Origin of the sequence: Streptomyces caelestis (genome assembly GCF_001279005.1) — a bacterium.
Classification (GTDB): Bacteria; Actinomycetota; Actinomycetes; order Streptomycetales; family Streptomycetaceae; genus Streptomyces; species Streptomyces heliomycini.
In genome coordinates, this window is the sequence record NZ_LGCN01000217.1 from 1 (window position 1) to 57,671 (window position 57,671).

45 protein-coding genes and 1 pseudogene (1 of these 46 running past the window's edge) are annotated in these 57,671 nt (G+C 71.3%); 19 read left to right on the plus strand and 27 right to left on the minus strand.

Annotated elements, in window-relative coordinates:
- Nucleotides 1-263 precede the first annotated feature (263 nt).
- From ADK41_RS26010 to thyX, 3 genes are all read right to left on the minus strand, one after another.
- Nucleotides 264-1,949 (minus strand): ribonuclease J, encoded by a 1,686-nt coding sequence (locus tag ADK41_RS26010; protein WP_030834567.1) that lies wholly within the window; start codon nucleotides 1,947-1,949, stop codon nucleotides 264-266.
- A 154-nt stretch (nucleotides 1,950-2,103) separates the two neighbouring features.
- On the minus strand, nucleotides 2,104-3,006 hold the full coding sequence (dapA, locus tag ADK41_RS26015; protein ID WP_030834565.1) for a 4-hydroxy-tetrahydrodipicolinate synthase: 903 nt from the start codon (nucleotides 3,004-3,006) through the stop codon (nucleotides 2,104-2,106).
- A gap of 209 nt (nucleotides 3,007-3,215) precedes the next feature.
- Complete coding sequence (thyX, locus tag ADK41_RS26020) at nucleotides 3,216-3,968, minus strand: FAD-dependent thymidylate synthase (RefSeq protein WP_234319051.1); 753 nt, start codon at nucleotides 3,966-3,968, stop codon at nucleotides 3,216-3,218.
- Nucleotides 3,969-4,141: 173 nt separating this feature from the next.
- On the opposite strand from thyX, the gene ADK41_RS26025 reads away from it, so the two are divergent.
- Both ADK41_RS26025 and ADK41_RS26030 read left to right on the plus strand, forming a co-directional pair.
- Entirely contained in the window at nucleotides 4,142-4,381 is a 240-nt protein-coding gene (locus ADK41_RS26025; protein ID WP_030834561.1) for a membrane protein, read from the plus strand.
- A gap of 114 nt (nucleotides 4,382-4,495) precedes the next feature.
- On the plus strand, nucleotides 4,496-5,053 hold the full coding sequence (locus tag ADK41_RS26030; protein WP_030834558.1) for a hypothetical protein: 558 nt from the start codon (nucleotides 4,496-4,498) through the stop codon (nucleotides 5,051-5,053).
- 24 nt (nucleotides 5,054-5,077) lie between these two features.
- Here ADK41_RS26030 and ADK41_RS26035 read toward each other — a convergent pair whose 3' ends face one another.
- The 5 genes from ADK41_RS26035 to rpsO form a co-directional block, all read right to left on the minus strand.
- On the minus strand, nucleotides 5,078-5,521 hold the full coding sequence (locus ADK41_RS26035) for a tetratricopeptide repeat protein (RefSeq protein ID WP_030834556.1): 444 nt from the start codon (nucleotides 5,519-5,521) through the stop codon (nucleotides 5,078-5,080).
- A 14-nt stretch (nucleotides 5,522-5,535) separates the two neighbouring features.
- A complete protein-coding gene (gene dapB, locus ADK41_RS26040) occupies nucleotides 5,536-6,288 on the minus strand; it encodes a 4-hydroxy-tetrahydrodipicolinate reductase (protein WP_030834554.1) in 753 nt (250 codons plus the stop codon).
- A 26-nt stretch (nucleotides 6,289-6,314) separates the two neighbouring features.
- Nucleotides 6,315-7,694 (minus strand): M16 family metallopeptidase, encoded by a 1,380-nt coding sequence (locus ADK41_RS26045; RefSeq protein ID WP_030834552.1) that lies wholly within the window; start codon nucleotides 7,692-7,694, stop codon nucleotides 6,315-6,317.
- Nucleotides 7,691-9,925 (minus strand): polyribonucleotide nucleotidyltransferase, encoded by a 2,235-nt coding sequence (locus ADK41_RS26050; protein WP_030834550.1) that lies wholly within the window; start codon nucleotides 9,923-9,925, stop codon nucleotides 7,691-7,693. The genes ADK41_RS26045 and ADK41_RS26050 overlap by 4 nt, the downstream gene beginning before the upstream one ends.
- Nucleotides 9,926-10,287: 362 nt before the next feature.
- Nucleotides 10,288-10,575, minus strand: a complete 288-nt coding sequence (rpsO, locus tag ADK41_RS26055; protein WP_004924725.1) for a 30S ribosomal protein S15 — start codon at nucleotides 10,573-10,575, stop codon at nucleotides 10,288-10,290.
- A gap of 267 nt (nucleotides 10,576-10,842) precedes the next feature.
- On the opposite strand from rpsO, the gene ADK41_RS26060 reads away from it, so the two are divergent.
- Nucleotides 10,843-11,136, plus strand: coding sequence for a DUF397 domain-containing protein (locus ADK41_RS26060; protein WP_030834548.1), 294 nt, complete (start codon nucleotides 10,843-10,845; stop codon nucleotides 11,134-11,136).
- Nucleotides 11,137-11,220: 84 nt separating this feature from the next.
- Here the strand turns inward: ADK41_RS26060 and eccD are convergent, their stop codons facing one another.
- Nucleotides 11,221-12,738, minus strand: a complete 1,518-nt coding sequence (gene eccD, locus ADK41_RS26065; RefSeq protein ID WP_030834546.1) for a type VII secretion integral membrane protein EccD — start codon at nucleotides 12,736-12,738, stop codon at nucleotides 11,221-11,223.
- A 305-nt stretch (nucleotides 12,739-13,043) separates the two neighbouring features.
- On the opposite strand from eccD, the gene ADK41_RS26070 reads away from it, so the two are divergent.
- Nucleotides 13,044-17,027 carry a type VII secretion protein EccC gene (locus tag ADK41_RS26070; RefSeq protein WP_030834544.1) on the plus strand — a complete coding sequence of 1,328 codons (3,984 nt, stop codon included), beginning with the start codon at nucleotides 13,044-13,046 and terminating at the stop codon, nucleotides 17,025-17,027.
- A 491-nt stretch (nucleotides 17,028-17,518) separates the two neighbouring features.
- Here ADK41_RS26070 and ADK41_RS26075 read toward each other — a convergent pair whose 3' ends face one another.
- From ADK41_RS26075 to ADK41_RS26090, 5 genes are all read right to left on the minus strand, one after another.
- Nucleotides 17,519-17,818 (minus strand): WXG100 family type VII secretion target, encoded by a 300-nt coding sequence (locus tag ADK41_RS26075; RefSeq protein WP_030834542.1) that lies wholly within the window; start codon nucleotides 17,816-17,818, stop codon nucleotides 17,519-17,521.
- A 60-nt stretch (nucleotides 17,819-17,878) separates the two neighbouring features.
- Nucleotides 17,879-18,226 carry a WXG100 family type VII secretion target gene (locus tag ADK41_RS26080; RefSeq protein ID WP_030834540.1) on the minus strand — a complete coding sequence of 116 codons (348 nt, stop codon included), beginning with the start codon at nucleotides 18,224-18,226 and terminating at the stop codon, nucleotides 17,879-17,881.
- Between the two features lie 143 nt (nucleotides 18,227-18,369).
- Nucleotides 18,370-19,596 carry a S8 family serine peptidase gene (locus ADK41_RS26085; protein ID WP_030834538.1) on the minus strand — a complete coding sequence of 409 codons (1,227 nt, stop codon included), beginning with the start codon at nucleotides 19,594-19,596 and terminating at the stop codon, nucleotides 18,370-18,372.
- Between the two features lie 63 nt (nucleotides 19,597-19,659).
- Entirely contained in the window at nucleotides 19,660-21,432 is a 1,773-nt protein-coding gene (locus tag ADK41_RS39770; RefSeq protein WP_078662155.1) for a hypothetical protein, read from the minus strand.
- A 2-nt stretch (nucleotides 21,433-21,434) separates the two neighbouring features.
- Nucleotides 21,435-21,884 carry a hypothetical protein gene (locus ADK41_RS26090; RefSeq protein ID WP_030834535.1) on the minus strand — a complete coding sequence of 150 codons (450 nt, stop codon included), beginning with the start codon at nucleotides 21,882-21,884 and terminating at the stop codon, nucleotides 21,435-21,437.
- 430 nt (nucleotides 21,885-22,314) lie between these two features.
- Here ADK41_RS26090 and ADK41_RS26095 point away from each other — a divergent pair, with 430 nt between their 5' ends.
- The 3 genes from ADK41_RS26095 (at nucleotide 22,315) to ADK41_RS41805 (ending at nucleotide 25,899) form a co-directional block, all read left to right on the plus strand.
- Nucleotides 22,315-22,806, plus strand: a complete 492-nt coding sequence (locus ADK41_RS26095) for a hypothetical protein (RefSeq protein ID WP_030834533.1) — start codon at nucleotides 22,315-22,317, stop codon at nucleotides 22,804-22,806.
- A 98-nt stretch (nucleotides 22,807-22,904) separates the two neighbouring features.
- A complete protein-coding gene (locus ADK41_RS26100) occupies nucleotides 22,905-25,178 on the plus strand; it encodes a DUF6571 family protein (protein WP_030834531.1) in 2,274 nt (757 codons plus the stop codon).
- Nucleotides 25,179-25,182: 4 nt separating this feature from the next.
- A complete protein-coding gene (locus ADK41_RS41805; protein ID WP_158717716.1) occupies nucleotides 25,183-25,899 on the plus strand; it encodes a hypothetical protein in 717 nt (238 codons plus the stop codon).
- A gap of 425 nt (nucleotides 25,900-26,324) precedes the next feature.
- On the opposite strand, the gene ADK41_RS39775 is transcribed toward ADK41_RS41805, so the two are convergent.
- From ADK41_RS39775 to eccB, 3 genes are read right to left on the minus strand one after another with little or no spacing between them, the layout of a single operon-like run.
- Entirely contained in the window at nucleotides 26,325-26,555 is a 231-nt protein-coding gene (locus tag ADK41_RS39775; RefSeq protein ID WP_107088030.1) for a hypothetical protein, read from the minus strand.
- Nucleotides 26,552-27,868, minus strand: a complete 1,317-nt coding sequence (gene mycP, locus ADK41_RS26110) for a type VII secretion-associated serine protease mycosin (protein WP_078662154.1) — start codon at nucleotides 27,866-27,868, stop codon at nucleotides 26,552-26,554. Before mycP ends, ADK41_RS39775 begins: the two co-directional genes overlap by 4 nt.
- Nucleotides 27,869-27,898: 30 nt before the next feature.
- On the minus strand, nucleotides 27,899-29,425 hold the full coding sequence (eccB, locus tag ADK41_RS26115; RefSeq protein WP_030834527.1) for a type VII secretion protein EccB: 1,527 nt from the start codon (nucleotides 29,423-29,425) through the stop codon (nucleotides 27,899-27,901).
- A gap of 228 nt (nucleotides 29,426-29,653) precedes the next feature.
- On the opposite strand from eccB, the gene eccE reads away from it, so the two are divergent.
- From eccE to ADK41_RS26160, 8 genes and pseudogenes are all read left to right on the plus strand, one after another.
- Complete coding sequence (eccE, locus tag ADK41_RS26120) at nucleotides 29,654-30,934, plus strand: type VII secretion protein EccE (RefSeq protein ID WP_078662153.1); 1,281 nt, start codon at nucleotides 29,654-29,656, stop codon at nucleotides 30,932-30,934.
- 5 nt (nucleotides 30,935-30,939) lie between these two features.
- The gene (locus ADK41_RS26125; protein WP_030834524.1) at nucleotides 30,940-31,704 is read left to right on the plus strand and encodes a hypothetical protein; all 765 of its coding nucleotides are present in this window, start codon (nucleotides 30,940-30,942) and stop codon (nucleotides 31,702-31,704) included.
- 303 nt (nucleotides 31,705-32,007) lie between these two features.
- Nucleotides 32,008-34,824, plus strand: a complete 2,817-nt coding sequence (locus tag ADK41_RS26135; RefSeq protein WP_078662152.1) for an SCO5717 family growth-regulating ATPase — start codon at nucleotides 32,008-32,010, stop codon at nucleotides 34,822-34,824.
- Nucleotides 34,825-35,076: 252 nt separating this feature from the next.
- Nucleotides 35,077-36,939 carry an ABC transporter substrate-binding protein gene (locus ADK41_RS26140; protein ID WP_030834520.1) on the plus strand — a complete coding sequence of 621 codons (1,863 nt, stop codon included), beginning with the start codon at nucleotides 35,077-35,079 and terminating at the stop codon, nucleotides 36,937-36,939.
- Nucleotides 36,940-36,956: 17 nt separating this feature from the next.
- Nucleotides 36,957-38,030: an ABC transporter permease gene (locus ADK41_RS26145; protein WP_030834519.1), complete on the plus strand. Its 1,074-nt coding sequence runs from the start codon at nucleotides 36,957-36,959 to the stop codon at nucleotides 38,028-38,030.
- Complete coding sequence (locus tag ADK41_RS26150; RefSeq protein WP_030834518.1) at nucleotides 38,027-38,941, plus strand: ABC transporter permease; 915 nt, start codon at nucleotides 38,027-38,029, stop codon at nucleotides 38,939-38,941. The genes ADK41_RS26145 and ADK41_RS26150 overlap by 4 nt, the downstream gene beginning before the upstream one ends.
- Nucleotides 38,938-39,924: pseudogene (locus ADK41_RS26155) on the plus strand (ABC transporter ATP-binding protein); the annotation flags it as partial. The gene ADK41_RS26150 and the pseudogene ADK41_RS26155, both read left to right, overlap by 4 nt.
- Nucleotides 39,925-40,238: 314 nt before the next feature.
- Entirely contained in the window at nucleotides 40,239-41,228 is a 990-nt protein-coding gene (locus ADK41_RS26160) for an ABC transporter ATP-binding protein (protein WP_030834516.1), read from the plus strand.
- Nucleotides 41,229-41,232: 4 nt separating this feature from the next.
- Here ADK41_RS26160 and ADK41_RS26165 read toward each other — a convergent pair whose 3' ends face one another.
- The 9 genes from ADK41_RS26165 to rimP all read right to left on the minus strand — a co-directional run bounded on the left by ADK41_RS26165 (nucleotide 41,233) and on the right by rimP (nucleotide 53,539).
- A complete protein-coding gene (locus ADK41_RS26165; RefSeq protein ID WP_030834514.1) occupies nucleotides 41,233-42,186 on the minus strand; it encodes a bifunctional riboflavin kinase/FAD synthetase in 954 nt (317 codons plus the stop codon).
- Nucleotides 42,187-42,327: 141 nt separating this feature from the next.
- Complete coding sequence (locus tag ADK41_RS43460) at nucleotides 42,328-46,275, minus strand: trypsin-like peptidase domain-containing protein (RefSeq protein ID WP_063756615.1); 3,948 nt, start codon at nucleotides 46,273-46,275, stop codon at nucleotides 42,328-42,330.
- A gap of 245 nt (nucleotides 46,276-46,520) precedes the next feature.
- Nucleotides 46,521-47,426: a tRNA pseudouridine(55) synthase TruB gene (gene truB / locus ADK41_RS26175; RefSeq protein WP_030834512.1), complete on the minus strand. Its 906-nt coding sequence runs from the start codon at nucleotides 47,424-47,426 to the stop codon at nucleotides 46,521-46,523.
- Complete coding sequence (rbfA, locus tag ADK41_RS26180) at nucleotides 47,423-47,872, minus strand: 30S ribosome-binding factor RbfA (RefSeq protein WP_030834510.1); 450 nt, start codon at nucleotides 47,870-47,872, stop codon at nucleotides 47,423-47,425. Before rbfA ends, truB begins: the two co-directional genes overlap by 4 nt.
- Nucleotides 47,873-47,921: 49 nt before the next feature.
- Nucleotides 47,922-48,215, minus strand: a complete 294-nt coding sequence (locus tag ADK41_RS26185) for a DUF503 domain-containing protein (RefSeq protein WP_030834508.1) — start codon at nucleotides 48,213-48,215, stop codon at nucleotides 47,922-47,924.
- 203 nt (nucleotides 48,216-48,418) lie between these two features.
- Nucleotides 48,419-51,481 carry a translation initiation factor IF-2 gene (gene infB, locus ADK41_RS26190; RefSeq protein ID WP_030834505.1) on the minus strand — a complete coding sequence of 1,021 codons (3,063 nt, stop codon included), beginning with the start codon at nucleotides 51,479-51,481 and terminating at the stop codon, nucleotides 48,419-48,421.
- Nucleotides 51,482-51,665: 184 nt separating this feature from the next.
- A complete protein-coding gene (locus ADK41_RS39790) occupies nucleotides 51,666-51,947 on the minus strand; it encodes a YlxR family protein (protein ID WP_078662151.1) in 282 nt (93 codons plus the stop codon).
- 102 nt (nucleotides 51,948-52,049) lie between these two features.
- Complete coding sequence (gene nusA / locus ADK41_RS26195; protein WP_030834503.1) at nucleotides 52,050-53,036, minus strand: transcription termination factor NusA; 987 nt, start codon at nucleotides 53,034-53,036, stop codon at nucleotides 52,050-52,052.
- Nucleotides 53,037-53,038: 2 nt separating this feature from the next.
- Nucleotides 53,039-53,539 carry a ribosome maturation factor RimP gene (rimP, locus tag ADK41_RS26200; RefSeq protein ID WP_030834500.1) on the minus strand — a complete coding sequence of 167 codons (501 nt, stop codon included), beginning with the start codon at nucleotides 53,537-53,539 and terminating at the stop codon, nucleotides 53,039-53,041.
- A 207-nt stretch (nucleotides 53,540-53,746) separates the two neighbouring features.
- Between rimP and ADK41_RS26205 the strand changes: the two genes are divergently transcribed.
- The 4 genes from ADK41_RS26205 to ADK41_RS26220 all read left to right on the plus strand — a co-directional run bounded on the left by ADK41_RS26205 (nucleotide 53,747) and on the right by ADK41_RS26220 (nucleotide 56,453).
- Nucleotides 53,747-54,280: a hypothetical protein gene (locus ADK41_RS26205; protein WP_030834499.1), complete on the plus strand. Its 534-nt coding sequence runs from the start codon at nucleotides 53,747-53,749 to the stop codon at nucleotides 54,278-54,280.
- Nucleotides 54,277-54,756 (plus strand): ferritin-like domain-containing protein, encoded by a 480-nt coding sequence (locus ADK41_RS26210; protein ID WP_030834497.1) that lies wholly within the window; start codon nucleotides 54,277-54,279, stop codon nucleotides 54,754-54,756. Before ADK41_RS26205 ends, ADK41_RS26210 begins: the two co-directional genes overlap by 4 nt.
- A gap of 42 nt (nucleotides 54,757-54,798) precedes the next feature.
- The gene (locus tag ADK41_RS26215) at nucleotides 54,799-55,704 is read left to right on the plus strand and encodes an aminoglycoside phosphotransferase family protein (RefSeq protein ID WP_030834494.1); all 906 of its coding nucleotides are present in this window, start codon (nucleotides 54,799-54,801) and stop codon (nucleotides 55,702-55,704) included.
- A 206-nt stretch (nucleotides 55,705-55,910) separates the two neighbouring features.
- On the plus strand, nucleotides 55,911-56,453 hold the full coding sequence (locus tag ADK41_RS26220) for a carboxymuconolactone decarboxylase family protein (RefSeq protein WP_063756613.1): 543 nt from the start codon (nucleotides 55,911-55,913) through the stop codon (nucleotides 56,451-56,453).
- On the opposite strand, the gene ADK41_RS26225 is transcribed toward ADK41_RS26220, so the two are convergent.
- Nucleotides 56,443-57,671: the 3' portion of a proline--tRNA ligase gene (locus ADK41_RS26225; protein WP_030834491.1), read on the minus strand. The gene runs 472 nt beyond the window's last position; the window shows 1,229 of its 1,701 coding nt (coding positions 473-1,701); its start codon lies beyond the right edge, outside the window; the stop codon is at nucleotides 56,443-56,445. The two genes, ADK41_RS26220 and ADK41_RS26225, sit on opposite strands and share 11 nt — an antisense overlap.

Sequence of the window (57,671 nt, forward strand, 5' to 3'; positions counted from 1 at the left end):
CGTTTCCGACTCTATCAGATCTTTCCGACCCGATTTCCTCGGTGCTTTCCGGGGTCCCGCTTCCGCGTTTCCCTTTCCGGCGGTTCCGACTTTATCAGAGATTCTGAGTCGGATTTCCCCTCCCCTGTCGGGCGACGGTTCCGACGCACGAGGTGGTCGGGTGCCCGATCGGGAGGAGTCGTAAACGTACTGGAGCGGGGAGCCTCGATGCAAATCGAGGCTCCCCGCTCCTGGTTCGCTCGTGCGCGTGGCCCGACGGACCGTCAGACCTCCACCACCACGGGCAGGATCATCGGCCGACGTCGATAGGTGTCGGAGACCCACTTGCCCAGTGTGCGGCGGATGAGCTGCTGCATCTGGTGGGGTTCGACGACTCCGTCCTGAGCCGAGCGTTCCAGGGTTTCCGTGATCTTCGGGATCACCTCGCCGAAGGCGGAGTCCTCGATGCCGGACCCGCGGGCCTGGACGTGCGGACCACCTGTGATCTTGCCGGTGGACGAGTCCATGACGACGAAGACCGAGATGATGCCCTCGTCACCGAGGATCTTGCGGTCCTTGAGGGCCGGCTCGCCGACGTCGCCGACGGAGAGGCCGTCGACGTAGACGTAACCCGCCTGGACCTTGCCGGAGATCTTGGCCTTGCCCTCGACGAGGTCGACTGCGACGCCGTCCTCGGCGATGACGATGCGGTCGTGCGGGACGCCCGTCAGGGCGCCCAGTTCGGCGTTGGCGCGCAGGTGGCGCCATTCGCCGTGGACCGGCATCAGGTTCTTCGGGCGGCAGATGTTGTAGAAGTACAGCAGCTCGCCGGCCGAGGCGTGGCCCGAGACGTGGACCTTGGCGTTGCCCTTGTGGACGACGTTGGCGCCCCAGCGGGTCAGGCCGTTGATCACGCGGTAGACCGCGTTCTCGTTGCCGGGGATGAGCGACGACGCCAAGATCACCGTGTCGCCGTCGACGATGCGGATCTGGTGGTCGCGGTTGGCCATGCGGGACAGGGCGGCCATCGGTTCGCCCTGGGAGCCCGTGCAGACCAGGACGACCTCGCTGTCCGGCAGGTCGTCCAGTGTCTTGACGTCCACGACCAGGCCCGGCGGAACCTTGAGGTAACCGAGGTCGCGTGCGATGCCCATGTTGCGGACCATGGAGCGGCCGACGAAGGCGACGCGGCGGCCGTACTCGTGCGCCGCGTCCAGGATCTGCTGGATGCGGTGGACGTGGCTGGCGAAGCTCGCCACGATGATCCGCTTGCGGGCTCCGGCGAAGACCTGGCGCAGGACGTTGGAGATGTCGCGCTCGGGCGGGACGAAGCCCGGGACCTCGGCGTTCGTGGAGTCGGCGAGCAGAAGGTCGATGCCTTCCTCGCTGAGTCTGGCGAACGCGTGCAGGTCCGTGAGCCGGTTGTCCAGCGGGAGCTGGTCCATCTTGAAGTCGCCGGTGTGGACCGCCATGCCGGCGGGCGTACGGATGGCCACGGCGAGCGCGTCGGGGATGGAGTGGTTGACGGCGATGAACTCGCAGTCGAAGGGGCCGATGCGCTCGCGCTGTCCTTCCGCCACCTGGAGGGTGTACGGACGGATGCGGTGCTCCTGGAGCTTCGCCTCGATGAGGGCGAGGGTGAGCTTGGAGCCGATCAGCGGGATGTCCGGCTTCTCGCGCAGGAGGAAGGGGACACCGCCGATGTGGTCCTCGTGGCCGTGGGTGAGGACGATGCCCTCGATGTCGTCGAGGCGGTCCCGGATGGACGAGAAGTCCGGCAGGATCAGGTCGATTCCCGGCTGCTCCTCCTCCGGGAAGAGCACTCCGCAGTCGACGATCAGCAGGCGGCCTCCGTACTCGAAGACCGTCATGTTCCGGCCGATCTCGCCGAGACCGCCGAGCGGGGTGACGCGCAGGCCGCCCGCGGGGAGCTGCGGAGGCGGGCCGAGTTCAGGATGCGGATGACTCAAAAGACTCTCCTCAAACACGCGCGCCACGTACCGGTGGGGCACGTGGCGCGCATGACGTTCGTGCAGAAGCAGTTGTCGTATAGGGGTGCGGGCACCGGTGGCCCGCTTATTCAGTTGTGAAGTGCGTCTGCGCGCTCGGGCGCGCGAAGTCTGATTACTGGAGTTGTACCCCGCCGGCGGCAAGATCGATCTTGAGCTGCTCGATCTCTTCCGGCGTGCACTCGGCCATGGGGGCGCGCAGGGGGCCGGCGGGGAGGCCCTTGAGGGCGAGCGCCGCCTTGGTGGTCATCACGCCCTGGGTGCGGAACATGCCCGTGTAGACGGGGAGCAGCTTCTGGTGGATCTCGGTGGCCTTCTGGACGTCCCCGGAGGTGTACGCCTCGACCAGGGCGCGCAGCTCGGGGGTGACGAGGTGACCGACGACCGAGACGAAGCCGACCGCTCCGATGGAGAGCAGGGGCAGGTTCAGCATGTCGTCGCCGGAGTACCAGGCGAGGCCGGAGCGGGCGATGGCCCAGCCGGCGCGGCCGAGGTCGCCCTTGGCGTCCTTGTTGGCGACGATGCGCGGGTGCTCGGCGAGGCGGACGATCGTCTCCGTGCTGATCGGGACGCCGCTGCGGCCGGGGATGTCGTAGAGCATGACCGGCAGCTCGGCGGCGTCGGCGACGGCCGTGAAGTGCCGGTAGAGGCCCTCCTGCGGGGGCTTGTTGTAGTACGGGGTGACCACCAGGAGACCGTGCGCGCCGGCGCGCTCCGCGGCGCGGGCCAGTTCGGTGCTGTGGTGGGTGTCGTTGGTGCCGACTCCGGCCACGACGTGGGCGCGGTCGCCGACCGCCGCCACGACGGCCCGTACGAGATCCGATTTCTCCGCGTCGCTGGTGGTGGGGGACTCGCCGGTGGTGCCGTTGACGATCAGGCCGTCGTTGCCTGCGTCCACCAGGTGGGTGGCGAGCCGCTGTGCGCCGTCGAGGTCGAGTGCGCCGTCCGCCGTGAAGGGCGTGACCATGGCGGTGAGGACCCGCCCGAAGGGGGTCTGCGGAGTGGAGGTCGGAGCCATGGGTTACACGCTACTCGTTGCTCAGGTCGGGGTCTTCCCTCGGGGGAGGCGACGGGGTGGGGCGGAGGGGGACCCGGCACTGCCTGCTCGGGGGTTCAGGCAGTGCCGAGCCCGTCTGATCAGGCTAGATGAACTTCATGAAATGCCGCAATACGGACACTTCGCGAGGCTGAACCGTACATCTGTGCCCGCGGGCTTGAGCTGCGGTTCTACGGGGCCACGCGTCCGTTGGCGTTGAAGGCGGCGTACGTGAGCGGCATGAGACGGGCCCATTCGGCCTCCATCTTCTCGCCGACCATCTCGATCTCCCGCTGCGGGAAGGACGGGACCTTCGCCAGCTCGTGCTGGGTGCGCAGGCCGAGGAAGTGCATCAGCGAGCGGGCGTTGCAGGTGGCGTACATCGACGAGTACAGGCCGACGGGGAGTGTCGCGCGGGCGACCTCGCGGGCGACGCCCTCGGCCAGCAGCTTCTGGTAGGCCTCATAGGCCTGGTGGTAGGAGTCGCCGAGCACGCTCTGGACGGTCTCGTGCTGTGCGGGGGTGCCCTCGACGAACACGTACTTGCCCGGGCGCCCTTCCTGGACCAGCTTGCGCGACGCGTCGGGGACGTAGAAGACGGGCTGCAGCTCCCGGTAGCGCCCCGACTCCTCGTTGTAGGACCAGCCGACGCGGTGGCGCATGAACTCGCGGAACACGAAGATCGGCGCACTGATCATGAACGTCATGGAGTTGTGCTCGAAAGGGCTGCCGTGCCGATCCCGCATGAGGTAGTTGATCAGCCCCTTGGAACGCTCCGGGTCCTTCTGCAGTTCCCCGAGGGACTGCTCTCCCAGGGTCGAGACGCGGGCGGCGAACAGGACGTCGGAGTCCGAGGCGCTGGACTTCACCAGTTCAACGGTGACGTCGCTCCGCAAGGTGACGTCGGTACGCGGTGACGGCTTGGGATCGTCGGCGGAGGTCAAGAGGGTCCTTCCCATCGCAGCAGCAGGGCGGCGCCCACTTTACGGGGCGCCCGGGAGGGGGAAGGAGGTGCCCTGCCGTGACGAAATTTACGGATGTGGGCACCCTTTGGGGCGATCGTTCGTCTGTGTTGGTGAGAGTGAATTCGTTCGATTCCGAAGGAGGCGTACCCCTGATGTCCGGTCGGCGCGAACCCGTACCGTTCGCTTTTGTCGCCGAGGCCGACAGGTTCCGCAGCAATGTCACCCCGCCGCCGCCCGAGCGGGCCTCCGTCGGTCAGATGGCCGGGCGCTGGCTGCTGGGGCTCACCCTGGTGGCCGGGCTGGTGGGTTCCCTGGTCATCGGAACACCGGCGCTGTCCGCCGATTCCTCGGGGTCGGGGACACGGCAGTCGCAGGCGACCGAAGGTCGCTGAGCCGCCTCCGGCCGTGGCGCCGGCTCCGTCCGGGCCCCCGAGGGTGGTGACCGGCGGCACGGATCGATAGCCTCACCGAGCACTGCTGACGCATGGATCGAGTGAGGACCCGTCGTGCCCCTGTCCTTCCTGACGGCCGACCGCGCTTTCGACACGGCGGACGATGTCGCCCTGCCGTACGACAACCGGGACCGCTGGCGGCGCCCGTACCGTCCCGGGCCGTGGCGGGTGGGGGCGGCGGCGCTCCTGCTGCTGCTCGCGTCGTTCGTGCTGTTCGCCGCGGTGATCATCGCGACGACGGCGACGCCGACGTCCGCCGCGACGGTCTTCGCCGTCGCACTGGTCGCCGTGGCCGGCGCGCTGCGACTGCTGCGCATGGGCGTGTGGGTGAGCTCCCGAGGGCTGCGCCATGTGGCCTTCGTGACCACCCGTACGACGTCCTGGGAGCAGGTCGTCTCCGTGCGCACGGTGCAGCAGCCGGTGCGCTGGCTGGGTCTGCCCCGGACGGTGCAGGGGCAGGCGCTGGTCATCGCCCGGCGGGGGCGTTCGGCGGAGTCGCCGGCGCCGCTGCTGACCTCGCACAACGCGGACTTCCTGGGCCGGGACAAGCTGGCCTTCGACCGGGCGGCCGACACCGTGGAGGCATGGGCCGCCGAGTACCGGCGCGACTGAGCGGCCCCGGGCTCCCGCGCCCGCTCAGTGAGAGGTCTTGTGCAGGGCGATCGCCCGCTGCATCGCCTTGCGGGCGCGGGGGGTGTCGCGGGCGTCGTGGTAGGCGACGGCGAGCCGGAACCAGCTGCGCCAGTCGTCGGGGGCATCCTCCGTCTCGGCCTTGCGGCGGGCGAAGACCTCGTCGGCCGAGTCGCGGTCGACCCGGCCGCTGGGCAGGCGCTTCAGCTCGTCGACGGGCAGGCCGCCCTCCGCGTCGAGCAGGGCGGCGAGCCGGTTGGCGTCGCGGACGAACTCGGTGTTCTTCCACAGGAACCAGACGCCGATGACCGGCAGGATCAGCACCGCCACGCCGAAGGTGACGGTGAGGGGCGTGCCGGTCTCGATGAGCAGCACGCCGCGGCTGCCGACCAGGACGAAGTAGACGACCAGGACGGCGGCCGTGACGGCGTAGGAGATCTTCGCGCGCATGGGATCGGCCGGGCTCAGTTCAGGTCGAGGAAGTGTTCCAGGCCGAAGGTCAGGCCGGGAGTGGTCACCACGCGGCGGGCGCCGAGCAGGATGCCCGGCATGAAGCTGCTGTGGTGCAGGGAGTCGTGGCGGACGGTGAGGGTCTCGCCCTCGCCGCCGAGCAGGACCTCCTGGTGGGCGAGGAGTCCGCGCAGCCGGATCGCGTGCACCGGGACCCCGTCGACGTTCGCGCCGCGGGCGCCGTCGAGGGCGGTGGCCGTGGCGTCCGGGGCGGGGGCGCTGCCGGCCTGGCGGCGGGCCTCGGCGATGAGCTGGGCGGTGCGCGTGGCGGTGCCGCTGGGGGCGTCCACCTTGTTCGGGTGGTGCAGTTCGACGACCTCGACGGACTCGAAGTACGGGGCGGCGATCTGCGCGAACTTCATGGTGAGGACGGCGCCGATGGAGAAGTTCGGCGCGATGAGGACGCCCGTCTCCGGGGACTGGTCGAGCCAGCCCTTCAGCTGCGCGAGGCGGTCGTCGGTCCAGCCGGTGGTGCCGACCACGGCGTGGATGCCGTGGCGCACGCAGAAGTCGAGGTTGCCCATGACCGAGGCGGGGGTGGTCAGCTCCACGGCGACCTGGGCGCCGTTCTCGGCGAGGGTCTCCAGCTTGTCGTCCCGGCCGAGGGCGGCCACCAGCTCCATGTCCTCGGCGGCCTCGACGGCCCGTACCGCCTCGGAACCGATCCGGCCCTTGGCACCGAGGATCGCCACGCGCAGCTTGCTCATGTTCTTTGCTTCCTTACCGGGAGGGGTCAGGCGACGGCGTCGTGCAGGCGGGACGCCTGCTTGTCCTTGAGCGGGCCGATGACCGACAGGGAGGGCCGCCGTCCCAGGACGTCGCGGGCGACCGAGCGGACGTCGTCCGGGGTCACCGAGGCTATCCGGGCCAACATGTCGTCGACCGACATCTGCTCGCCCCAGCACAGTTCGCTCTTGCCGATACGGTTCATCAGCGCGCCGGTGTCCTCCAGGCCGAGGACGGTGGAGCCCTTCAGCTGGCCGACGGCGCGCTCGATCTCGTCGTCGGGGAGTCCGTGCTCGGCGACGTGGTCGAGCTCGTCGCGGCAGATCTTCAGCACGTCGTGCACCTGGGAGGGCCTGCAGCCCGCGTACACGCCGAACAGGCCGCAGTCGGCGAAGCCGGACGTGTACGAGTACACGCTGTAGGCCAGTCCGCGCTTCTCCCGGACCTCCTGGAAGAGGCGGGACGACATGCCGCCGCCGAGGGCGGTGTTCAGCACGCCCAGGGCCCAGCGCCGCTCGTCGGTGCGGGACAGGCCCGGCATGCCGAGGACGATGTGCGCCTGTTCCGTCTTGCGGCCGATGAGCTCGACCCGGCCGGCGGTGCGCAGCGCGCGGCTGCCGCCGCGCGGGGCGATCGGTTCGGCGTCGAGGTTCTTGAGGGCGCCGGCCTTCTCGAAGGCGGCGCGGACCTGGCGTACGACCTTGTTGTGGTCGATGTTGCCGGCACAGGCGACCACGAGATGGGTCGGGTCGTAGTGCTTCTTGTAGAAGCGGCGGATGCGGTCGGCGGTGAGGGCGTTGACCGTGTCGACCGTGCCGAGGACGGGGCGGCCGAGGGGGTTGTCGCCGAACATGGTGTGCGCGAACAGGTCGTGCACGCAGTCGCCCGGGTCGTCCTCGGTCATCGCGATCTCTTCGAGGATGGCGCCGCGTTCGACGTCGACGTCCTCCTCCTGGATCAGCGAGCCGGTCAGCATGTCGCACACCACGTCGATGGCGAGCGGCAGGTCGGTGTCGAGCACGCGTGCGTAGTAGCACGTGTACTCCTTGGCCGTGAACGCGTTCATCTCGCCGCCGACGGCGTCGAGGGCGGAGGAGATGTCCAGGGCGGACCGGCGGGAGGTGCCCTTGAAGAGCAGGTGCTCCAGGTAGTGGGTGGCGCCGTTCAGGGCCGGGGTCTCGTCGCGGGAGCCGACGTGGGCCCAGATGCCGAAGGTCGCCGAGCGGACCGAGGGCAGCGTCTCGGTGACGATGCGCAGGCCGCCGGGGAGGGTGGTCCTGCGGACCGTGCCGATGCCGTTCTCGCCCTTGATCAGGGTTTGGGTACGGGCGACGGCCCGCGCCTCCGAGGAGGTGCGGGCCGTCGCCTTGGCGCTACGGGACGTCACTTGTCGGCGTCGTCCTTCTTGTCGTTGTCGGAGCCGCTGTTGGACTCGGCCTCGCCCTCGATCACGGGGATCAGGGAGAGCTTGCCGCGGGAGTCGATCTCGGCGATCTCGACCTGGACCTTGGCGCCCACGCCGAGCACGTCCTCGACGTTCTCCACGCGCTTGCCGCCGGCCAGCTTGCGGATCTGAGAGATGTGCAGCAGACCGTCCTTGCCCGGCAGCAGGGAGACGAAGGCGCCGAACGTCGTCGTCTTCACGACCGTGCCCAGGTAGCGCTCGCCGACCTCGGGCATCGTCGGGTTGGCGATGCTGTTGATCGTGGTGCGGGCGGCCTCGGCGGCGGGGCCGTCGGCGGCGCCGATGTAGATGGTGCCGTCGTCCTCGATGGTGATCTCGGCGCCGGTGTCCTCCTGGATCTGGTTGATCATCTTGCCCTTGGGGCCGATGACCTCGCCGATCTTGTCGACCGGGATCTTCACGGTGATGATCCGCGGCGCGTTGGGGGACATCTCGTCCGGCGTGTCGATCGCTTCCATCATCACGTCGAGGATGTGGAGGCGGGCGTCACGGGCCTGCTTGAGGGCGGCGGCCAGGACGGAGGCGGGGATGCCGTCCAGCTTGGTGTCGAGCTGGAGGGCGGTCACGAACTCCTTGGTGCCGGCGACCTTGAAGTCCATGTCGCCGAAGGCGTCCTCCGCACCGAGGATGTCGGTGAGGGCGACGTAGTGCGTCTCGCCGTTGATCTCCTGGGAGATCAGACCCATGGCGATGCCGGCGACCGGGGCCTTGAGCGGCACACCGGCGTTCAGCAGCGACATGGTGGAGGCGCAGACCGAGCCCATGGACGTCGAGCCGTTGGAGCCGAGGGCCTCGGACACCTGACGGATCGCGTAGGGGAACTCCTCGCGCGTCGGCAGCACCGGCACGATGGCGCGCTCGGCGAGCGCGCCGTGGCCGATCTCGCGGCGCTTGGGGGAGCCGACGCGGCCGGTCTCGCCGACGGAGTACGGCGGGAAGTTGTAGTTGTGCATGTAGCGCTTGCGGGTCACCGGGGAGAGGGTGTCCAGCTGCTGCTCCATGCGGAGCATGTTGAGGGTGGTGACGCCCAGGATCTGGGTCTCGCCACGCTCGAAGAGCGCCGAGCCGTGCACGCGCGGGATGGCCTCGACCTCGGCGGCCAGGGTGCGGATGTCGGTGACACCGCGGCCGTCGATGCGCTTCTTCTCCTTGATGACGCGCTCACGGACCAGGGACTTGGTCAGCGAGCGGTACGCGGCGGAGATCTCCTTCTCGCGGCCCTCGAACTCCGGCAGGAGCTTCTCGGCGGCGAGCGCCTTGACGCGGTCCAGCTCGGCCTCGCGCTCCTGCTTGCCGGCGATGGTGAGCGCCTGGGCCAGCTCGGGCTTGACGGCGCCGGTGAGCGCCTCGAGGACGTCGTCCTGGTAGTCCAGGAAGATCGGGAACTCGCCGGTGGGCTTGGCGGCCTTGGCGGCGAGGTCGGCCTGGGCCCTGCAGAGCACCTTGATGAAGGGCTTCGCGGCCTCCAGACCGGCGGCGACGACCTCCTCGGTCGGCGCCTCGGCGCCGCCCTCGACCAGCTTGATGGTCTTCTCGGTGGCCTCGGCCTCGACCATCATGATCGCGACGTCGCCGTCCTCCAGGACGCGGCCCGCGACGACCATGTCGAAGACGGCGTCCTCGAGCTCGGTGTGCGTCGGGAACGCGACCCACTGGCCGTTGATCAGCGCGACGCGGACGCCGCCGATCGGGCCGGAGAAGGGCAGGCCGGCCAGCTGCGTGGACGCGGAGGCGGCGTTGATCGCCACGACGTCGTACAGGTGGTCGGGGTTGAGCGCCATGATCGTGGCGACGACCTGGATCTCGTTGCGCAGGCCCTTCTTGAAGGAGGGGCGCAGCGGGCGGTCGATGAGGCGGCAGGTGAGGACGGCGTCCTCGGAGGGCCGGCCCTCACGGCGGAAGAAGGAACCGGGGATCCGGCCCGCCGCGTACATCCGCTCCTCGACGTCCACCGTGAGCGGGAAGAAGTCGAGCTGGTCCTTGGGGTTCTTGGAGGCGGTGGTGGCCGACAGCACCATGGTGTCGTCGTCCAGGTAGGCCACGGCGGAACCGGCCGCCTGGCGGGCCAGGCGGCCCGTCTCGAAGCGGATGGTGCGGGTGCCGAAGGAGCCGTTGTCGATGACGGCCTCGGCGTAGTGGGTCTCGTTCTCCACTAGCGTTTTCTCCGTTACTTTGTCGTCTTTCGTCCCGCCTCGCCCGTGTGGCGGGGGGACGGGGACGGAGAAGCGCTCCACTGGTGCGGGCCGGTCTTCGATCGAAGCTCCCGGGGTTCACTCTCCCGGGGGCCACTACCGAGGACCGGCGGCGGCGAGGTGCGCTTCTCCTCGTGCGTCGTGACGTCCGATGACGTCGGTCGGCGGTGCCCTGGGGACCGCATACCCATGCGGCGCGGGACATCACACCGAGTCGTGTCTCTTGCGTTGTGCTACCACACTACAAAGGCGCGGTGACACTCCGCACGTACAGCAAAGGGAGCGGCCCCCTTTCTCCAGGGAACCGCTCCCTTCACGGCGTCCTACTTGGCGCCCGCCGCACCGCGGCGGATGCCGAGGCGGTCGACCAGCGCACGGAAGCGCTGGATGTCCTTCTTGGCGAGGTACTGCAGCAGCCGGCGGCGCTGACCGACCAGGATCAGCAGACCACGACGGGAGTGGTGGTCGTGCTTGTGGGTCTTGAGGTGCTCCGTCAGGTCGGAGATCCGACGGGACAGCAGAGCGACCTGGACCTCGGGGGAGCCGGTGTCACCCTCCTTGGTACCGAACTCGGAGATGATCTGCTTCTTCACTGCGGCGTCGAGCGACACGCGTACTCCTCATAGTCTGTGAGTGGCCACCGAGCGCCCCCGGTCTTCGTCTCGGGGGTCTTCCATGGCTCGGAAGGCGAGGATCCGCTGGGCGCGATCTCCAGAGCGAGCCCGCTCCGAAGGTGCGTACACAAACGGCCGTCACTCAGCGTACCAGGCCGTAGCGGGCGCCTTCCCCCCGGTCCGCCGAACCGGCCTGGCCGGACGTCGCAGGCCACTAGGGTGAGCGCTCGGACCGTTCGTACGTCGGGAAGGGGTCGCTGCGGCATGACGGAGACGGCTGAGGAGATCAAGGCACGCAAGGAGCGGGAGAAGGACGAGCTCTACGCCCTCGACATCTCCGGCGTCGAGTGGCACGGCGCGCCGGGCACCGAGGAGCACGAGGAGCGGGTCGAGATCGCGTACCTGCCCGGCGGCGCCGTGGCCATGCGGTCCTCCCTCGACCCGGACACGGTGCTGCGGTACACGGAGGCGGAGTGGCGGGCCTTCGTGCTGGGCGCGCGGGACGGGGAGTTCGACCTGGAGCCGGCGCCGCGGAACGGCGGACGCGACGCCGGGTGAGACGGCGGCGGGCGGCACTCCGTGTGCCGCCCGTGCGGGCCCGGGGGACATCACTGCCCGTTCTCCCGGAGGAGGGCGGGCAGGTCAGTTGCCGGTCATCGACCGGGCCGCCGCGTAGACGTCGAAGACGGCGAGTGCCAGCGGGACCAGCGTCAGCAGGACGAACACCTCCGCGATCTCCATGAACCGGCCCCAGAAGGGCGTGACGCCGCGCCGGGGGACGATCAGACCGATGGCGGTGACCAGGGCGATGGCCACGGCCACGGCCGCGGTCAGCCACACGCTGCGGACGTCGAGGGCGGTGGTGTCGCCCTGGAGCGCGTCGCGCCAGGCCTGCGCCGGCGGGTTCATCGCGAGCCCCAGGCCGAGGAAGACCAGGCAGGCGAGGCCGGCCGCCAGAGCGGAGGCGACCTGGGCGGTGTACCGGAACAGCTGGGCCCGCATCAGCATCGCGACGCCGGTGGCCAGGGCGAGGAGTTGCGCCCAGACGTTGCCGGAGAAGCCGAGGACGATCGACGCCCCCACGGAGACGAAGGCGCATCCGCCGACGAGGCCGACGAGGAGTTCGTGGCCGCGACGGGCCTGGGCCGCGACGCGCCGGGTGTCGACGGGTTCCGGAGCGTCCTGCTCCTCCGTCAGGTAGGAGCCGCGTGACGCGCTGGGCGGTTCGAAGCCGATGGGCAACCGCGCGAAGCGCACGGACAGGCCCGGCAGGAAGGCGAGGGCGCACACGGCCAGGGGCGCGCACACGGCGGCCGTCTCCATGGGCTCCAGCCGTGTCAGCATCGCGAGGAACGTCGTGAGCAGGCCGATCGCGGAAGCGAGGACGAAGGCCACGAAGGGGCTGTCGCCGCCCGGCGACACCAGGGCGAGCACGACGGAGGCGACCAGCACCGCCGCGCACGCCAGGAGGAACTGGAGCCGCCCGATGCCCTGGCCGTCGGCGAGCGGCAGCAGTCCCGAGCCGGCCACGGCGACGTTGGGCAGGGCGCCCAGCCCGAGGGCGACCGCGGAGCCGCGGTCGTCGTACACCCGTGCACGGACGCACGCGAAGGTGGTCAACAGGACTCCGGCGACCGCGGCGAGGATGCCCTGGAGACCGTGCATGTCGTGGTGGACCTGGGAGCTCCACGCCACGAACGCCAGCAGCGCAGGAAGGACACCTCCCGCCACGAGACCGGCGACGCGGGTGAGATCGCCGTCCCACAGGGCGCGGTCGCGGGTGACGGCGGACGCCACCGCCTCCGACACGTCGTCGAAGACGGCGGGGGGCAGCGACTCCGAGAACGGGCGCAACGTGAGCAGTTCGCCGTCCAGGATGCGCTGGACCGCGAAGGACCGGGCGCTGTCGAGGACGGTCCCGTCACGGCGTACGAGGTGGTAGCCGACCGGTGCGCCCTCGGCGGGACTCTGCCGGGAGAACCGCAGGATCTCCGGGTACAGGTCGGCGACCGGCACGTCGTCCGGCAGCGCCACGTCGACACGGCTGTCGGGGGCCACGATGGTGACCCGGCAGAAGCCGAGTCCCGTGCCTGCCCCGGACGGGGCTCCGGTGCCCGGTCCGCCGGCCGTGCCGGCCGGCGCGGAGGCCGTCGTACTCACCTGTTGTTCCCCCTCGTCGGTGCTGCGGACCCGCGCGTACCGTCGCGCACGGTCCCTGGGCGGTGCTCTCGTCCGATCCGCCCGCCGGTCGCCTCCTCGGGGACCGGGCCGACGGACCACACGTGTGCCGCACGTCGCGCGGTGCACGCACTTCGGCGGCCGATTCGCAACTGCTCACACGTCTCACGGCACCCTACCGCCCACCGGAGTCAGCGGCTGTCAGTAGGATCGCGCAGCGCGATCGACGTTCGCCGGACACGGGGCGGCGGGCGGAACGGATCCGTTCGGCAAGGGAATTGGTGCGAGTGAGTCACATCGTCGTCAAACGTCCGCCACGTGCGCTGCCGAAGGACGTGCCCACGAACGAAATCGTGCTGCAACCGCCTCCGGAGCTGCCCCGCGGTCAGCAGGAGGGCGCCCTGATGCAACTCCTGCCCATGCTCGGCATGGGCGGGTCCGTGGTGTTCTTCTTCAATCCGCAGGCCCAGCCGTTCATGAAGATCATGGGCATGGTGATGGTGGCCTCCACCATCGCCATGGGCGTCGCGATGCTGGTCCGCTACCGACGCGGCAACCAGGGGCAGCTGGCGGACCTGCGCCGGGACTACCTCCGTTATCTGTCGCAGGTCCGGCTCACCACCCAGGAGACCGCGCAGGCCCAGCGCGACGCCCAGTACTACCTGCACCCTTCACCGGAGCAATTGTGGGCCCTGGTCGCCGAGGGCAGCCGGGTGTGGGAACGGCGCGCCGGCGACGCGGACTTCGGGCAGGTGCGGGTGGGTCTGGGCCCGCAGGCCCTGGCCACTCCGCTGGTTCCGCCGGAGACCGCTCCGGTGGACCAGCTGGAGCCGCTGACCGCCGGGGCCATGCAGCGCTTCGTGGCCACCCACAGCACCCTCGACGCCCTCCCGATGGCGATCTCCCTGCGTGCCTTCTACCACGTGACGCTCAGCGGCGACCCGAAGAGCGTGCGCGGCACGGCCCGTGCCGTCACCGCCTCCCTGGCCGCGCTGCACTCCCCCGACGACCTGGTCGTCGCCGTCGCCACCGGACGCGAGTCGGCTCCCGAGTGGGAGTGGGCCAAGTGGCTGCCCCACGCGCAGTGTCCGACGGCCACGGACGGCGCCGGCAGCATGCGCCTCGTCACCACCGACCCCGTGGAGCTGGAGGAACTGCTCTCCACCCGTCTCCAGGGCCGTCCGCGCTTCCACCCGGGCGGGCCGCCGGTGCCCGAGCAGCCGCACCTGGTCGTCGTGCTCGACGGCGTCTCCCTGCCGCCGACGTCGCTGCTGGCGAGTCCGGAGGGCCTGCAGGGCGTGACCGTGCTGGAGGTCGTGCCCGGCAACCTCGCCACCGGTCGTGGTGACCTCTCCCTCGTCGTCCACGCCAGGGACCTGCGTCTGGAGTCGGCGCACGGCATGGTCTACGAGGGCACGGCCGAGGGACTCTCGTACGAGGCGGCGGAGGCCCTGGCCCGGCAGCTCGCCCCCCTGCGCATGGCGTCGGGCGGGGACGACGACGAACCGCTCCTGTCCAACCTGGAGTTCACCGATCTGCTGAATCTGGGTGACGCCGCGGCGGTGGACCCACGACGGACCTGGCGACCCCGTTCGCAGTCCGAACGGCTGCGGGTGCCGATCGGCGTCGGCGAGGACGGCCGGGCCGTGATGCTCGACCTCAAGGAAGCGGCGCAGGAGGGCATGGGCCCGCACGGCCTGTGCGTCGGCGCGACCGGTTCCGGGAAGTCGGAGCTGCTGCGCACCCTGGTCCTCGGCCTCGCCGTGACCCACTCCTCCGAAACCCTCAACTTCGTGCTGGCGGACTTCAAGGGCGGCGCCACCTTCGCGGGCATGGCCCAAATGCCGCACGTGGCGGCCGTGATCACCAACCTGGCCGACGACCTCACCCTCGTCGACCGGATGGGCGACTCCATTCGCGGTGAACTCAACCGGCGCCAGGAGATGCTCCGCGACGCGGGCAACTACGCCAACATCCACGCCTACGAGAAGGCCCGCGCCGCGGGTGCTCCGCTGCAGCCGATCCCGTCCCTCGTGCTGGTGATCGACGAGTTCAGCGAACTGCTGACCGCCAAGCCGGACTTCATCGAGATGTTCGTGCAGATCGGCCGGATCGGCCGGTCGCTGGGCGTGCACCTGCTGCTCGCCTCGCAGCGGCTGGAGGAGGGGCGGCTGCGCGGGCTCGAGACCTACCTGTCGTACCGGATCGGTCTGCGGACGTTCTCGGCGGCCGAGTCGCGGGCGGCGCTCGGCGTTCCGGACGCCTATGAGCTGCCGAACGTCCCCGGCTCCGGTTTCCTGAAGTTCGGTACGGACGAGATGGTGCGCTTCAAGGCGGCGTACGTCTCCGGCGTGTACCGCTCCGGCACCGACCGGACGGCGTCGTACGACGGCCCCTTGCCCGTGGACCGCCGGCCCGTGCTGTTCACGGCCACGCAGGTCCCGGTGCGGTACCTGGCGGTTCCGCGGCAGCGCGACGCGTCCGACGGCGTGGGGGGCGACGAGACGGACGACGCGCTGGCCGACACCGTCCTCGACGTCATCGTGCGGCGCCTGGAGGCGCAGGGCCCGGCCGCGCACCAGGTGTGGCTGCCCCCGCTGGACAGCCCGCCGTCGCTCGACGCACTGCTGCCCGGCCTCGCCGAGGTGCCCGGCCGCGGCCTGACCCAGCCCGGCTACGAGGGCGCGGGCCGGCTCGTCGTCCCGGTCGGCCTCGTCGACAAGCCGTACGAACAGCGTCGCGACCCCCTGTGGGTGGACTTCGGTGGCGCGGCCGGCCACATGCAGATCCTGGGCGGCCCGCAGTCCGGGAAGTCGACGCTGCTGCGCTCGATCATCGCCTCCTTCGCGCTCACCCACACCCCTCACGAAGTGCAGTTCTACGGACTGGACTTCGGCGGCGGCGGCCTGTCCGCCGTGGCGGGGCTCCCGCATGTGGGCGGTGTGGCGTCGCGTCTGGACCCCGAGAAGGTGCGGCGTACGGCGGCCGAGGTGTACGGCGTCATGACACGCCGGGAGGAGTACTTCCGTACGGCGGGCATCTCCTCGATCGCCGAGTTCCGCGCCCGCCGTGCGCGGGGCGACGTCTCCGTGACCGACCAGCCCTGGGGCGACGTCTTCCTGGTCATCGACGGCTGGGGGAACTTCCGCACGGACTACGACGCGCTGGAGCCGGTCGTGCTGGACATCGCGACGCGCGGCCTCGGCTACGGCATCCACCTGATCCTCACCGCTTCCCGCTCCATGGAGGTCCGCGGCAACCTCAAGGACCAGTTGATGAACCGCCTGGAACTGCGGCTCGGTGACCCCATGGACTCCGAGTTCGACCGCAAGGTCGCGGCCAACGTGCCGACGGGGGTGCCCGGTCGCGGCCAGACCCCGCAGAAGCAGCACTTCATGGCCGCGGTCCCGCGGATGGACGGCCTGTCCTCCGACACGGACCTCGCGGAGGCGACCCAGGCGCTCGGGACCGAGGTGGCCCGGCACTGGCAGCAGCCAGGTGCTCCCGCGGTGCGCCTGCTGCCGAGGGAGTTCCCGGCCCACCAGCTCCCCCCGGGCGACCGGTTCCCCCGCCAGGGGGTCTCCTTCGCGCTCGACGAGGACAACCTGGAGCCGGTGTTCGTCGACTTCGACCAGGACCCCTTCTTCCTGATCTTCGGGGAGAGCGAGTCCGGCAAGTCGAACCTGTTGAAGCTGCTCATCCGGCGCCTGACCGAGCGCTACGACGGCGACAGCTGCAAGCTCTTCGTCATCGACAACCGGCGCTCCCTGCTGGGCGTGACCCCGCCCTCGCACCTGGCCGAGTACGTCCCCATGTCGAACCAGATGCAGCACCACATGGACGCGCTCGCCGAACTGATGCAGCGGCGCACACCGACCGCGGACGTCACGCCGCAGCAGTTGCGCGACCGCAGCTGGTGGCAGGGGCCGATGGTCTACATCGTCATCGACGACTTCGACCTGGTGGCCACGTCGAGCGGCAACCCCCTGGCCGGCCTGACCGAGCTGCTCCCCCTCGCCCGGGACGTCGGCGTGCGCTTCATCATCGCCCGCTCCACCGCGGGCGCGAGCCGCTCCGGGTACGAGCCCTTCATGCAGCGGCTGAAGGAGCTCGGCGCGCAGGGCGTCGTCCTCAGCGGCGATCCGGCCGAGGGCGACCTGCTGGGCGGCGTGCGTCCGCGTCCGATGCCTCCGGGGCGGGGCGTGTTCGTCTCCCGGCGGCGGGGGCGGCCGTTGGTGCAGACGGGGCTCGTGGCGGAGGAGGAGCTCTGACGGTCCACCGACGCCGGCGGCTCTCATCGCCGCTGCGTGCACTCGCACTCGGCTGAGGCTGCCCGATGACCGCGGTTGCCGAAGCGGCGGTGAGACGGCCCGGGGAGGCAGGGACGGCCTCCCCGGGCCGGAGCGCGCCGCGACGCCAGGCAAGCGGAAGCGGTCGGGCAGCGCGCGCCGGTGATCCACCGGAGAAAGCCGGGCTGGAGACCGCTGCCGCCGACAGCCATCGTCAGTGCGTCGGCCATCAGGGATGCGCGCTGGTGGTCCACCATCGAGTGGCCGACGGTCTCGCGGGCCGCCGGATACAGCCAGTCCTCGTCGGTGGGGATATATAGGTGATGTCCTCCAACACGTGAGGCCCCGCGGCCGGATCTTTCTTTTGCAAGATCGTTCCTGCCAGGGGCCTTACGGTTGTACGGGCTTGGGGACGGCGGAGCCCAGTCCGATCCGGCGATCACGACGAGTGACGGCCGGGTACGGGAAAAGGATTACTGCAGGTACCGGGACGCCGCCAGGTCGCCTTCCATGTACGTACCGCCGGACGAGCCCACGACATGACCGATGCCCATCAGGGCCTGGTGGATGTCGCTGGCCTCTTTGTCCCAACGCCGCAGCTTCTCGTCGAAGGTGTCCTGCGCCTTACCCGCCCAGTACTGCTTGCTGTTGACCACCATCTGCCGGAGCTGCTGGAGGTCCTCGTCGAGCTGCTTCGCCTCGTTGGCGATGGTGGTCGCCGCGATGTCGAGACCGTCATAACCGACTTGCAGTCCCTCGTTGTTACGGCTCATCTCTGTCTACCTCGTCTCGCTCGTGTGTGCTGTTGGCCGATGACCGGGAATTCCGCCGGCTCAGAACGAGCTGAACGGGGAGGACTGCACCGTGGGGGCGCCGTCCAGGACGTTGATCTTGTTCACGGAGGCGCGGACCTCGTCTTCCTTGCTGTCCTTGATGTTGCGCGCCGTGGTCATCGCGTCGATGACGTCGGCGAGGACGCGACCCATGTTCTGCAGAGACGTGTTGATCTCGTACTGCTTGGTGTCGAACGCGGCACGACCGATGCCGTGCCACTGCCCCTCGAGGCTGTCGATCACACCCTGGAGGCTGCGCACCCGCTTCCGGATGTTCTCGAACTTCTCGTACATGTCCTTCTGCAGCTTGACTACCGCTGCATCTTCGAGTTTCTGGTCGACGGCCATGGTCAGCCGGCCCTCCCTGTCTCTGTTCTGGATTCCAACTGGTGTGGCTCAGTGGCTTACGGCGGTGATACGAGGGCTCCCGCCCGATTCGGTCTTTCGGTCTTTTCGAGTCGGGCGGGTACGAGCGGGCGGCAGAGCCGGTGTCACCGTGCGCGTCGTGCGCGCAGCACCCCGAAGGTGACCCCACCGATCACGATCACCGCCGCGGCGGCGCCCAGGGCGATCCACAGCGTGTTGCTGTCGTTCGACGACTCCGCGGACACGGTCTCCGTCTTCGATCCTGCTCCGGCCGCCTTGTCCGCGGAAGTGGATCCCGCGCCCTGTGACGTGCCTGTTGCAGAGGGGGAGGGAGAGGCCGGATTGATCTCCGTCACCAGTTCCTCCCCTTCCTTCTTGTTCCACTTGCCGAGCGGATCGGAGTAGGGGTCACCGGCGTCATAGTTCGGGTCCGCGAGCACCACGCGCGGCCGGATGGTCCCGTATCCGGACTTCTGTGTCGGCTTGTCCTTCGGCCACTTGCGACCCGCCGTGTCGATCAGCGCGCGGGTGACCTGGTTCGCGGTCCAGTCGGGGTGCGCGGACCAGACGAGGGCGGCGGAGGCTGCGGTGATGGCGGTGGCCGAGCTCGTGCCCTGCCGACCGTGACAGTAGGTACTGAAATCAGGTCGACAGTATGACGGGATGTTTTCTCCCGGAGCCACGAGGTCAACGTACTGACCATGGGCGGCGAAGTCCGACACTTTGCTGGACTCGTCGATGGACGAGACGCCCAGGACGTACGGGTAAGCGGCCGGATATTCGATGTATTCATCACCGTGGTTTCCCACGGCAGCAATCATCAGCTTCCCCTTCGAAGCGATGCGCTTGATCGCAGCTTCGATTTCAGGGTCGGAGGCCGGCGAACCGAATGACATGCTGACGATCTTCGCATCGGTGTCTGCAACCGCCTGGAGAGCTTCCAACGTTGTAGCTGTTTTTCGCTCCTCCTCACCCTTCAACCGTTCTCCGAGTTGGATCCGATACGGAACGATTTTCGCTCCAGGTGCAAGCCCTTGGATGCGACCGTTCGTTCCGGTGCCAGCGATCATTTCAGCCATGGTCGTTCCATGACCGGAGTAGTCGTCGGTGGCGCCATAAGCAACGCTCTCGGGGACCTCATCGGCGAGGACTTGTCCCTTGAGTGAATCCGTATGGGGATTGACTCCGGAGTCGATGACCGCGACCTTGATGCCTTTACCCGTGCTGGTCTTCCACATCTGCTCGGCCTGCATGGGCTCCAGGTACCACTGTTCCGACTGGACATCGGCGGCAGCAGCGCCCGGGGCGAACGCCACGCTCGCTGTGACCAGGGCGCTCACGACGGCGCCCATGGCACGTACGCGTCGCCCTCGACGTGTCCCTGATTTCATGGTGTGGTGAGTCCTCGCTAGCGCTTAGTTGACTGGTGGCGCATCGTGTCGCGGTTTGCCGGGTTCGCCCGTCTCTTCGTCTCCGGCCACGCGCGGGGGCCGCTGTGCCCTCTCTGCTCTGCGGTCTTTACCAGGCTTGCCACGGCCACCGGGGCCCCGTACCAGGCCGACCCCACCCTGAGTCATGCCATTGCGCGTTGCGTTGGCGGTGGATTGTCGCCCAGCAGGGTTTCCGACGATTCCGGGCACAGCCGAGCCTCCTCGCGCATTGACTGCGCTCGAACCGGGACGTGCCGGGGAACCAGCCGCCCCGAAGACACCGGACTGTCCGGGTCCGCCGACCGCGGGCCGGGAACCGGAGGTTGTCCCAGCACCAGCCACCGTGCTCGGAGGGATCCTTTGCCCGCCTCTCACTGGGCCCCCGGCAGGAATCGAGGGACGGCCTCCCACTACGCCACCTGTGCTACCGGCACCGGTGACCGTGCTGCCCGCCGCCCGAGGCGTCGCGGTACCGCCGGCCCGCGGCGTGCCACCGCTCACTCCAGGACCCATGGGCAACGACTGGGGTGGGGAGGTCCTGCCCTGAGCTGCCGTCGCTCCCGCAGCTGCTGCTCGACCCACTTGGCCCAGGGGTGCTCCGCCCACCATGTGTCCTGGCGCCACGCCCGAAGCACTCCCACGGACCGCACTCGTTCGCCCTTGAGCCGCGACAGGCAAGGTAGGGCGCGCGCCGCTTGGCCGCCCGTCGGAACGACCCGAGAGAACCGGAGGAAGCAGGGTGCCAAAGCCGTTTGTGGCCGGATTGGTCGACCCACTCGCGGCACCGGGGACACCACTAGGTGTCGTCTGCCCCGTGGCGGTCGCTGCCGGGGGCGGCAGTGTGCCAACGCTGTCGATGGTCGTCCCCACGGGGGCGCCGAAGTCGACACTTTCGTGCGTGACGGCATCCTCTGATACCGCAAGACCACGCACGCCCTGCGGAGCAGCAGCATGCTCTTCCACAACGGCTGTTGGACGGCGCCCCTCGACACCCTCTGCTCTGGTTCCCTGAACGGTTCCGTAAGTCGGTGCTTCGGGCCAGCCCTCTCGCTGGTCGTCTCTCGGCTTCGGCACCCCCACATCCGGCATCGCTTTGAACTTCGGTGGCTCCAGCGCGGCCAGTTGCTCCTGGGACACCGCGTAGTACGACGACAACCGGTTCATCTGGTTGATCGCCTCCTGGCGGTTCTTCTCCACCTTCAGGGCCGCGGTGTACTCGTCGTTGCTCTCGACCCGCTCGTCCTTCGGGAACTGGCCGGGGCGCATGGCCTCCGCGCGGGTGTCGCGAGGGGGCATCGCCTTGCGGACGTCCGCCAGGCCTACGGCCGCGGCGGTGATCTGGTCACCCGCCCCGCCGGCGAAGTCGCTCAACGCGTACGTGTCGGTGACGAGCGAGCGCCCCCACGTGCGGAACGCCTCGCCCGACTCCCCGACCCAGTGGACCCTTTCGATGTGGCCGTCCAGTTCCTTGGCCGCGTCCTTGATGGCGTCCCGCGCCGACCACAGGGCCTTGCCCGAGGACTCCAGGTCCTCCGGGTCGGTCTGTTCGACCAGGTCGACCATGGCGTTGAGGCTGTGGTTCTCGAAGTTCGTACGTCCCTGCAGGGCCTGTCCGACGGGGGTCGATTCGACCGCCGTGCGCATCAGCCTGCTGAGAGGGTCGAATGCGGGCCGTTCCTCGACGCCTCGGGTGAAGTCCGTGAGGAAGTTCTGCTGGGAGACCCGCTCCAGGTCCGCCTCGTGCTTCTTGTCGGTCATCGTCACAGGCTCCCGCTGGTGTCCCCGCCCTTGGCGCGCTGTTCGCCTGCCCTGGCGTCCTGAATCTGCCCGATCTGCGTCTGGATGGTCCAGAAACGACGGCGCTGTTCCTCTTCGAGGTTGTCGAAGCCCACATGCGCACCCTTGACGGCGATGCCGATCGCCTCGATCTGCAGGTGCAGCGTCCTGGAGAGCGCGGTCAGTTCCTCATGGACGCGGTTGTACTGGAGGTACAGCCCGTGCGCCTCCGGGAAGGCGGCCGTGCTGCCGCTGTTCAGTGACGTGGGTTTGATGGTCTGGCCGCCGACCCGCGTGGGGTGGGCGGCGGAGCCCTCCAGATCGCGCAGTACGCCGTCCACACGCTTCACGAACGTGGTCAGCGCCTCGTCGGCGACTTCCAGGTTCAGTGCCCTGGTGGCGGACACGCCACCCACCATGTCTGCTGGAAGCACGTCGCTCCCTCCCCGTTTCCCCGTGACACCGTCGGCCGAGGCCGACCAGTTGGCCAGTTGTGCGCCCTACGTTCGCAAACCAGTCGTGATCGCCACTCTAACCAACGGGTACGACAGAGCCAATCGTGATGTGTGCCAACTCAGTTACGGCTGTGCCCCGGAGGCGCCTTTTCGGCCGATGATCGGCCGGCGCTCTCATCGCACCGCGCATGCGGACATGATGTCGACATCGAGGTGTGCTTCACCCGTCATCTCGACCGGAACGGGTGGATCCGCCCAGAACCTTTACGCCAGCAACCGGGTTATGGAAGCCGCAGCGTCTCGGTGCTCTCGGGTGGGTTGCTCACTGGTGCCGGGGTCCGGACGCCGCTGGGCGCCGTCCGACCGGCAACGGCGCTGACGGACCTGTACACGGGGAAGGCAACCGTCCATGGCATGGGACGAGTGGGAGCGGCTCAAGGCCGACGCCCTGCAACGGCAGCAGGGTTCCACGCAGATGCAGCTGAACGAGCTGGACGGGGGCGGTGGTTCCGGCGGCCCCCGCAGGCCGGACGCGTACGGCGGCCTCAAGGTCGCCAACGACGGACTCACCAAGATCGGCAAGGCCGCCTTCGGGCTCTACAACCAGTTGTGGGACAAGGCGCGAGTCGCCGTGCCCAGCAGCGACTCGGCCGCCGCCGACCTGTCGAAGCAGGGGTTCGCGCTCGGCCCAGGGCTCAAGCACGTGTCGAACCGGTGGGAGGAGCAGCTCAAGTCCCTGATGGACGCGTGCGCCCACATCTCGAACCACATGCGAGTGACCAAGAAGCTGCACGACAACGACGAGGGCTACATCCAGCGCCAGATGAGCAGCATCGCCGCCCTGGACGCCGGGTTCGACGAAAGGGTCGGGGCTCCGGGCGAGAAGAAAAAAGAGGAGTAGCGGGGCGCTGAGGACGTCTTCTGCCACGTCTCGCGCTCACCGCTGCTCGCAGCGTCTCCCTCAGCCTGCTTCTCGTCTCACTCCCAGGACGTGCATCCATGGAAATCGACACTCTCCGCGACGCCAACTTCGCGCTGCTCGACGACGCCGTTGATGACTGGTCGACGCTCGTCAAGAGCCTCGAGGGCCTGAAGAAGGACGCCGAGGACGATCTGCGCAAGAGTGCCGACAACGCCGATTGGGCCGGCGTGAACGCCGAGGTGTCCAAGGAGTTCATCGGCAAGACGGCCGGCGAGTTCGCGGACGCCCACACTCAGGCGAAGAGCATCCACCAGATCCTCAGCGACACGGTGGGTGAGCTGAAGGGTTACCACCGGCAACTCGTCGAGGCCATCGACGGCGGCCGGAAGAAGAACCTCACGGTCATCGCCTACGAGGGTGGCTTCACGGTCACCACGAGCGCTCCGCCCGAGGCACGGAGGGCGATGGACCAGGACGACAAGGGTCACATCACGGCTCTTCGCGACGAGATCCAGGGGATCCTCGACAAGGCCGCCGAGAGCGACGACTCGGCCAGGACCGTTCTGCAGGCCCTCGTCGACCAGAGCGAGATGGGCTTCTCCGACGCCAGTTACGCGGATCGGGACTCCGCCGCGAAGGCGATCGCGGACGCCGAGGCCATGGCGAGGGTGGCGAAGAAGGATCCGCACGAGGTGACCAACACGGAGCTGGCTGCGCTCAACTCGGCTCTCGTCAAGTACAAGACCGATCCTCTTTTCGCTGAAAGGTTCGCCACGAGTGTCGGCCCCAAGGGGCTTCTCGATTTCTGGGCGGGTATCGCCGACCCCTACCAGGCGGCCTACGACCCAGCCCGGAGCAAGCAGGCCAAGCAACTGCAGAAGAACTTGGGCATCACGATCGGCCGGGCCACACTCTCCGACAGCGCCGCCATGGCGTCCTGGAAGAGCAAGATGCTCGGGCTCGGCGAGAACCAACTCGGCATTGATGACGCGAGCAACCCGACTGGTTTCGCGGTCATGAGTAACCTCATGCGTTTCGGTGACTACGACGACCGGTTCCTGAACGACTACGGCAACAAACTCATCGGGTACGACAAGAAAGTCAACGGTGAGGGCGTCAGTCTCTGGGTCAACAATGTGAATCAGGGGGACCTGAACTTCTGGGACTACAAGAACGACCGAGGCCGCGACCCGATGACAGGATTTCTCGAAGCACTGGGACACAATCCCGACGCCTCGACTCAATTTTTCGCCTCGCCTGATGTGACGAGTGACCCGAACGACAAGAATTTCAAGGTCAACGAGCACCTCAAGTACCTCACGCAGGAGCGCGTCTGGGTTTCCGACACCACGCTCCAAGGCGACGACGACTACGTCGCAGGGCGTGATGCGCTCGGCCACGCTCTGGAGGCAGCCACCACTGGATTCGCGCACGATACGGACGTCAAAGAAATCATCGCAGCCGGCGGCGGACATCGGACCGCCGATACAGCGGCGGTCATGGAACAGGTGTCGTACCTGTACGGCAGCGAGAACGGCCCCAAGATGCTGCACGAGCAACCCGAACTGGCCGACAGTCTCGGCAAGATGGCCGGCGCATACATCGACGACATCGACTACAGCCTGTCCGGTGTCGGGGATCACATGCGCGATCAGGCCACTTTCCCACCGCAGTATCACGGACGCGCCAACTTCACTGAAGAGGGTGCGATCAATTTCTTGAGCGTGCTCGGTCAGAATGAGACATCTCACGCTGCCGTCACGGCTGCGCAGCACCTGTACACGCTCAGTGCGATGGACGCCCATCCACCGACGAGTGAGCAAAACATCGAGCGGGCCCACGATGCTCTGATGAACGGGGCCGAAGTCCGGGGCATCCTCGACAACTCTCGTGTCCAGCAGGCCGAAACAACTTATAAGGGAGATGCGGAGGAGGCCAACAAGTCATTGGGGAGATCTTCTGACTGGGTCAAGGTCGGGGCGGGCGCCGTGGTCGCAGGCGGAATTGCAGCCGTTCCGCTGCCGGGTTCCACAGCAGCTGCGCTCGTCATCGCGCCGGTCGCTGCCGACACCGCCGGCCAGGTAGTGAATACCTTCATCGGCCATGGTGTCGATCACGCGGTGGACGACAAGGAACAAAAGCCCGCGGAGAAGGCTCAGATGACGAGCACTGAATTTTACGGAAAGGGAGCAGAACAGCTCGGTTCCGCATACTCTGCGTACGTCAACGGAAGCAAGGGCGGTGCCGAAGTCGCCAATAAAGAAAAGTGGGCCAGCGACATTGAGTCCGCGTACTACGGGGTTGGTTCCCACGAGAACGAACACCGAGGCCGCACTCCTTACGAGGATTGAGTCCGTGAAAAAAACAAATAAAATCAGTACACAAAAGCCCGGCAAAAGTTATTCGATGGCATGTATCTCAGCATGCACAACGGCGCTGCTCGGTTCTAGTGTCTCCGCTTGCAGCGACGGCGAGCAAGAGAATCCGTATTTGACCGCCACGCAAGTATGCGACTTCACGTTGGACGCGGCAGCGGCTAGAGTTCTGGAGCGCATGGGCGCCACTAAAAAGTTCGGGGAAAACTATAGAGACAGCACGGAGAACTACAAAGACAACCCCGAAAGTTTCACTCTCGCACGGACCGCCCAAATGCTTCACGCCGACATTACACAACGCAACAGTTGTTATGTTTACAAGGCGGACACCGGCACCGGCTATCCACTGATTCACGTGGACTTCTTTGCCACTGACAGATACACAAAGCCAGACCCCTCACCCAAGAAGAGGGACCCGGGGGATAAATTTTATTCTCTCGGTCTCTACGCCAAGACTCAAGGAACCGAAGGTGCCGCACTTTACTTCAAGTGTTCCACCCGGGGCGGCGGGAAAGAAACTCCGTACGTGAAAGCAACCCTGTACAGCACTCCCGGGGAGACCTCCCCAAAAGCCACCGGGCAGGACCTGATGACCATTCTCGGCACCATGTCCCGCGCCCTGGCCGGACAGCTCGGTTGCGCGGCAGAAGCAGCGCTGCCGGCGCAGATCACCGAAGCGGACCAGCCCAGTGGCTGACGGGGAGCGGAAAGAGTTGGCGTCCCGACCGCATTCTGTTGGTCACCATGTACGCCTGGGCAGGGGGGTCAGCAGACGCCCCTGCGGCTCGTCACCTCGTACGCGTAACCCGGTATCGCTGTTCCGTCGCCGCCGCTGAGGCTCGGGACCAGTCGGTCGTGCTTCTTGGGTCGGGTGCGCTGCACGTGGACGCAGAAGGCGGTTCCCGCGCCGTCGCCCGTGACGGTGTAGGGCGAATCGATGGCCGTGTTACCGGCCGTCGAGTGGGCGTCGATGCCGAGTCGGGGGCTTCTTCGCCAGCGTGGTCCACGACCTCGTTCTCGGTCGTCGTGGAGTCGTTGCTGTCGATGGCCTCGCGTGTCAACGTGCCGTCCAGGGCCGTCACGGTCTGGTCCACCGCACCGGTCTGTTCGTCGTCGCTCCACCTACGCGCCGCCCCCGGTGGACAGGCCGCGGACGCCCACGACGATCATGAGCACGGCCATCGTGACCAGCGTCAGGCGCGCGACGACGAAGGCCGAGTCGGGGACCTCGGGGGCCGAGGGGTTGAAGGACTCGCGCCAGGCCCGTACGCGGTCGGCCTTGACGCAGGCCATCGCGAGCAGTACGGCTGCCAGGACCAAGCAGAATACCGACAGTTTTTCCAGTGGTGTCATGCGTGCCCTCCCTGGGCTCCGTGTCTGCGTCGTGCGTCCCTCACCGCGACCGCCGTGCCGGCCAGGCCCGCCGCCAGGACCAGGCCGCCGACCACCACGTAGGTCCCCAGGCGGGTGTTGCGTTCCTCGGCCGTCTCGCCGAGGTGCAGGGGGGCCACGGCGGGCGCCTTCGCGTGGATCTCCCCTTCCTCGGCCCGGGGGGATTCCACGGGGCGGGCCGGATCGACGTCCGTGAGGGCCTTGACGGGGTCGATCACGCCCCAGCCGACCAGGCGGTCGTGGCCGGGGATCGAGCGTTCCGCGGTCTGCTCGATCTGGGCGACGATCTGGCGGGCGGTCCACTTCGGGAACTTGGCCTTCAGCAGTGCCGCGACCCCGGCCACGTACGGGGCCGAGAAGCTGGTGCCGTTGTCCGAGCAGTGGCCGTTGCCGGGGACGGTGGAGATCATGTCCACGCCGGGGGCCGCGACGCCCACGAACTCTCCCGACTGGGAGAAGGGGGCGCGTTCGTTGTTGCGGTCGGAGGACGCCACGGCCAGGACGCCCTCGTAGGAGGCCGGGTAGGTGACCTTGACGTTGCCGCCGAGGCCGTCGTTGCCGGCGGAGGCCACCACCACGACCTGGCGGCCCAGGGCATGGTCGACCGCCGCCTTCAGGCTCGGGTCGGGCTCGACGGCGTTGGCCGTGTCCTGGGAGATGTTGATGACGTCGGCGCCCGCCTGGACGGCGTGGCGGATCGAGTCCGCGAGGGTCTTGGCGGTGCCGTTGCCCTCCGCGTCGTTCTGCTTGATCGGGATGATCGTGGCCTCGGGGGCCAGACCGACGAAGCCGGTGCCTTCGGCGGGGCGGGCCGCGATGATGCCGGCCACCCGGGTGCCGTGGCCGACGGTGTCGGTGGTGCCCTGCGCGTTGCCGCGCTCGATCTTCTCGCCCTCGGCGTTCTTCGACGGCAGGAAGTTCCTGCCCTTCGAGGCGTCGACGGCGTCGGAGAGCTGGGGGTTCTTCACGTCGACGCCCGTGTCGATCACCGCGACCCGGACGCCCTTGCCCTTCGACTGCGCCCACAGCGCGTCGAGGTTGACGCGTTGCAGCGCCCACGGCCGGCCTTCGTACTTCTTGGACGGGAACGTGCACCGTCCGGTGTCGTCCGCCCGTGCCGCGGGGGCCGCCGGGAACACGAGGACGGTCCCCGCGAGGAGGGTCGCGGCGAGCACGGTCACCGTCGTGCGCGGCAGTGCACGAGGGCGCCGGACCGCACGTACGTCGTCGGTCCGTTCGGTGGCGTCGCACCCGGTGCGGAGGTTCGTCGGCATGACTGGTCGCTTCCTGACGGGCCGTGGCGGTTAGGAACCCTGCGGCTGTCGTGCCGCAGATTCCGACAGGCGCGGGCCGGTGGGCAGGAACGTCGACCACTGTGCCGGGACGGGAGAGGGGGCCACCTTCTCGTAGCCGAGGCGGGTCTGGGCGATCCTGGCTTCGTTGAGCCCCTGCTCGCGCTGCTCGTCGGAGGTTCCGATCCCCTCGTCGTCCGTGGCGCTGTCGCTGTTGGACTGCAGGGCGTAGCGCAGCCCCGTGTCGGTGACCAGGAAGACGCCGCCGGCGTCGGTCTCCGTGCCCTGGAACTGACGGTAGAGCTGGCCGGAGCCCGGGGTGACGTAGGCGCTGGACGAGCCGGCGGGCAACTGTTCCGGGAAGTCGGTGCCCACCCAGGTGGACAGGGTCGTCCTGCCGTTCTTGGCGTCCACCGAGCGCAGGACGCTGCAGACGGTGTTGGCGCCGGACGTCGCGGTGGCGCCGTCGTTGACCGTCTCCGGCCGGTACGAGGGCCAGTTCCGCTGTCCCTCGAACTCCGTGCTGTCGACGACCGCGCCGGGGCTGACCTGCTGTGCCTCGCCCGCCTGCCCGACACCGACCAGGTCGCCGCTGTTGAGCAGCAGGGTGGCGGTGAACTCGGAGATGCGTGCCACCTCGCCGGTCAGGACGACGTAGTACTGCATGCGCCGGCCGTCGTACGCCTTGATGACCATGCCGACCTTGTCGTACTGGCGGAGGGCCTCGGCGGCTCCCGCTTCCGCACCCGGGGTGCCCTCGATCTCCGGGATGGAGATCGGGTCGCCCTGGTGGAGGGTGTCCAGCCACTCCTGGGAGACGCGCTGCGGGGCGCGCCCCTGGGTGTCGAGGGCCTTGAGGAGTTCCTTGTCGGCCGGGTCCGCCAGCGGATAGGCGTAGCCGCGGGAGTCGACCACGTACGGGGAGGTGCCGTCCGGGCCGACGACGTACATCAGCTCGCCCCGGGTGAGCTTGCCGGAGCCCTCGGTCCTGGACCACTCCTTCTCCGCGAGGACGAACGCCGCCTTCTGGATGGCGCGGCCGCCGGCGCCGGGCCGCTCGCAGACCGCCCAGCGCTTGGCTGCCTCGGCCTCCTCGGGCGAAGGGAGCCGGTCGGGCGCGTAGGGGATGCCGATCGTGGCGCCGTGCGGTGGTTCGCCGCTGTCGAGGATCTTCTCCTTGACGGTGATGACGCTGTCCTTGCCGGGGTCCAGGAGGAGTTTGGCGGACGCCATGTTGAGGACGGGGTGCAGTTGTTCCTTCCCGTCCGTCTTGAGCACGACGTATCGCGTGGTGGAGTCGCTGGCCACGATCACGTGCGCCCCGGGTTCGTCCCACCCCTTCGGGGCCGTCGGGCTGAACAGGCCGATCGCGCCGAAGACGGCGAGGACGACCACGGCGACGATGACGCCCGGTACGACTGCTCTGAGCGGCTTGGGGGCGTCTTCTTCCGAACCCGAGGGGGAGGGTCGCAGGAAGGACGCGAGCGTGCGGCGCTTCGCGAAGGTGTAGGCGTTCAGTTCGTCGCGCCGTGATGCCATCTGCTTTCGTTCTCTCCCCGTACGAGGAAGTGGAGGACCGGTGGATGTTCAGTGGATGGCCACTGAACCTCCGTCCCCACACCCCCGGCTGCCTCTTGGACCCCGGCTGTCGGTCCCGGCCCCTACTATGCCTGCTGCGCGTTCGGGTGTGCGGCACGGGTAGGGTGCTGAGGCCCTGCCGGTTTCCTGCGGGCAGTGTTTTAGGGAGAGTTCGGGGGTTTTTCAGTGATGGCTTCCGCGCCAGGGACCCGGTCGCGATCGCAATCGACGACGTCGAGGACCGTCGCGCCCCGTCTGCGGACGCGTTCGGGACGCGGTGGGTCCTTCCTGGTCCAGCGGCTGGTGCTGCTGGAGTTGGCGGCCGCCCTGGTGGTGTGCGGTTGGCTCATCGGTCCTTTCGTCCTGGTGCCGGGCGCCGTCGTCGCCTTCTTCCTCTGCGTGTTCGCGGTCGTACGGCGTCGGGGGCACTCCCTGCCGGAGTGGCTGGGCAGCCGGCTGGCTCTGCGGGCCCGCCTCCGGAGGGCGGGGAAGGAGCCGGTGCCGCCGGACGTCGACCCCGGTCTGGCGCCCGCGGTGGAGTGCGAGCCGAACCTGCGGACGCACACCTACGGCCACGGCGACGACCGTGACCGGCGGCCGGTGGGCATGGTGGGCGACGGGAGCTTCCTCAGCGCCGTCCTCCAGGTGGAGGCCGACGCCGGCGCCCTGCGTGCCGAGCGCGGTCGCAGGCCGCTTCCGCTGGCTCTGGTCCGGGACGCGCTCGACGTGGACGGCATCCGTCTCGAGTCGGCGCAGATCGTGCTGCACACGCAGCCCGCGCCCGCGCCCCATCTGCCCCAGCAGTCGGTTGTGGTGACGAACTACCAGCAGTTGCAGACCGGAACCGACTCGCCGGCGGTCCGCATCATGTGGATCGCGCTGAAACTCGACCACGAGCTCTGTCCCGACGCGGTGGCCGCGCGTGGCGGCGGGCTCCTCGGGGCGCAGAAGTGCCTGGTGCGGTCGGCGGAGCACCTGTCCAGCCGGCTGACGGGCGCCGGTTTCCGGGTGAGTCTGCTGACTGAGGAGGAACTGACGGCCGCCATCAGCACGTCGGCGTGCGCCAACCCCATGGTGACCGCCCAGGCCGGACAGGGCGACGCGTCCCGGCGGCGGACCGAGGAGTCCAGCCGCAGCTGGCGCTGCGACAACCGCAGGCACACCACGTACTGGGTCCGCCGCTGGCCCGCGCTCGGCGGCGCCGGCGGCGGTCTGCCCCAGCTCGTCGCCGAGTTGACGGCGGTTCCCGCGTTGGCGACGACGTTCAGCCTGACCCTGGCCCGCAGCGGACAGCGGGACGTGGCGGTCACCGGACATGTGCGGGTCACCGGCCGCAGCAGCACCGAGCTGGCCGCCGCCCGCCGCGCACTGGAGCACGCCGCACGTCAGGCGCGCACCGGGATCGTACGTCTGGACCGGGAGCAACTGCCCGGTGTGCTCGCCACTCTGCCGCTCGGAGGTGCCCGCTGATGGTCATGTCGACGTCCGCACCGGCCGATCCGGCCGCCGGGACACAGCCGCCCACCGGTCTGCGGGACCGTCTGCGCACCGGGTTCGGGTTGCTGGGACCCCGGCATCCACGGCACACCCTGACCTTGGCCGAGGCCAACATGCTGGCCCTGCCCATAGGCGACGACGGAGTCGTGGTGGGGGTGAACGCCGAGGGACAGCCCGCCGTTCTCGGGGTGAACCGCCCGACGCCGTTCGACATCCTGCTCATCGGCGGTCTGTGGACGACGCAGGTGCTGGCGCTGCGCGCGGCGGCGACGGGGGCGCGGGTCGCGGTGGAGACCGGTCGGCCCGGGCACTGGGCGCAGGTCGTGCGGGCGGTCGGCGGCGGCCAGTCCGGGATGACCGTGCACGAGGTGGGCCGGGTACCGCCGCTCGGCGCCTCGGCGACGGGTCCCGTCCTGGTGATCCGGGACTGCGGCATGCGACCGCCGCGCGGGCGGGTGACCTCGGCGCCCTGGCAGTCCGTTCTCACGCTCCTGCCCTATCTGAGTCCGGTCGCGCCGAGACTGGCGCGTCAGGCGCGCCTGGTGGGTGTGCAGCGCGTCTCGCCCGATGAGGCGGTGGAGATCGGGCGGGTGACGGGATTGCCCCGGGCCGAGTACGAGGGGCTTCCCACGCTCGCCGACGGTGTCACCTTGTGGTGTACGGAGCGGGACCGGCAGTACGTGATGACGCAGCCGACGGATGCCGAGATCGGCCTGGTGGGAACGCCGCGTCGCATGGACTGACCGGTCGGCTCACGACTCTTCGGGCGTCATGGGCGGTTTGACGCTTCCGCGGGTGTTTGCCGGCCGGTGAACGACGGCGCGCGGCGCGTACCGCAGGTGCTGCGGGGCGGGCGGGGCTGACGGGCCGGGGCCACTGGTGATTAGGCTGGTACCCGGCGCGACGCCAGAACCCGGGGACCGGGCATCGGCGTCCTATCGGGAGGGCCGGTTCGGACGACTTCGTTTCCTTTTCGGACACGTCGGACGACGAGAAAGGGTCGCCCCAGCACGGCACGAGGGTGCTCGACCACACCAGGAGGAACTGTGAGCAGCGATCGGGACGGTACGCGCGGGGGCTGGGCGACACCCGGCGATGACCAGCCCGACGCCGAGTCCGCCATCGAGACGACGGGCGAGTTCACCATCGACTACGCGCCGCCGGCCTGGTACACGCAGAACGCTTCGGGGAGTTCGGATCCGGGGGCGTCGTCCGCCTCGTCGTCCTCCGGTTCCCCGCTTTCCTCCCCTGCTTCGGCTCCTTCCCCCGGCGGGCCCGTTCCGCCGCCGCAGGCGCCCGCGTCAGGGGCGCCCTTCCCTCCGCCCGCGCCCGTGTCCGCACCGGGCGCCCCGTTCACGCCGCCCGCGCCGCCGTCCGGGGAGCCGGTGGCCGTGCCGAGGCTTCCGGCGGGGAGCGGGTTCGAGCCGCAGCGGCCGGAAGCGGAGAAGGAGCCCGGGGAGGCGGGGGCGGCTTCCCCTCCGTCCGTGCCGGACGGCCCGGCCGGAGGCCCCCGGCCCGACAACGGTGATCTGGAGAGCGGTGCGACGATCCGCTTCTCCGCCGCCGCGCTGAAGCGGGAGATCGCGGAGCGCGAGGCTGAGGCGGACTCGGAGGCGGAGGCCGCGGCCGAGTCCGAGGCCGAGGTGCGGTGGGAGCCGTCCGCCGGTGAGGGCGGGACCGACGACGCCGCTGAGAGCGCCGCGGAGACCTCCGACGGCCCGTCGGACGCCGACGGCTCCGAGGAAGCTTCCGGTACGGCCGGCGGGCCCGGAGCCGGCGCGGTCTCCGGCCCCGAGGACATCACGACCGATGACGTGGCCACCGGGGAGGCCGGGTCCCCGGTGAGCGGCGTGGGGGACGACGCCGCGCCGGCGGAGCCGGAGTCCGGGTCCGAGGACACCGGGCCGGTGGCCGACGCGGTGCCGGCCGACGCGGCTCCCGCGGACGACACGCCTCAGGATGCCGTCCCGGCCGCACCCGCCGCACCGCCCGCCTGGACTCCCCCGGTGCCGCCGGCGTACCCCGCCGCCCCGGCACCGGCCGGCCAGTGGCCCGCGCAGCCGCCGCAGGCGCCCGACCGGCCGGCCGTCCCTGCCCAGCAGCCGCCGTTCCAGCCCCAGGCGCCGCAGCCCGCGCCCGCCGCCTGGAACCCGTCGACCGCCCCGCAGCCCGGTTACGGCTTCCCCCAGCCGGGCACCGCCCCGACTCCCCCGGCCCAGCCCGCCGGTCCCCCCGGCGCGGCGGACCCGCAGGCCGGTCACGGTTTCCCGCAGCCCCCCGCACAGCACCCCGGGCCCCCGCCCGCGCCGGCGCCCCACGCCCCCGCGGGCTACGGCTTCCCGCAGCCGGGGGCCGCCCCGGCTCCCCCGGCCCAGCCGGCCGGTTACGGCTTCCCGCCCGCCGGTGCCCCCGGTACAGCGAACCCGCAGGCCGAGGCCGCCCCCGCGCCCGGCCCGCAGGCCGGCTACGGCTTCCCCCAGCCGGGCACCGCCCCGACGTCGGCCCCCCAGCCCGGTACCCCGCCCGTGCCCGGCCCGCAGGCCGGTTACGGCTTCCCTCAGCAGCCGCAGCCGCCCGGTGTGCCTCCGCAGGCACAGCAGCCCGGTGTGCCTCCGCAGCAGCCCGTGGATCCGCGGACCGGGGCCGCCTGGCCGCAGCCCGTCCGGCACGACCAGCGGCAGCCGACCAACCCCGGTGCGGCGCCCCTCGGTTACACCGCTGCCGTGGAGCTGTCCTCGGACCGGCTGCTCAACAGCAGGAAGCAGAAGGCGAAGAGCAGCCGTCCCGCGGCCGGCGGTTCGCGCTTCAAGCTGGGCGGGAAGAAGGAGGAGGCCGAGCGGCAGCGGAAGCTGGAGCTGATCCGTACGCCGGTGCTGTCCTGCTACCGCATCGCCGTCATCAGCCTCAAGGGCGGCGTCGGCAAGACGACCACGACCACCGCCCTCGGGGCCACCCTCGCCACCGAGCGGCAGGACAAGATCCTCGCGATCGACGCCAACCCGGACGCCGGTACGCTCGGCCGCCGTGTGCGGCGTGAGACCGGGGCCACCATCCGCGACCTCGTCCAGGCGATCCCGTACCTCAACTCGTACATGGACATCCGGCGGTTCACCTCTCAGGCGCCGTCCGGTCTGGAGATCATCGCCAACGACGTCGACCCGGCCGTGTCCACGACGTTCAACGACGAGGACTACCGGCGCGCGATCGACGTGCTCGGCAGGCAGTACCCGGTCATCCTGACCGACTCCGGTACGGGTCTGCTCTACAGCGCCATGCGCGGTGTGCTGGACCTCGCCGACCAGTTGATCATCATCTCCACACCGTCCGTGGACGGTGCGAGCAGCGCCAGCACGACGCTGGACTGGCTGTCCGCGCACGGGTACGCGGACCTCGTCTCGCGGTCCCTCACCGTGATCTCCGGGGTGCGCGAGACCGGCAAGATGATCAAGGTCGACGACATCGTGGCGCACTTCCAGACCCGGTGCCGGGGCGTGATCGTCGTACCGTTCGACGAGCACCTGGCCGCCGGTGCGGAGGTCGACCTCGACATGATGCGGCCGAAGGTGCGGGAGGCGTACTTCAACCTCGCGGCGTTGGTCGCCGAGGACTTCGTGCGGCATCAGCAGTCGCACGGTCTGTGGACCTCCGACGGCAACCCGCCGCCGGTCGCCGCCCCGCCGCTGCCGGGCCGGCCCGTCCCGGGTCACCCCTTCCCCGGCCGGCCCGTCCCGGGTCAGGCCGTCCCGGGCCAGCCGGGCCCGTACCCCCAGCAGCCGCAGCCCGGGCAGCCCCCGGCCCAGCCCGGCCACCCGTACCCGCAGGCCCCGGGCCATCCCTACCCCCCTCACCCCGGCCGGCAGTAAGCACCGCAGCCGAGCGGCCCCTTCCGAGGGGCCGCTTTCGCGTGCGGGGCCGGAATCCGCCGTCAGGCCCTGGCCAGCAGCGCGTCACCGGTCTCGACCAATGAGCGCACCGTGCGCGTCAACTCATCGTTTTCGCAGGCCACATGGGGTGTTCGCGCCGTTGACGCCCGCAGTGGTCGCTGATAGACACACTCATCACCCACCTGATCAACCCGTCCTTCCCGTGCGAGCGATGACGCGAGGTCAGCGACCATGGAAACGAACGATCAGTACGGCGGTCACCACCGCACCCCGGGCCGCGCCCGGCTCGTCCTGGCGGCCGGCGCCGCCGCTCTCGTCCTCGGCGCCGGGCTCGCCACCCCGCTCGACCCGGCGCCGCGGCAGGCCCGGGCGGCCGACGACGGCGGCAAGGTGCTGACCGTCGCGGTGGCGCAGAGCGTCGACTCGCTCAGCCCGTTCCTGGCGGTACGGCTGCTCAGCACGAGCATCCACCGGCTCACCTACGAGTACCTGACGAACTACGACCCCGAGGACAACCACGTCGTCCCCGGCCTGGCCACCGCGTGGGAGTCGTCGCCGGACAAGCTGACCTGGACGTACACCATCCGCTCGGACTCGACGTGGTCGGACGGCGAGCGGGCCACCGCCGAGGACGCGGCCTGGACGTTCAACACGATGATGTCCGACCCGGGCGCCGCCACCGCGAACGGCAGCTATGTCGCCAACTTCGAGAAGGTCACCGCGCCGAGCCCCACCAAGCTGGTCATCGAGCTGAAGAAGCCGCAGGCCACGATGACCGCGCTGGACGTGCCGATCGTGCCCGAGCACGTGTGGGAGAAGGTCGACGACTACTCCGAGTTCAACAACGACAAGGACTTCCCCGTCGTCGGCAACGGACCGTTCGTCCTGACCGACTACAAGGCGGACAGCCATGTGCGGCTGAAGGCCAACAAGGACTTCTGGCGCGGGGCGCCCCGGTTCGACGAGCTGGTCTTCCGCTACTACAAGGACCAGGACGCCGCGGTGTCGGCGCTGCGCAAGGGCGAGGTGTCGTTCGTCGCCGGGTCGCCGTCCCTGACACCCGCCCAGGCGGACTCGCTGCAGGGCGAGAAGAACATCCGCGTCAACGACGCCCCGGGGCGCCGCTTCTACGCGCTGGCCACCAACCCGGGCGCCAGGGCGAAGAACGGCGAGAAGATGGGCGACGGTCACCCCTCGCTGCTCGACCGGCGGGTGCGCAACGCGCTGTTCATGGCGGTGGACCGGAAGACCATCATCGACAAGGTGTTCCAGGGGCACGCCGTGGAGGGCGCCGGCTACATCCCGCCGCGTTTCCCGCAGTACTTCTGGGAGCCGTCGGCCGGCCAGGAGCTGGCGTACGACCCGGCGGAGGCGGCCCGGCTGCTCGACGAGGCCGGGTACCGGAAGAACGCCGACGGCAAGCGGGTCGGCGAGGACGGCGTGCCGCTCGACTACCGGGTGCTGTGCCACGCCACCGACCCCAACGACAAGGCGGTCGGCCAGTACCTCGAGGAGTGGTGGGGCGACCTCGGCATCAAGACCACGCTCACCTGCCTGGACAACGTGACCGATCCCTGGCTCGCCGGGGAGTACGACCTCGCCTTCGACGGCTGGTCGGTCAACCCGGACCCCGATTTCGTGCTGTCCATCCACACCTGTGGGGCGCTCCCGGCGACCCCGGAGGAGACCGGCGCGACCGACAACTTCATCTGCGACAGGACGTACGACACGCTGTACGCCCGGCAGCTCGCCGAGTACGACGCCGGCGAACGGGCGGACATCGTCAAGCAGATGGAGTCGCGGCTGTACGACCTCGGCTACATGAACGTCATGGCGTATCCGAACGCGGTCGAGGCGTACCGCACGGACCAGATCGAGTCGATCACCACCATGCCGGCGAAGGCGGGCAACATCTACGGCCAGGACGGCTACTGGAGCTGGTGGTCGGCGGTGCCCGCGGACTCCGGTGACGCGGGCGGCGGTTCGTCGTCGACGGGCGTGGTCGTCGGGATCGTCGCGGGTGTCGTCGTCCTCGTGGGGCTGGGGGCGTTCGCGGCGGTGCGGCGACGGGCCACGGCCGAGGACCGCGAGTAGACGGCGAGCGGACACCCATGACCTCCGACGCGACATCCGCATCCGTCGGCGGGGGCACGGGCGCCACCGACGGTCCGCCGAAGGACGGACCGTCGGCGACCGGCGGCCGTGTCACCACCGCCTATCCCCGGTACGTGGCGGGCAGGGTGGCCGGCGCGGCCGTGTCCCTCCTCGCCGTCCTCGTCACCAGCTTCTTCCTGTTCCGGCTGATCCCCGGCGACCCGGTGAAGTTCATGACCGGCGGCCGGCAGGTGTCGGCCGAGCAACTGGCTGCCTACCGGGAGCAGTTCGGGCTGGACCTGCCGTTGTGGCAGCAGTTCGCCGACTACTGCGGCAAGGCGCTCACCGGTGATCTGGGGACGTCTTACCAGTTCAACGCGCCCGTGGTCGACAAGATCACGGAGGCGTTGCCGAACACGCTGCTGCTCACCGGTACCGCCTTCGTGCTGTACACGGCGCTCGGCATCGCCCTCGGCACCCGGTCGGCGTGGCGGCACGGGCGCCTCGGGGACCGGTTCCACACGGGGCTGGCGCTGGTCCTCTACTCCCTGCCGTCGTTCTGGCTGGGACTGCTGCTGATCGTCACGCTGTCCGTGGGGATCGGCCCGCTGCCCGGGCTGTTCCCGACCGGCGGCATGGAGTCGGGTGGCGAGGAGGGCTTCGCCTACGTCGTCGACGTGGCGCACCATCTCGTGCTGCCGGTGGTGACGCTGGTGGCCGTGGAGTACGGGCAGACCCTGCTGGTGACCCGGTCGGCGCTGCTGGACGAGATGGGCGGCGACTATCTGACCACCGCGCGGGCCAAAGGACTGCGCGACGACCTCGTACGGCGTCGGCACGCGGTGCCCAACGCACTGCTGCCGACCGTGACGCTGATCTTCATCAACCTCGGACGGACGGTGGCCGGTGTGATCCTGGTGGAGACGGTCTTCTCCTGGCCTGGCCTCGGCGGGCTGTTCTACCAGGCGCTGAGCGTGCCCGATCTGCCGTTGGTGCAGGGGCTGTTCTTCGTGTTCGCCGCCGCGGTGATCGTGATGAACACGCTCGCCGACCTGATCTATCCGCTGTTCGACCCCCGGGTGGGCCGATGACGACCGGGAAGTGGCCGGCCGCACGTCCTCGCGCCATGGCGTGGCAGCGACGCCGGGCCTCGGCCGCGCGTTTCTGGCGGCGGTACCGCACGCACCGGGCCGGTGTCCTCGGCCTGGCCACGCTCGCGCTGTTCGTGCTGCTCGCCCTGGCCGCTCCGCTGCTCGTCGGATCCGGCGTGGCCGACGTGACCGACGCGCCGGGCAGCCCGCTGGAGCGACCGAGCGGTGAACTGCCCTTCGGCGCGGACCGGTTCGGGCGGAACCTGCTCGGCCTGGTGATCTGGGGCGCACGGGTGTCACTGCTGGTGGGGCTGTTCGCGGCCGTGCTGTCGGTGGCGATCGGCACGGTGATCGGGGTGACGGCGGGGCACTTCCGGGGCTGGTACGCGACGGTGGTGATGCGGATCACCGACTGGTTCCTGGTGATGCCGACGCTGGTGCTGGCGATCGCGCTGGCCACGGTGATGTCCCGCTCGCTGCTGACCGTCGTCGTGGCGATCGGGGTGACGACGTGGCCGACGACGGCCCGGCTGGTGCGGGCGCAGACGCTGGCGGTGGAGTCCCGGCCGTACATCGAGCGGGCGCGGGCACTGGGCGGCGGGCACTGGCACATCATGTCCCGGCACGTGCTGCCCCATGTGATGCCGCTGGTGCTGGCGCAGACGACGCTGATCATCTCCTCGGCGATCCTGGCGGAGGCGACGCTGGCCTTCCTGGGGCTCGGTGATCCGACGGTGGTGTCGTGGGGCGGGCTGCTCCAGGACGCCCGGGAGGCGGGCGCGGTCAGCGCCGGGCACTGGTGGTACCTGGTGCCGCCGGGCATCGCCATCGCCCTGGTGGCACTGGCGTTCACACTGTGCGGACGGGCCGTGGAGTCCGTCCTCAACCCCAGGCTGGGGGTGTCCCGTTGAGTCTGCTCGACGTCAGGGGATTGACGGTCACGTACGCGGGCGGGACGGCCGCCGTGCGCGGGGTGGACCTACGGCTGGAGGCGGGCCGCAAGCTGGGGATCGCCGGGGAGTCGGGCTGCGGCAAGTCCACCCTGGCGCTGGCACTGCTGCGGCTGCTGCCCGCGGGGACCCGGGTGGGCGGCGAGGTCCTGCTGGACGGCGAGGACGTACTGGCCATGAAGTGGGGCCGGCTCCGGGCGGTCCGGTGGGCCGGGGCGTCCATCGTGTTCCAGGGGGCGATGCACTCCCTCAACCCCGTGCGGCGCGTCGGCGACCAGATCGCCGAGCCGGTCCTGCTGCACCGGAGGGCGACCCCGGCCGGGGCGCGGAAGAGGACCGGGGAGCTGCTGGAGCAGGTCGGTCTTCCGGCCGCCCGTGCGGCGGCCTACCCGCACGAGTTGTCCGGCGGTCAGCGGCAGCGCGTCATGATCGCCATGGCGCTGGCCTGCGATCCGCGGCTGATCATCGCCGACGAGCCGACGACCGCGCTGGATGTGATGGTCCAGGCGCAGATCCTGCGGCTGATCGAGCGGCTGGTCGCGGACCAGGACGTGGGGCTGATCATGATCAGCCATGACCTCGCGGTGCTCGCCGGCACCTGTGACCGGCTCGCGGTGATGTACGCGGGCCGGGTGGTCGAGGAGGGCCCGGCGGGAGACGTGTACGAGGCCGCCCGCCACCCCTACGCCCGGGCGCTGTCGGCCGCGCTCCCGCGCATCGGCGACCCGGCGTCGCGCTTCGCGCCGCGCGGTCTGCCGGGCGACCCGCCGGATCCGGCGGCGCTGCCGTCGGGCTGCACGTTCCGTCCGCGGTGCCCGGTGGCGCTGGACTCCTGCGCCGAGGAGGAGCCGCTCCTGGGAGACGCGGGGGCGGACCGGCGGGTGGCGTGCGTACGGGTCACCGCGGAGAACCCGACGGCCGGCGGACCGGCTCCCCGGCCGGACACGGCGGCCGGCGGCGCGGACCCCCGGCACGGTACCGCGGCCGGCGGAACGGACCCCCCGCCGAACACCGCAACCGAGGAACCGAACCCCCACCAGGCCACAACGACCGACGACTCGGACCCCCGGCACGGCGCGGCGACTGCCGCCCCGGACCCCCGACGCAGTACGACAGCCGGCGAACCGAACCCCCACCGGACCCCAACGACCGACGAACCGAGCCCCCGGCACGGTACGGCGGCCGGCGGAACGGCTCCCCGGCGCGGTACGGCGGCCGGTGGTCCGGGAGCGCCGGAGGAAACGAGGCCCAGCACCCCATGACCACCTCCACCTCCCCCCTCCTCAGCGCCCGGGGCGTGCGCATCGTCTTCCCGGGGCGGCACGGCGCCCCGGACGCCCGGGCCGTGGACGGTGTCCACCTGGACATCCGTCCCGGTGAGATCGTCGCCCTGGTCGGCGAGTCGGGCTGCGGCAAGACGACGCTGGCCCGCGCCCTGCTGGGTCTGGTCGAGCCGACCGCGGGCCGGATCACCTTCGACGGGCGGCCGCTGGAGTACTCCGGCCGCTCCCTGAAGGCGTACCGCAAACGCGTGCAGCTGGTGCTGCAGGACCCCAGCGGCTCGCTCAACCCGCGGCACACGGTCTACGACGCGGTGGCCGAAGGACTGCGCATCCACGGTCACGGCGGTGACGAGCGGGCCGTGGTCGCCGACGCCCTGTCGCGGGCCGGGCTGCGCCCGCCGGAACGCTTCTTCCTGCGCCGTCCGCACGAGCTGTCCGGCGGTCAGCGGCAGCGCGTGGTGATCGCGGGCGCGCTGGTGCTGGAGCCCGAACTCCTCGTCGCCGACGAGCCGGTGGCCTCCCTCGACGCGTCGGTACGCGGGGAGATCCTCGCCCTGCTGCTGCGGCTGCGCGCCGAGCTGGGCCTGTCCGCGCTGGTGGTCACGCATGATCTGGGGCTGGCCTGGAACATCGCCGACCGGGTCGCGGTGATGTACCTGGGCCGGATCGTGGAGACCGGGCCGGTGGAGCAGGTCCTGACGGCGCCCCGGCACCCGTACACCCGGGCCCTGCTGTCGGTCCTCCCCGAGGCGCCGGGCGAGCCGGTGGTCCTCACGGGCGAGCCCCCGGACCCGTCCCGCGTCCCCTCCGGGTGCCGGTTCCACGCCCGCTGCCAGGTCCTGGCGGGCGGCGGGGCGGACCGGGCGGGGGTGGCGGAGGCGTGCCGGGGCCGGGACCCGGAGATCCTCGACGGGGGCGGCGCGACCCAGGTGGCGTGCCACTGGGCGCACGCCGGGAAGGGCTGACGGACTACGGCTTCTCGGCCGCGGCCACGAGGTCCCTGCAGCGCTCGACGTCCTCGGCCATCTGCTCCAGCAGCTCCTCCAGCGTGTCGAACTTCGCCTGCCCGCGCACGAAGGACAGGAAGTCGACGGCGACGTGGAGCCCGTACAGGTCGAGGCCGACGCGGTCGATGGCGTACGCCTCGACCGTGCGCTCGGTGCCGTCGAACTGGGGGTTGGTGCCGACGGAGATCGCGGCCGGCATGGCCTCGCCCCGGGCGTGCAGCCAGCCGGCGTAGACGCCGTCGGCGGGGATCGCGGTGTGCGGGAGGGTCTCGACGTTGGCCGTGGGGAAGCCCAGGTCACGGCCGCGCTGGGCGCCCCGGACGACGACGCCCTCCACCCGGTGCGGGCGGCCCAGGATCTCGGCGGCGCCCTCGACCTCGCCCCCGGCGATCAGGCGGCGGGTGAGCGTGGAGGAGAACGGCTCGCCGCCGCCCGCCTCACCGGTCACGTACAGGTCGACGACCTCGACGTCGAAGTCGTAGACCCCGCCCTGCTCGACGAGGAACTCCACGGTGCCCGCGGCCTTGTGGCCGAAGCGGAAGTTGGGGCCCTCGACGACCGCCTTGGCGTGCAGCTTGTCGACCAGGACCTTGACGACGAATTCGGCGGCGGACAGCTTCGAGAACTCGGTGGTGAAGGGCAGGACGAGGACCGCGTCGACGCCGAGGTCGGCCATGAGCTCGGCGCGCCGGTGGTGCGGGGCGAGCAGCGGGGGGTGGCTGCCGGGGCGGACGACCTCGCTGGGGTGCGGGTCGAAGGTGACGACGACGGCGGGGACGCCGAGGTCCCGGGCCCGGTCCACGGCATGCCGGATGATCAGCTGGTGTCCGCGGTGGACACCGTCGTAGGAGCCGATGGTGACGACGCTGCGCCCCCAGTCCTGGGGGATGTCCTCCAAGCCACGCCAGCGCTGCACTGTGCCTGCTCCTTGTCGAAACCTCGTCGAACGAACCCGCGTCCACGGACTTCTCCGCGCAGCTCTAAGGGTGCCATGCCGTATGGCGGGGACCCGCATCGGCATGGGACCTGTGTGACGGGGCGCACGTGCCGGCCGGGGTCAGGCGGGGGCGCCCGCCCCGGCCGGGTCCTCGATCGCCCGACGGGTGGCGGGCCCGACCAGCGCGGCCCACTCGCGCGGGGCGTCCGTCAGCCAGCCGGCCAGGGCGGCGGCGAAGCCCGGCACCTGACGGGCCAGGTCGGCCAGGCAGCGGTCGAAGCGGGTGGCGCCCTCCGGGGTGCGGACGAGGAGCAGCCCGGTGCGGTGGACGAGGACGCGCGGCTCGGGGCCGGTGTTCCGGGCCGCGGCGCGCAGCACCGCCTCCAGGACGGCGGCGTCGGACTCGCGGGCGAGCAGGGTGTCCAGCAGTTCGCGGCGCAGCGGGCGGGAGTCCGGTGTCCCGGGGCCGGCCAGGACACCGGCGAGGGACACCCGGAGCGGCTGCGGGCCGCCGTCGAGCAGGCCGGTGAGCAGGGTCCTCAGTACGGCACGGGCGGCCGGGCCCCGCTCCAGCCGCCCCTCGGCGTACGCGGCCACGTGTCCCGTGAGCTCCGGTCGCCGCGCCACCGTCTCCCGCACGAGTGCGGCGACCGGGCGGGCCAGGGCGGGCGGGGCGGCGTCGGCGAGGGCGCGGAACGTCTCGCCCGCGTCGGCTCCGCCGAGCCTGGTCCGGAAGGCGTCGAGGACGGGCTCCGGGTGGGTGTCGAGGGCGGGGGTGAGCGCGCTCGGCGGGAGGCGGGGGTCGCCGGCCCCGAAGCGCTCCAGGGCCCGCGGGAGGTGGCGGTCCCTGCTGTTCGGGTCGCGGACCAGGAGGGCGAGGGCGCCGCCGTGCAGATCGCGGTCGTCGGTGCGGACGAGGACGGCGAGCGCCGCGTACCGCAGCAGGGTGCGGTCGGTGTCGTCGCGTGCGTACGGCGCGACCCGCAGTCCGTGGGCGACGGCCGTGGCCCGGCGGGCGGGCCGTTCGTCCTTCGCCCACCGGTCGACGGCCCTGCACATCGCGGCGGGCTCCTCCTCCGTCAGCACCGTGAGCAGTTGGTCGGCCCGCCGGTGCCCGCTGTCGGCGAGCGCCTCCGTCAGCGCGTCCGGGGCCGCGTGCCGGTGGGTGTACAGCAGCGCCTGCGCGGCGGTCGCCACGGTGGCGTGCGGGGTGGCGGACAGCGTCCGTTCGTCCTCGAACCAGCGGACGAGGTACGGCGGTACGGCGACGGGGTCGGCGGCGAGCAGCCGGGCGGCGGCGTCGAGGAAGCGGGGCCCGTTCTCGCACGGGGGGCCGTCGGCGTGGACGAGCCGGCGCAGCAGCGCGCAGCGCGTCTCCAGCGGCAGCCGGAGAGCGGTCCAGAAGGCGGGCCCCAGCTCGGTCGGCACGTCCCGCCGCTGCTCCCGCCAGGCCACGAGACGGTCGGCCAGCAGCCGCAGCACGTCCGTGTACGGCGTCGCGTCGGCCACGCGCGCGAGGGTTTCGCCGAGCAGGCGGGCGGCCCACCAGGAACCCGGGCCGGCGTCGAGGGCGTGCACCAGATCCGTGAGCCGTGAGGAGAGCCCTCGGTTTCCGTGCCGCCGCGCGAGGAAGAGCAGGGCCTCGACGACGACGCCGAGGCGGTGGTGCGGGACGGGGGTGACGGCCGGAGGGGCGGCTTCGGCGTCGGGGGCGGTCCGGCGGCCGGCCGGTGGGAGACGGAGGCCGGCCGTGGACCGCGCCCGTGTGTCGGGACCGGCGGCGGGCGGCGCCGGACGTCCGACGGCCGCGTCGGCCCCACCGCCCCCGGCGGCGGGGCCCGGGTGGGCGCCGGCCGCCGCGCCGTCGAGGCCGGCGGGGCCCGTCGGGAGGAGGCCGTCGTCGGCGGGCCGGTAGTCGGTGTCGGCGACGGCCCAGGGGTCGGGGCCGGCGACGGTCCAGGGGTCGAAGGCGACAGCGGGCAGAGCACGCCGTCCGGCCGCCGGACCGGCCCGGCCGCCGGACGGCGGGAGGGGGCCCTGGGCGGCGTCCCGGTCGCCGGAAGCAGCCCGCACGGCGCGCGGCCCGCCGGTCCCGCGACCGGGCACCCGGAGAAGGCCCTCCACCGCGCCCCCGCCGTCGGGAGCGACGGGCCGGGCCCGGCCGCCGGACAGCGGGGACCCGCTCCCGCCCGGCTCGGCGGCGGGCCACGGAGCGCGGCCGCCGTGGGCGCCCGGGGTGGCGGGGGCGGTGTGGACCAGGGCGCGCAGGGCGCCGTCCACGTCGAGGTGGGCGCCGTGGAGCCAGTCGGCCAGCTCCTCGTCCGCGAACCGGTAGCCGCTCGTCCCGGCCGGGACGAGGAGCCCCTCGGCGAGCACGGCCGCGGCCCAGCCGGTGCCGCCGCCGAGCCGGTCGGGGGCGGTTCCCCGGGGGAACGCCGCCTCGAACGCCCCCCGGTCCAGCTCGCCCGTGCCGAGGCTGCGCCGGGCGGCCTCGTGCACCTGTCCGGCGACCTTCGCGGCGAGCCGGCGTACGGCGGTGCCGCGGATCCCGTTCCCGTCGGCGAGGCGGACGGCGATCCGCAGGCACATCAGGTCCAGGTGGGCCGAGAAGACGTCGTCGCGGTCGACGGGGGTGTCGGGGGCGGTGTCGGCGAGGGCGGCCCGGACGTCCGCGAGCATCCGCAGGGTCAGGGGGTGGCGGGCGTCGGCGTCGGCGACCGCGCCCTCGGGGATGCCGTGGCGGGCGCGCGCCTCGCGGGCCTCCTCGGCGGTGAGGTCGCCGAGCGCCACACAGGCGGGGAGCCCGTCGGGGCGGGGCGCGCCGGCGTGCAGCAGCTCTTCCGGGAATCCCGCCTCCTCCCAGTGCTCCGCCCGGCACGCCACCACCAGCCGGGCGCCCGTCGCCCGCAGCCACCGCACGGTCCCGGCGGTCCACCCGGCCTGGTGGGAGAGCGCCGCCTCCTCGGGGCCGTCGAGGAGGAGCAGCAGGGGGTGGCCGGCAGTGCGGGCGAGTCCGGCCAGGTGCTCCGGACTCACGTCGCCGAGGGCGTCCGGGCCGGCCGGGAACGGGGCGCGGGAGGCGGCGACGAGAACGGCGGCCCGGTCCAGTGCCCGGCGGGCGGCGTCGGCGACCGAGCCGTCGCCCTCCCTCACATCGGCGCCGCGCAGCCGGAGCGTGGGCCGGGCCGCGCGGTGCCGGCGGGCGGCGAGCGCCTCGAGTTGCGTCGTACGGCCGCTGCCGGGCGGTCCGACCAGGCCCAGCACGGCGGCCCCGCCCCGCTCGAACGCGGCGAACTCCGCGAGCACGGCGGGCCGGTCGACGGGTTCCACGGCACCGGTCGGCCCGTCCCGTCCGACCGGGACGGCCGTGAGCCGCACCACCCCGGCGAGGTTGAGATCGGCTCCGTGGGCCGGGACCGTCGCCGCGTTCTCGGCGAGCAGCTCGGCGAGCGGGCCCTCGGTACGGGCCGCGGGCGGCAGCGGTACGGCGAAGCCCTCGTCGCGGTCGTCCGAGCGGAGCGCGGTGCCGAGGACGCCGAGCACGGCGTTGGTGGTGGCGTCGAGCACCGGGCCGCCGGCGGCTCCGCCGCCGAGCCGCAGCGCGTCCCGGCCCGCGGTGCCGACCGCCAGCTCCAGGGCGCCGCCGAGGGGGTACGTGCGGTCGGTGGCGGTGTAGGTCACGGGGCGCGTGCCCAGCACGCGCGCCTCGCGCCAGCCTCCGGCGGCGATCCGCACGTAGGCGCCGGGCCGGACGGCGCGCCGCGCGGTGACCGGCAGCGGTGCGACGCCGAGCCCCTGACTGCGGACCAGGGCCAGGCCGAGCGCGGGCAGCGGGGTCACCGCGTCCGCGGTCACCACGCACTGGCGGCCGGCCGCCGCGTGCAGCACGAGCCGGGGCAGACCGTCGACCGCCTCGTGGCTGGTGAGCACCGTGCCGTGGTGGTCGGCCACGAAGCCGGTTCCGCGCGGCCGGCCGGCGAGGTCGTGCAGACGGACCAGGACGTCGTACGGGCCCGGAGTCCCGTCCGGCGTGTCCCGTTCGTGACGGGGTTCGTAGGGGGACGGCATCGTCGAAGCCTCCCGTCGCGCATCCGTGCCCTCGGCTGCGACAGTAGGGCCGGAATGATCAGCGGGACGGACCGTCCGGTGAACGCGCCCCCTTCCGCTCCCCCGGTTCACTCCGAGCGCCCGCACGTACGGGTGAACAGGCGGGGGTGGATGGACAACCCTGGGGGTGGGGGAACCGGGGGGCCGTGGAGCGGCGTCACGTCCATCACCGTGACGCCGCTCCACGGGCGGCCCCGCGGCGGCGGTCAGCCGAAGACGGCCAGGCTCTTGGCCTTGCCCCGCTGCTCCTCGACGAGCGCCAGGAACCGGCTCTCGGGACCGAACACGGCCACGGCTCCGGAGCCGGCGTACTCCTCGGGCATCTCAAGGCGTACCCCGTTGGTGAGCAGCCTGGCCCGCCGGCCGTCGACGTCCCAGCGCGGGAACGCGGCCGTGGCGGCCTCGGCGATCGGCATCACCGTCAGCTCCTGCTGGAGCTGGTCCAGCGTCTTCGCGGAGTCCAGCTTGTACGGGCCGACACGGGTCCGGCGCAGCGCGGTGAGGTGCCCACCGACGCCCAGGCCGGCGCCCAGGTCGCGGGCGAGGGCCCGGATGTAGGTGCCGGAGGAGCAGACCACCGACACCACCAGGTCCAGCACCGGGGTGCCGTCCTCGGCGACCGCCTCCCGGACGTCGTACACGGAGAACGAGGAGACGGTGACCGGCCGGGCGGGGATGTCGAACTCCTCGCCCTCCCGGGCCCGCTTGTAGGAGCGCACCCCGTTGATCTTGATGGCGCTGACCTTGGACGGCACCTGCATGATGTCGCCGCTCAGCGCGGCGACACCGGCGTCGACGGCCTCGCGGGTGACCGCGGAGGCGTCGGTGGAGGAGGTGATCTCCCCCTCGGCGTCGTCGGTGAGCGTGTTCTGCCCGAGCCGGATGGTGCCCAGGTACTCCTTCTCGGTCAGCGCGAGGTGGCCGAGGAGCTTGGTCGCCCTCTCGACGCCGAGGACGAGGACGCCCGTCGCCATCGGGTCGAGGGTGCCGGCGTGGCCGACGCGCCGGGTGCGCGCGATGCCGCGCATCTTGGCGACCACGTCGTGCGAAGTGAAGCCCGACGGCTTGTCGACGATGACAAGGCCGTCGGGCGTGGTGTGCTTCTGGGTCATTCGGCGGTGTCGTCCGTCTCGTCGTCTTCCGGCTTGCGGTACGGGTCGGCGTCACCGGCGTACGTGGCGCCCGCGGACGCCTCGCGCACCTTCGCGTCGGACTGGCGCGCCTTGTCGAGGAGGTCCTCGATGGTGCGTGCCGTGTCCGGGAGCGCGTCCATGACGAAGGCCAGGGTCGGGGTGAACTTCACGCCCGCCGCCCGGCCCACCTCGGAGCGCAGGATGCCCTTGGCGCTCTCCAGGCCCGCCGCGGCGGCCTTGCGCTCCTCGTCGTCCCCGTACACCGTGTAGAAGACGGTCGCCTCCCTGAGGTCACCCGTGACCCGGGTGTCCGTGATGGTGACGTGCGAACCGAGCCGCGGGTCCTTGATCCCGCGCTGCAGCTTCTGGGCCACCACCTCTCGGATGAGGTCCGCCAGCCTTTTCGCCCGCGCGTTGTCGGCCACTGGTCCGTCTCCCGTTCTTTCCTGTCTGCGTATCTCTGGGCTGTGGTCGTCAGTCGTCTTCACCGTGGAAGCGCCGCCTGACGGACAGCAGTTCCACCTCCGGGCGCCCGGCGACCAGCCGCTCGCAGCGGTCCAGCACGTCGGTCAGGTGCGCCGCGTCGCCGGACACCATGGCCAGGCCGACGATCGCCCTGCGATGGAGGTCCATGTGATCCACCTCGGCCGCGCTCACCGCGTACCTGCGCTGGAGCTCGGCGACGATCGGGCGGACGACGGAGCGCTTCTCCTTCAGCGAGTGCACGTCGCCGAGGAGGAGGTCGAAGGACAGTGTCCCCACATACATGTGTGCAACCGGTTCACCCGCCGGCACGGGATCGGTGGCCCCGCCATCCGTAGTGGGCAGGGACACCAGAACCGTACAACGAAGGGGGTGCGGCGATCGACGGATATTGCGCCCGGCCGGCCGCGCCGCCGGGCGTTTCCGCACACACGCGCCGGCCGGCGGGACCCGGGTGGGTCCCGCCGGCCGGCACGCACCGTGGGGTGTTACACCCGCGGCTTCTCGCGCATCTCGTACGTCGCGATGACGTCGTCGACCTTGATGTCGTTGAAGTTTCCGAGGTTGATACCGCCCTCGTAGCCTTCACGGATCTCGGTGACGTCGTCCTTGAAGCGACGCAGACCCTCGATGTTGAGGTTCTCCGCGATGACCTTGCCATCGCGCAGCAGGCGCGCCTTGGTGTTGCGCCTGACCTCGCCGGAGCGGATGAGCACACCCGCGATGTTGCCCAGCTTGGACGAGCGGAAGACCTCGCGGATCTCCGCCGTGCCGAGCTCGACCTCTTCGTACTCCGGCTTGAGCATGCCCTTGAGGGCCGCCTCGATCTCCTCGATCGCCTGGTAGATGACCGAGTAGTAACGGACGTCCACACCCTCGCGCTCGGCCATCTGCGCGGCACGCCCGGCGGCGCGCACGTTGAAGCCGATCACGATGGCGTCGGAGCCCATCGCCAGGTCGATGTCGGACTCCGTGACCGCACCGACGCCGCGGTGCAGGACGCGGATGTCGACCTCTTCGCCGACGTCCAGCTGGAGCAGCGAGGACTCGAGGGCCTCGACCGAACCGGAGGCGTCACCCTTGATGATCAGGTTCAGCTGCTGGACCTCGCCGGCCTTGAGCACCTTGTCCAGGTCCTCCAGCGACACGCGGCGCGTGCGCTTGGCGAACGCGGCGTTGCGCTCACGGGCGGCGCGCTTCTCGGCGATCTGACGGGCCGTACGGTCCTCGTCCACGACGATGAAGTTGTCGCCCGCACCCGGGACGTTGGTCAGACCCAGGACCTGGACCGGCGTCGACGGGCCCGCCTCGGCGACGTTGTTGCCGTTGTCGTCGAGCATGGCGCGCACGCGGCCGTAGGCGTCGCCCACCACCATCGTGTCGCCGACCCGCAGCGTGCCTCGCTGGACGAGGACGGTCGCCACGGCGCCGCGGCCGCGGTCGAGCCGGGACTCGATCGAGATGCCCTGCGCGTCCTGCGTGGGGTTGGCCCGCAGGTCGAGCGAGGCGTCCGCGGTGAGGATGACGGCCTCGAGGAGGCTGTCGATGTGCAGACCCTGCTTGGCGGAGATGTCGACGAACATGGTGTCGCCGCCGTACTCCTCGGCCACCAGGCCGTACTCGGTCAGCTGACCGCGCACCTTGGTCGGGTCGGCGCCCTCGACGTCGATCTTGTTGACCGCGACGACGATCGGCACGTCGGCCGCCTTGGCGTGGTTGAGCGCCTCGACCGTCTGCGGCATGACGCCGTCGTTGGCCGCGACGACCAGGATCGCGATGTCGGTCGAGCGCGCACCACGGGCACGCATGGCGGTGAACGCCTCGTGACCCGGGGTGTCGATGAAGGTGATCTTGCGCTCTTCTTCGTTGACCTCGGTCGCGACCTGGTAGGCACCGATGTGCTGGGTGATGCCGCCGGCCTCGCCCGCGATGACGTTCGTCTTGCGGATGGCGTCGAGCAGTCGGGTCTTGCCGTGGTCGACGTGACCCATGACGGTGACGACCGGCGGGCGGACCACCAGGTCCTCCTCGTCGCCCTCGTCCTCGCCGAACTCCAGGTCGAAGGACTCGAGCAGCTCGCGGTCCTCCTCCTCCGGGCTGACGATCTGAACCGTGTAGTTCATCTCGCCGGCGAGGAGCTGGAGCGTCTCGTCGGAGACGGACTGGGTCGCGGTGACCATCTCGCCGAGGTTCATCATGACCGCGACGAGCGACGCCGGGTTGGCGTTGATCTTCTCCGCGAAGTCGGTGAGCGACGCACCGCGCGACAGGCGAATGGTCTCGCCGTTGCCGCGAGGCAGCATCACGCCGCCGACCGACGGGGCCTGCATGGCCTCGTACTCCTGGCGCCTCTGCCGCTTCGACTTGCGGCCACGACGCGCGGGACCGCCGGGACGGCCGAAGGCGCCCTGCGTGCCACCACGGCCACCGGGACCGCCGGGACGGCCGCCGAAGCCGGGACGGCCACCGCCGCCGCCGAAGCCGCCGCCACCGCCGGGACGACCGGCGAAACCGCCGCCGCCACCGGGACGACCGGCACCGCCGCCGCCACCGGGACGGCCGGCGAAGCCGCCGCCGCCGGGACGACCGGCGCCGCCCGGACGACCCGCACCGCCCGGACCACGGCCACCGGGGCCGCCGCCGGGACGCGGGCCGGCAGCGGGACGCTGCGGCATCATGCCGGGGTTCGGACGCGGACCGCCGGGGCCGCCGCCGGGACGGGGACCGCCCTGCGGACGCGGCATCGAGCCCGGGGTCGGGCGCTGCCCGCCCGGAGCCTGCGGACGCGGACCGCCGCCCTGGCCGCCGGGGGCCTGCGGACGGGGACCGGCGCCGCCGGGACCACCCGGACCGGGACGCGCGCCGCCCTGCGGGCGCGGAGCCTGCGGACGGGCCATGCCGGTGGAGCCACCGGAGGTGAAGGGGTTGTTACCGGGACGCGGACCGGCCGGGCGACCGCCCGGGCGCGGTGCGCCGCCACCGGGGCGCTGACCCTGACCGGCCGGACGGCCCTGACCGCCCTGGCCGCCCTGACCCTGACCCTGACCGGCGGGACGACCGCCGGGCTTGGGGGCGCCGGGACGCGCGCCGCCGGGCTTCGGGCCTGCCGGAGCCGGGGCCGCCGCGGGCGGGGCCTGGAACTCCGGGGCCGCCGGAGCCGGACGCGGCGCGGGGCGCGGGCCCGGCGTCGGACGCGAACCGGAGGCCGCCGGCGCGGGCGCCGACGGAGCGGACGGAGCCGCCGGCGGCTGGGCCGCGGCGGGCTTGGGTGCGGCCGGCGGCTTCGGGGCGGCCGGACCCGGACGGGCCGCCTGCGCCGGGGACGGCGCGGCGGGCCTGGGGGCCGCCTTGCGGGGCGCGCCGGGCTTCGCGGCGGACCTGCCGTTGCCCCCGCCCTGCTGGAAGGCGTCGGTCAGCTTGCGTACTACGGGCGCTTCGATGGTCGAAGACGCCGAACGGACGAATTCACCGAGTTCCTGGAGCTTGGCCATGACGACCTTGCTCTCCACGCCGAACTCCTTGGCGAGTTCGTAGACCCGGACCTTAGCCACTTCGCTCCTCTGAGGTCCGGGTTGCGTCCGGACCGTCGCTAGTTCATGGGCGTACTCATCGCGTACTCATCGAGTGCTCATCGCAATCTCGACCTGCTTTCGACTCGCGAGGTACCAGACCGCACGGGGCTTCCGTGCGGCATGTTCTTACGTGTTGCCTGGCCAGCCGGCGTGAAGCCGCTGCTCAGCAACCTTGTGCCTGCTCGACGTAGTGGCGCAACGCCTTTACGTCGAGCGGTCCCGGGACGCGGAACGCCCGTGGGAACGCCCTGCGGCGCACCGCCTGGTCGAGACAGACCGGGACGGGATGCGTATACGCACCCCGGCCGGGCAGCGTACCGCGAGGATCGGGGACGCACGCATCCTCGATCACCACGATCCGCAGCAGCTCGCTCTTGACCGCTCGCTCCCGGCACCCCACGCAGGTGCGCTCGGGGCATACGCCAGCACGTGTCCGGCCAGACACTCCTCAGTCTACCTCCCCGCGCCGACCTCACCCCTGTGGGGCGAGAATCGAACACTTGCCGCGCGCAAAGCTGTCGTGATCTCAGCGACCTACGGCCGGGATCTATTCCCCGGCCTGTTCCGTGTCCGGCCGGATGTCGATCCGCCAGCCGGTCAGACGGGCGGCGAGGCGGGCGTTCTGCCCCTCCTTGCCGATCGCCAGGGAGAGCTGGTAGTCCGGCACGGTGACCCGGGCGGACCGGGCGGCCATGTCGACGATGTCCACCTTGGAGACCCGGGCCGGCGACAGCGCGTTCGCCACCATCTCGGCCGGGTCGTCGGACCAGTCGACGATGTCGATCTTCTCACCGTTCAGCTCGCCCATGACGTTGCGCACCCGGCCGCCCATGGGGCCGATGCAGGCGCCCTTGGCGTTCAGACCCGAACGGGTGGAGCGTACGGCGATCTTGGTGCGGTGGCCGGCCTCGCGGGCGATCGCGGAGATCTCGACGGACCCGTCGGCGATCTCCGGCACCTCCAGGGCGAAGAGCTTCTTCACCAGGTTGGGGTGGGTGCGCGACAGGGTGACGGACGGGCCGCGCACGCCCTTGGCCACCCGGACGACGTAGCTGCGCAGCCGCATGCCGTGCGGATAGGTCTCGCCGGGCACCTGCTCCTGCACCGGCAGGATGGCCTCCAGCTTGCCGATGTCGACCAGCACGTTCTTCGGGTCGCGGCCCTGCTGGACCACTCCGGTGACGATGTCGCCCTCGCGGCCGGCGTACTCGCCGAGCGTCGCGTCGTCCTCGGCGTCGCGCAGGCGCTGCAGGATGACCTGCTTGGCCGTGGTGGCGGCGATGCGGCCGAAGCCCGACGGGGTGTCGTCGAACGCGCGGGCCTCCTGGCCCTCCTCGAGGTCCTCGGGGTCCTCCTTCGCCCACACGGTCACATGTCCGGTCTCCCGGTTGAGCTCCACGCGCGCGTGCCGGCGGCTTCCCTCGGTGCGGTGATAGGCGATGAGGAGGGCCGATTCGATCGCTTCGACCAGCAGGTCGAGGGAGATCTCCTTCTCCCTGACCAAGAGCCGAAGTGCACTCATGTCGATGTCCACGATTACGCCTCCTCTTCCTTCTCGTTGTCCTTGCGGTTGAATTCGACCTGCACGCGCGCCCTGGTGATGTCGTCGAAGGCGAGCCGGCGCGCGGTGGCCCTGCGGCCCTTCACCCCGGGCACCTCGAGGTCGAGACCGTCCTCGTCCGCCTCGACGATCCTGGCGACCAGTTCGCCGCCCTCGGCCAGCTGGAACCGGACCAGGCGGCCGGTGGCGCGCACGTAGTGCCGGTGCTCGGTGAGGGGGCGCTCCGCACCCGGGGTTCCGACCTCGAGGGTGTACTCCCCGCCGCCCATCGCGTCCGTCTCGTCGAGCTTCGCCGAGAGCGCGCGGCTCACATCGGCGATCCGGTCGAGGTCCGCTCCGGTGTCGGAGTCGACGACGACGCGCAGCACACGCTTGCGGCCGACCGCGTCCACGGCGATCTCTTCGAGGTCCAGGCCCTGGGAGCTGACGAGCGGCTCCAGAAGTTCTCGAAGCCTCTCGCTCTGGGTCGTGCTCATCCGGGTGACTCCTCGGCCGCGTGTGCTGTTGTGGGACGGTGCGCGTGTCTGGATCAAAGGGTATCCGGTCGCGGAGGGTGTTGCCGTCCACCCGGTCACGGAGGGTGCCGCTGAGCGCCCCCGCGCGGGCGCACGGGTACGGTGATCACGGGCCCCGGCCCCTCCCTTCGTCGCTGTGTTCGTACGAGCCCCCCGAGGACGTCTGCCGTGCCGTTCCCCCCGCCTCCGCGTGCCCGTTCGGGGCCGCGCAGAAGGAGTCTGCTCGCCGTCGCCCCGGCGGCCCTGCTGGTGGCGGGCTGCTCCGCCGGGTCCGAGGAGTCCGGGGCCTCCGGTGGCAGCCGTCCCTCGGCCGCCGACCGGGCACGCGCGCGTGCGGCCCGGGACAGCAGGGAGCTGGCCGCGCGGTACGACGCGGTCGCGGCCGCGCATCCGAGGCTGGCGGAGCGGCTGCGTCCGCTGCGCGCGGAGGTCGTACGGCACGCGGAGGCGTTCGGGGCCGCGGCGGAGTCCTCACCGTCGCCCTCGCCGTCGTCGTCCGGGGCGGGCTCGCCCCCGGCCTCCCCGCCGGCCGCCGTGCCCGCGAAGGAGAAGGACGCCCTCGCCGGACTCGCCGCCGCCGAGCGGGAGATCGCCGACCGGCGCGCGAAGGCGCTCCTCGACGCGCCGGGCGAGCTGGCCCGGCTGCTGGCCTCGGTGGCGGCGGCCGGCGCGGCGCACGTGTACCTGCTGACGGAGGCATGAGGGTGAGCGAGTCGCGCGAGGCGAAGGACCGGGAGCTGCGGGCGCTGCAGGCCGCCCTGGCGGCGGAGCACGCGGCGGTGTACGGCTACGGGGTCGTCGGCGGCCGGATCGGCGCGGGCCGCCGTGCCGAGGCACGGACGGCGTACGACGCGCACCGGGCGCGCAGGGACGCGCTGGTGCGCGCGGTGCAGGACGCGGGGGGCGCGCCCGTCGCCGCCGCCGCGGGGTACGCGCTGCCGTTCCCGGTGCCGGACGCCGCGGCGGCGGTCCGGCTGGCGGCGGAGCTGGAGGACAGGGTGGCCGGGGTCTACGCCGACCTGGTGCGCGCGAGCGGGGGCGAGCAGCGGCGGGGGGCCGCCGAGGCGATGCGGGAGGCGGCGGTGCGGTCGGTGCGCTGGAGCGGCGGGAGCGTAGCCTTCCCTGGGCTCGCCGAGCGGGGCGGCACGGCTTCGGGGACCCCGGCGCCGACGGCGTGACGGGGCGGGCACCGCGTACAGCAGGAAGGGAACGACTCGCGCATGGTCTTCGAACCGCCGAAGCGTCTGGTGAGGGCGCTCCGTGAGACGGCGCCCGAGGGCGACGACTGGCTGGAGAGGCTGCCGGAGGCGGCGCGCGAAGCCGTCGCACGGTGCGAGTTGACCGTGGAGCGGGTGCAGGTGCCGGGCGGGCGCAGCAGCCTGGTCGTGCTGGTGCGCACGGCCGACGGGACGCCCGCCGTGCTGAAGCTGGCGCCGCCCCGGGCGCGCCCGGGGAGCGAGCGGGCCGCGCTGGCCCACTGGGGCGGTCTGGGGGCGGTCCGGCTGCTGGAGCCGGCTCCGGGCGCGACCGAGGGGGTGCTGCTGCTGGAGCGGTTGCACCCGGACGTGTCGGTGCGGTCACTGCCGGAGGCGAAGGCGTTGCTGGAGGCGGCGGGGACGCTGCGCCGGCTCTGGGTGGACCCGCCGGAGGGGCACGGTTTCGAGACGGTGGCCGAGCGGACGGGGCGGCAGGCCCGGGCCATGCGGGCGAGCGCGGTGGCCGACCCGGAGGTGGCTCCGCTGGTGGAGGCGGCGCTGACGGCCCGCGAGGAGCTGTTGGCGGCGCCGCCCGAGCAGCGGCTGCTGCACGGCACGTTCCGGCAGAGCAAGGTGCTGTCCGGGGAGCGGATGCCGTGGCTGGCGGTGGGACCGGATCCGGTGGTCGGTGAGCACGCGTTCGATCTGGCGCGGCTGGTGCGGGACCGGGTGGAGGACCTCATCGCGCAGGCGTCGGGGGCGACGACGACGCGGCGGCGGGTGAAGCGGCTGGCGGAGTCGCTGGAGGTCGACCGGGAGCGGCTGCGGGGGTGGACGCTGTTCCGGGCGGTGGAGTCGGGGGTGCGGGCCCGCCGCGTGGGCCGGGAGCGGGACGCGGAACTCCTCCTGGAGTTCGCGAGCTGGCTCTAGCCGTGTCGATCGGGCAGGCCGGTGACGCGGCCCGGCTGACGGGTGGCCGCCGATGCCAGTGCGGGGTCGGCGGTGGATGTCGCCGTCCACACCGAACCCGGAAGGCCCTCACCCGTTCGAGCACCCGGCACGCGTGTCACCGATGTCCCGGGACAGCACATCCAGGACCTGTTCCCGTTGCGGGGCCTCCGTCGCACTTCCGCGCCGTGGTCCGTCGGGGCGGGGACGGCGGGCGGAGCGACCCGGAGGAGACGGCGGCGGCACTGTTCAAGGTCACCGGCGACGGGCCGGTGCCGCGCTCCACGATCAGCCCGGTCCGGCTGCGCGCCGGTCGGATCGCCGGCGGCGCCTGCCTGACCGTCCTGCACACGGGCTTCCTGCGCGGGGCCGGGCAGTCGGAGGAGCGGATCGCCTCGGTGGCGTCCTGGTGGGACTCGCCGTACTTCACCGGAGTCGAGCGCGCCGGCCCTCGTGGAAGCCGTGCCGCAGCCGCCCGCGGACGGCGAGCGGGTCTCCGACGCGCCGTGCGGGCGGCCGGGCACTACGGGCCGAAGGCGCTCGCCACCCCGATGTTCGCGAGCGGCCAGGTCGACTTCCTCACCGCCGTCGCGCTCATCACCGAGCCGGCGCCCGGCCGGTCCTTCACCGCCCCGTGGAAGCGAGAGGGGCCGGCTGAGACCCGGACTGGACGAGACCCGGGCCCGTGCGACGGCGGCCGGCACGGGCCCGGTGACGCCGTTACGCCGTGAGGCGGGCGACCGCCTCGTCGACCGTGAGTTCCTCGCGCTCGCCGGTGCGGCGGTCCTTGAGTTCGACGACGCCCTCGGCGGCGCGGCGGCCCGCGACCAGGATCCGCGGGACGCCGATCAGCTCCGAGTCGGTGAACTTCACGCCCGGGGAGACGCCGGGGCGGTCGTCGACCAGGACGCGCAGGCCCGCGGCGGACAGCTTCTCGGAGACGTCCAGGGCCAGCTCGGTCTGGAGAGCCTTGCCCGCGGCGACCACGTGGACGTCGGCCGGGGCGACCTCCGCCGGCCAGCACAGGCCCTTGTCGTCGGCGGTCTGCTCGGCGAGCGCCGCCACCGCGCGGGAGACGCCGATGCCGTAGGAACCCATGGTGACGCGGACCGGCTTGCCGTTCTGGCCCAGCACGTCGAGCTTGAGGGCGTCGGCGTACTTGCGGCCCAGCTGGAAGATGTGGCCGATCTCGATGGCGCGGTCCAGACGCAGACCCGTGCCGCACGCGGGGCACGGGTCGCCCTCCTGCACCACCACGACGTCCACGTACTCGTCGACCTCGAAGTCACGGCCCGCGACCACGTTCTTCGCGTGCGTGTCGGCCTTGTTGGCGCCCGTGATCCAGGCGGTGCCCGGCGCCACGCGCGGGTCGGCGACGTACTTCACCTTGCCCAGGCCCTGCGGGCCGACGTAGCCGCGCACCAGGTCGGGGCGGGCCATGAAGTCGGCCTCGGTGACCATTTCCACGGCGGCCGGGGCGAAGTGCGCCTCGACCTTGCCCATGTCGACCTCGCGGTCGCCGGGGACGCCCACGGCGACGATCTCGCCGTCGACCTTGACCAGCAGGTTCTTCAGCGTGGCCGAGGCCTCGACGCCGAGCGAGGCGGCGAGGGTCTCGATGGTCGGGGTGTCGGGGGTGGGGATCTCCTCGGCGGCCGGGACGCCGGCGGCGTCGACCGGCTTCAGCTCGTAGGCGATCGCCTCGGTGTTCGCGGCGAAGTCGCAGTTCGGGCAGTCCGCGAAGGTGTCCTCACCGGCTTCCGCGGGGGCGAGGAACTCCTCGGACTTGGAGCCGCCCATGGCGCCGGCGGTGGCCGCGCAGATGCGGTAGTCGAGGCCGAGGCGCTCGAAGACCCTCTGGTACGCCTGGCGGTGCAGGGCGTACGACTTCGCCAGGCCCTCGTCCTCCAGGTCGAAGGAGTAGGAGTCCTTCATCAGGAACTCGCGGC

What these genes read in the sequence shown, in the direction of transcription:
- ADK41_RS26085 (WP_030834538.1), bottom strand. Translation starts at nt 19,596, where the DNA reads ATGGGCGCCGTCGTGAGCGCCCTGGTCACAGCGAGCGTGGCGTTCGCC.
- ADK41_RS26160 (WP_030834516.1), top strand. Translation starts at nt 40,239, where the DNA reads ATGACCACCTCCACCTCCCCCCTCCTCAGCGCCCGGGGCGTGCGCATC.
- ADK41_RS43460 (WP_063756615.1), bottom strand. Translation starts at nt 46,275, where the DNA reads ATGCCGTCCCCCTACGAACCCCGTCACGAACGGGACACGCCGGACGGG.
- ADK41_RS26060 (WP_030834548.1), top strand. Translation starts at nt 10,843, where the DNA reads ATGACGGAGACGGCTGAGGAGATCAAGGCACGCAAGGAGCGGGAGAAG.
- mycP (WP_078662154.1), bottom strand. Translation starts at nt 27,868, where the DNA reads ATGCCGACGAACCTCCGCACCGGGTGCGACGCCACCGAACGGACCGAC.
- eccE (WP_078662153.1), top strand. Translation starts at nt 29,654, where the DNA reads ATGGCTTCCGCGCCAGGGACCCGGTCGCGATCGCAATCGACGACGTCG.
- dapB (WP_030834554.1), bottom strand. Translation starts at nt 6,288, where the DNA reads ATGAGCAAGCTGCGCGTGGCGATCCTCGGTGCCAAGGGCCGGATCGGT.
- ADK41_RS26140 (WP_030834520.1), top strand. Translation starts at nt 35,077, where the DNA reads ATGGAAACGAACGATCAGTACGGCGGTCACCACCGCACCCCGGGCCGC.
- ADK41_RS26145 (WP_030834519.1), top strand. Translation starts at nt 36,957, where the DNA reads ATGACCTCCGACGCGACATCCGCATCCGTCGGCGGGGGCACGGGCGCC.
- dapA (WP_030834565.1), bottom strand. Translation starts at nt 3,006, where the DNA reads ATGGCTCCGACCTCCACTCCGCAGACCCCCTTCGGGCGGGTCCTCACC.
- ADK41_RS26075 (WP_030834542.1), bottom strand. Translation starts at nt 17,818, where the DNA reads ATGAGCCGTAACAACGAGGGACTGCAAGTCGGTTATGACGGTCTCGAC.
- ADK41_RS26025 (WP_030834561.1), top strand. Translation starts at nt 4,142, where the DNA reads ATGTCCGGTCGGCGCGAACCCGTACCGTTCGCTTTTGTCGCCGAGGCC.
- ADK41_RS26210 (WP_030834497.1), top strand. Translation starts at nt 54,277, where the DNA reads ATGAGGGTGAGCGAGTCGCGCGAGGCGAAGGACCGGGAGCTGCGGGCG.
- ADK41_RS39770 (WP_078662155.1), bottom strand. Translation starts at nt 21,432, where the DNA reads ATGACCGACAAGAAGCACGAGGCGGACCTGGAGCGGGTCTCCCAGCAG.
- truB (WP_030834512.1), bottom strand. Translation starts at nt 47,426, where the DNA reads ATGACCCAGAAGCACACCACGCCCGACGGCCTTGTCATCGTCGACAAG.
- ADK41_RS26035 (WP_030834556.1), bottom strand. Translation starts at nt 5,521, where the DNA reads ATGCGCGCGAAGATCTCCTACGCCGTCACGGCCGCCGTCCTGGTCGTC.
- eccB (WP_030834527.1), bottom strand. Translation starts at nt 29,425, where the DNA reads ATGGCATCACGGCGCGACGAACTGAACGCCTACACCTTCGCGAAGCGC.
- ADK41_RS26100 (WP_030834531.1), top strand. Translation starts at nt 22,905, where the DNA reads ATGGAAATCGACACTCTCCGCGACGCCAACTTCGCGCTGCTCGACGAC.
- ADK41_RS26095 (WP_030834533.1), top strand. Translation starts at nt 22,315, where the DNA reads ATGGCATGGGACGAGTGGGAGCGGCTCAAGGCCGACGCCCTGCAACGG.
- ADK41_RS26215 (WP_030834494.1), top strand. Translation starts at nt 54,799, where the DNA reads ATGGTCTTCGAACCGCCGAAGCGTCTGGTGAGGGCGCTCCGTGAGACG.
- ADK41_RS26150 (WP_030834518.1), top strand. Translation starts at nt 38,027, where the DNA reads ATGACGACCGGGAAGTGGCCGGCCGCACGTCCTCGCGCCATGGCGTGG.
- ADK41_RS26125 (WP_030834524.1), top strand. Translation starts at nt 30,940, where the DNA reads ATGTCGACGTCCGCACCGGCCGATCCGGCCGCCGGGACACAGCCGCCC.
- ADK41_RS39775 (WP_107088030.1), bottom strand. Translation starts at nt 26,555, where the DNA reads ATGACACCACTGGAAAAACTGTCGGTATTCTGCTTGGTCCTGGCAGCC.
- ADK41_RS26080 (WP_030834540.1), bottom strand. Translation starts at nt 18,226, where the DNA reads ATGGCCGTCGACCAGAAACTCGAAGATGCAGCGGTAGTCAAGCTGCAG.
- ADK41_RS26185 (WP_030834508.1), bottom strand. Translation starts at nt 48,215, where the DNA reads ATGTATGTGGGGACACTGTCCTTCGACCTCCTCCTCGGCGACGTGCAC.
- rimP (WP_030834500.1), bottom strand. Translation starts at nt 53,539, where the DNA reads ATGAGCACGACCCAGAGCGAGAGGCTTCGAGAACTTCTGGAGCCGCTC.